Raw genomic sequence first — 55,751 nt, forward strand, 5'->3', positions numbered from 1 at the left:
TTGCTCGCGTCGACAGCAACATCCTGGTTAATCCCCAGCATCCGGAATTCGCGTCGATCACGCCCAGTCTGCATCAGCCGGTCTATTGGGACCGTAGGCTGTTCGGCGTGTAGCCGCGTGCGAACCGTTACGGTGCGACCAGGTATCAGTCCAGCCGATCTGCCGTTCTGGGCCGTTGTAGTAGCGCGAGGCCCGCGCAATCGACTTGTGCTGCGATTGCTACACCGCTTACGGCGGGAAGGCCGCAGCGAGCAGCTTCGGTCTGATAACCGCTAGGCAGGCACCGAAGCCTTTGAGACGATCGCTGTTTGACGATCTGCGCCAAATCTCGACGGAGTACGATGCTGGAACGAATTCGCTCAAGACCGGCTCCGAATCTCCCAAAATGTGTTACCGTCCTGCTTCGAAGCAACTGGTCGGAATCTGCCAGACGGCATAGCCAGAGCAAAATTATCGTTCATTATTTTCGCCCGACAGGCGCGGCGGTTTAGCCAATATTAAGTGGCATGAAACGCCGCCGCAGTGTAGGGTTTTGCATGATCTCCAGACTGCGATTCTTGCCTGAACCGCCACCTTCATTCGCGCCGCCGCCCGATTGGGCGCGGACGGGCGGCCGCGCTGAAGACAACGAGAATGCGGTATTTTGCGCTGGTGCCGCACTTGCCGCCCTGCATTCTATCGTGCGCGATGAGCATCCGCTGACGAAGCTCTGGCGCCAGCGCCTCGCGCTTGCATCGGCCGCAGCAATTGTACGGCTGCAAGGCCGCCCCGAAGATGAAGCGACCTTGCGCGACCATCTTTACCTGACGCGGCCTGGCGACGATCCTGGCCCTGCCGGAAAGCTGCTCAAGGCGTGGCGCGTGCTGGCGGAAGGTTCCTTGCTTGGACCATCATCGCTGAAGGCCGACTGGCCGGTCGTGTTGGGCGAGTTGTTGTCCGTCCTTATCGACACGGGAGTGCGCGAGGCGATCGAGGTGACGCTCATCGCTGGAGTAGAGGGCCGCAGCCCGATTGAGGCAGCCGCATCCGCCGCGGCGACCAGCCTGAACCTGCGACGCGACAGCCGACCATTGGCGCTGTGGGTGGCTGACGTCGCGCTTGCCCGTCGCCTCAGCTGGCGCCGACCGGTGCCGCTGCTGGCTGCTCATCTCAAGCGCGAGGACTTTCGACTTGCTGCCGGCCCAAATGGTGATTCGACTCCCTGGCGAGAGGCTTGCGCGCGCGCCTATGGCCGAGCGGCGGTGGCGGCCTTCGATCTCTATGCGGATCTCGCTCGTCGCGCTGAACGGCTCCTGGCCGTCGCGCCGAAACTGCGTGGAAAGGACGCCGATACAGCGGTACTGCAGCTGCTCTCGGAAGACGCCCTGACCGCGCAGCCTGGCCGGACGACCAGCGACCGCTCCAGCCGCCGCTTGTTCGAACGCCTGGTCGAGTTCGGCGCCGTGCGTGAACTGACTGGCCGCCCGACTTTCCGCTTGTACGGGCTGTAGACGTGATGGAGCCGACGGCACGAAAGGGAAAAGACAGGGCAGGGCAGGGCGGTCTGCTCGACCGTGAGCTGGAGCATCTGCCACCGGAAGCGCGCTGGCGCGAGTGGATGAACCGCGTCGAAGCGACGATCTTTGCGGCGAGCGAACCGGTCGGCCGCGAGGCGCTCGCCCGCATTGTGGGAAAGAACTGCAGCATCGACCTTCTAATCGACGATATCCGTGAGGAACTCCGCGGCCGCCCCTATGACATGGTCGCGGTTGCGGGAGGGTGGAAACATCTGACCCGGCCGGCCTATGCAGAGGCCATCCGTGCCGCCGTCGGCGACGGTGAGAAGGCGACTGAGCTGACACAATCCGAGGTGCTGGTGCTGATGTGCATTGCTTACTTCCAGCCGATCACTCGCGCTGAACTGTCGGCCTTCTTCGGCAAGGAAGTTTCGCGCGACCTGATCGGCCATCTGCGCGGCGGCGGCCTGATCGCCTCCGGACCACGCAGCCCAACGCCCGGCGCACCATACACCTATGTCACGACCAAGGCGTTCCTAATCGAGTTCGGTCTGGACACTCTGCGCGACCTGCCGGATTTCGAGGCGCTCGAGGATGCCGGGCTGCTGTCGAAAGAAAAGCTGCTGTCGGGAGATATTCCCCTCGGCTTGTCTGTTGATGAAAATGACTAAGCCGGGGATCAGGACTCTGGTAGCATGTGGTGCGATAGGCGAGCATCCTCAGGCTCTAGTCTTCCTGCTGGACGGTCTCCAGGCTACGGCCATTGGCAGCAAATGTCGCGGGAGACGAAAGGGCCTGAAGCACGAGCCGTGAGACGAAGGCCGCGCCGCCCAATATTCGCGTGCTACGAAGCACTCGTCCGCTGGCCTCTACGAGTGCGAGACTTCAGCTTTGCGCTTCTAACTTATGTGACGTAACAGGATTCAGGAGTTCTGCGCCATGCGCGAACGGGTTGAGCGACAGAGGAAAACCGACACGGATACGATGATCCAGGCAACGGCAATGCCAACAAGGTTGGGGAAGATGTCAACAACACGGGGATTGTGGCGATCACCGTGGTCTGAACCAGTTCCCAGCTCACGCCCACAAGAAATGTCAGCACGGCAGCAAGCCAAACGCGCGAGTAGCCGGTTGCGAGCACGGCGAGAGCGAACAGCATAGCCATGGAGGCAATGTGCGGCGTGTTGGTCAGGGCGTTGGCGATTGCCTCAAGCGTAACCGTGAAGTCGATCTGTGGCGGACGGCGACCATCAGGAGCCCGGTTGGCAGCCCAAATGCTGGCCAGAGCGAGGGCCGCAAAAGGCAGGACGCGAAGAACGGTTAGAACTTTCATCGCGACGCGCCGGTGAACACCGCCAATTGAGCGGCGAAAGCGCGCTTGTATGCCGGCCGCGCTTCTGCACGGGCGACATAGGCGGAGAGGTTCGGAAATCCCTCCAATATTTCCGACCCCTGCAACCTTTGCAGCACATGCACCATCAGAAGGTCGCCGGCGCTGAAATCGCCGTCGAGCCATTCGCTGTCGTCCAGGCGCGCGGAAAGTTGATCTAACCGTTCGCGAATGCGTTCATCGACCATCTCGAAGCGCTCGTCCTGCCAGATCTTGCCTTGCTCGAAGTTCTCGACGACGTCGCGATCGACGATCGGCGGCTCCACCGTATCGAGCGCAGCAAACATCCACATGATCGCCCGCGCCCGCGCATTCGCATCCGCCGGCAGCAGGCCCGGAAAGCGCTCTGCGATATGAAGCACGATCGCACCGGACTCGAACAGTGTGAGATCACCTTCCTCATAAGTCGGTATCTGCCCGAACGGATTGCGTGCCAAATGCGCGGGGTCCCTGAATGTGCTCCACGGAGCGAGCCGCACCTCGTAAGGCTGGTCCACTTCCTCCAGCGCCCAGCGCACGCGCATGTCCCTCGCCAGTCCCTGGCCGCGATCCGGCGAGCTTTCATCAAAGGCCGTAATCGTAATAGTCATCGCGTTCCTCTGTTGTGGCGGGCCGGTTGCCCTGTCTTCACTGTAACGACGAACGATCCAGTCCGAATCCGACAAATCGCGCGAAAACGCTCCGGTGCGGCGGCTATGTAGAGTCATGGTTGGCATCTGGCAGGGCAATCCAGTCGCCATGGGAGTGGCGGGCTGCGCAATGTGAGCAGTCCGATCGCACGTCGATCCTTTTTCGCACACCATGTTCGATCAACGGTTGATCATGCGCGCCATATCGCTAGGGCTGGACGTAGAGTGAGTTTCACGAGAGTATCATTTCTAAAGGGGAGGAATGATACGCGGTATGTTCTGTTCAGGAGCGACGTTGTGCTCTCATTCGTCCATTCAGGTAGGCTTACGGAGCAGCGCCGGTAAGCCGGATAGCTTATCGGCCGTTGCTCGCTGGATGCATGGATCTCAGGGCTGGGGAAAAGTCAAACCCACGCTGTCCGCCAGCTGCATTGGACTGCGGGACCTTCAACCGTCGCCGGCGTGCACGATGTTCTCACGTCAGACGGATTGAACGATCATGCGCATCGTCCTCCGCGGAAATCCAGCCTACCAGGTCGACCAGATCACAGCCGATGAAGCGGAAGCGCTGAGAGCCTGGTATGGTCATTCATCATCTGCGGAACAGGATGCGATAGCGCTTGCGGTCATTCGCCGCGCTAAAGCCAGGGACGGGTGGATCGAGTGCGACTGCACGCCAGGGAACTTCAAGCCATTGCTCGCGCCGCAACAGCAGGAGCGGACGTTCACTTTGCGCCGTCTCACGCCTGCCGACGGCGATCCGCATGCGCGCGTTGACCGACCCAACCATGCCGACGCTTGCCCGTTCCATGTCGATCGCGACTTCGAGCCATCTTCACATGATCGCGCCTTCAATCTGCGACCTGTGCACCGTCGCGAGATCGCATATATCGATGCCCTGCCACCCATTCCAACCCAGCTTGCCGACGCTGAGCGCGGTACTCCTGACCATGATCGCGAACGAAACGATCGGCCTTCAAAGCTCGCCCTGGTACTTTGGCGCCTCATGGATGCCGCAGGTGTCAACGTGCTTAAGCCACTTCAGGATCAGCCATCCCCGTACCGCCTGAAGGACCAACTTGCTGCGCTCCATAACACGGGCCGCAAATGGCGCATCACGCGTACCTGGCGCTTCAGCGCATTATCGACCACATGGGCCGGCGACTACCGGGACAGAAATTCCAGATTTCAGCGGCTGCTGCGCAAATCGCGAGGTGATTGGGCGCCTAACCAGCGCCGTACCGGTTTCCTGATCCTGTTTTCGCCCAGCGTGACGGACAAGCTCATCCGCCCCGCAGCCCTCTCGGAACCGATCGCACTTCATTCACGTCTGCGCCAACCTCTGCGCGGCGATCCCCGTCGGCGCGGTCCATATCTTGCAATCGCGAACGTCGATTTTGGTGACGACGATGACGACGACGGTGATCTACGAGCAGTGCAATCCTACGCCCAGCCCGTCTTCAACGGCGGTACGCTCTTTCCCGTCGAGTCCGGCTTCGAGCGTGATGTCACGGATCTGCTTATCTGGCTGCAGATATCCCTTTTTGGCGCCGCCCCTCGCCTTCGGATCACAATCAAGAAGCCGCTCTTTGCCACCCCGACGCAAAAAGGTCTTTGCCGCCCCGATTTCATTCTTGAAACGAGCTATGGCAACCATCCGCCGGTTTGCCTCGTCATCGAGGCGATGGGCATGGACACCGAACAGTACCTCGCCGCCAAAGCCAAAACGCTGCCTCGTATGAGGGAGATCGCCCCGCTCTATGAAATCACACCCTCCGATATGAGCCCGGCAAACGCCCGGGTCCTTGGTGCGGATCTGCAGCGATGGGTGCTCGACCAGGCTACGTCGCGGCGTCTTCGTTTGGTCAATGAATAGGAGGGCCGTCCACAGTGGTGCTCATGCCAGCGAGCGCAGCGCCGCTACAAGGTCCTCGGGCTTCATGCACTCGGGATCAGCCTCGAGCAGATCGGCCAAATACATCGCTTTAGACCGACGGTCGTCAGCAGATAAGACATTCGCCTCCGCAATGGCAGTCAAAGCAATCTGCTCGTCTTTCGAAAGACGTTCCAAACGCGTGACCGAGAAGCTATCGGTTCTGCGATTTCTGTCGCAGTCGCGGGTGAAATTGACGAGATCGCGCATTTTGCGACGATGCGTGGATATGGCCGCACGGACGCCCCCGTCAACATCATCCGCTGAATTGCTGCAAAAAGGTTCAAACTGCATGAATGGCGCCTTTCGGTCACTGCTTCTCATGCCCCAGACGCCCTGCCTTTTCCTGCTTTTCGTCCATGCGGAACATTCCGCCACCGCCACTAGACAAAAAATTTGTGTACTCAAGATTGCCTATACAAATTTTGACCCAGATGCGGACGCAGCCCGCCAACCGTGTAGATGAACAGTTCCACGGGCAGAGATTTGCGAAACACCTCCCACGCAATAACCGTGGTGCGCCTCTGCAGCGGGTCGCCGGGCTTTCGATCTCCTCCTCTGCCGGCCAAAATCGAGTTGATATAACTGCTGATATAACCGTTGATTGAGGACGAAGGCACGATAGGATACGAAAACGAGCGAAGCGAAACGAAATCATCGACTATAAGCGGTTGATAAAGAACGAAAAATATTTCCTTCCACCGCCGCGAGATGGAAGCGATTTCAAAGAATTGTTCAAGGGAGCCGCAGCGGCGGGGGCGGGACGTCCACTGGGCGATGACGGGTTTCCTGCGGGTTCCTGGACGCCTGAGCTTCTTGCGGAGGCGATTTCACAGATTGATTCCAATCGGATTGGAGTCGATCTGCGAACCGTGCAGCTTTGGTTTCAAGATAACGACAAGGGGATCAGCACCGCCAACATTCGTTGGCTGGCGAGGATTTTTGGCTGCGATGATCCGGTGGCAACCGGCGAATGGCAGGTAGAGCTCAGCACGGCGCAATCGCGACTATCGGCCAAAAGACGAGGATCGAAGAGAGCGGGAAGCAGCGATGAGCTTGAGGTTCCGGATATGGCACGGATCGCTGCTGCAACAAAGTCCCGGGTGGAGCTGGCAGCTGATACCGACGCCGCGAAACCAAGGCAGCGTTTTGGTCTGGCGAGGAGATCAGAGGCGCTTTTTAGCCAGGGCTCGCCCTTGAACCTACCGGCTTCGGTGTTCGCGGGCATCGCCGCCCTTGGGTTTCTGTCGTATATCGTCGGCATTCACAACGTGAAATATATCCGTGCGGACGGGATCGTTAAGCAGGTTGGATTTCTTTGGGCCGCGAATTGGATATTCGTGTTCATGGTGTTTCTGCCACTATTTTTGGCCGCCGTGTCTGAGCTTGTCATCGCGTGGAAACACGAAGAACGACCAAAGCTTGCAGGAAGCGGGGGCCAGGATGACGGCTGCCATGCCTGGGAGCACATCATAGATTCCTCATCCTACTCATTTTGGGCGGTTTTCGTGATTTGTGTGGTGTTCGCCGGCCTTGCCCAGTGGATTGGCGTGTGTCTGGTCCCGTTAATCAAAGGCGGCGGCAACTATGCGATAGATTGGGGCAAGCTAGCGATCGTACACCCTGAGGTCATATCAGTGCCGGTGGAGATCGCGTTCACTGGGCTCGCTTACCTGTATATGTGCCTGTGTTTTTATCTTTTCTTCGCGGGTCTCATTTTGCTTTATGCGGCCGTCGATGATCTCTGGAGAATCGGTGAGGCATCGAAAAATCGACAGGATGTGGGTTTCCAACGCGATCTGCGTGAAGCTAGGCTCAGGGTGATGCGCTGGGTTTTCCGGTGTACCGTCTTGGGTATTCTGATCGCCACCGTCATGAAGCTTCAAAGCTCTTACCTGGCATCCAGTGGCACGAATATAGTGACCTGGTTGGTCAGCGACCTTTCCTCGGTCTTGTATCAGCACGCCGATATGGACAACAGATTCAGCTATAGATTACCGACGCACTACAGCAGCCTTCTGGTCGCGATCTCGACCTGTGTTGTTTTTCTATACGGGGCCGTCCGTTTGGGCGCCGGAAGTCAATTGCGAGTCCCCTTGTGGAAGATGTCGGCAATCGTAGCAGTGCTTGTTGCCAGCTACTTGCTGATCGACGCATTTCCAGGCTTCTCGATCCTCCTGGCCGTTGGAGTGCTGCTTGCGATGTACGGTCTAATTGATCCCGGGCTTGGTCGAGCAAGCGAGTTGGGAAACGATCAACGTGTATCATAGATGGCTCGATCGATGGGATGAACGGCGGGCGCAACGCGGCGAGGAAGCGAAGAAAACAACCGCTTTCACCCTTGACGCCGACCGTGCCTTTCCGGGCGAGAAAGACATAAAAACAATCGAGGAGTTTTGCGTCCTGGCGCAGCAGGCCGTGGCTGACCCGGCCTTTTTTGGCGAAGCGGCCGGCAACGAACAGGGCTTTGAGAGACGGGGCGAATGGCTCAAATTTCCATCGGACATTTCCACTGACGTCCCAGAGAACAATGTTGTCTGGGCGAAAATCACAGACGGCGGGTCTCTCGATCAGGCATTGGTGATTTTTCACCATTGGAACGCAAGCGCCTGGAATGGCCGGATTGCCGGCTTTTTGTCCAAGCGCGGCATCACGGTTGTCGAAATTGCAATGCCCTATCATTTCGAGCGCGGTCGTCCCGGATCCTTGCACGCCGACCATATGCTTAGCGCCAACCTTGGACGCACGATCCAATCCGTGAGGCAGGCCGTATTGGACGGTCGCAAGCTCATTCGTTGGCTGAAGCGCGAGGGCTATCGGGACATTTCGGTACTCGGTATGAGCCTCGGTTCCTGGGTGGCCGGATTGATCGCGGCGCATGACTCGACCGTATCGAAAGCCTCGTTGTTTCTGACGGCAGGAAGCCTTGCCGATATGGTTTGGTCAGGTCGCGCGACACGAGCGATACGCGATAGCCTGGAGCCTGACGTCGATCTGACCGATCTCCAGCGGGCTTGGGGTCCACTCAACCTGGAAAACTACGCTCATCGTCTGGCGCGACCGGATCTCGCGCTCCAGGTCGTGTTAGCTGCGAGAGACAAAGTGGTTTTGCCGGAGCTATCGGCGAACTTGCTGCAGAAGCTGAACGACGCTGGCGCGCGACCCAACACTCTTGAATTGAACTGTGGTCACTATTCGCTGGCACTGCCACCCTACATTTTGTTGGCGGGCTTGAGCTTGAAGCGATTTCTTTCAGCGACTGACAGCGCGGCCCGGCGGGCATAAATTGGATTTTAGCCGCCAGTTCACCCGAAAATTTTCTGGTAGGCGTCACACAGAGGCGCGCGACCCAGGATCAAAAAAACCAGGACCAACTAACCCATTCTGCTCAATAAGCCCCACTTGCGCAAAGGAATGACAGTTCAAATACGATTGCCAGCGAGAGCCGCCAGTATCAGGACGTAGTCTCACGCCGCTGGGAAGACTTTAGGCCACGTCGCCGAGGTTCGACGTCGTCCCATTTGTCTTCAAGTAGTTCGGAGGCCTCGATTCCAAACTCCTTCGCCATTCGATTCAACATCGACAAACGAACGTCTCGTCGGCCATGCAAAACCTGAGACATATAACCTTCGGTTACCTTGAGACGTTCCGCCATATCCTTGCTAAGCAGACCATTCAGATCACGAATTCGGATGAGAGCCTTGCTTAAACGCTTGTGCAGCCTCTCGTCGTCATCCCAATCTGGCGCGACATTTGCCTTGGACTTATCGTCATTCAGATGACGCGGCATTCAATTCACCCCTTATGTCCCGCTTCTTTATGACTCGGTCTGTCATTCGATGTAAGTCCTCCGAAAGCAGATTCCTAAGTTGGAACCGGGGCTGTCCGGTCGATTGGAGGCCAACCATCGGCGCATTTCTCCCAACAAGCCAGGATCAGGAACAGACGCTTCAAGGGAAAACGCCCATGCGCGGACCCTTGAGGCGGCGGCGCGAAAAGAGGGAGAGGGAGGAGGGGGCTTTCGTGGCTGGTTTTGCGGTTGGAGAGAGGCTCTGGCCGGCCGGCCACGGAGAAACGATATGGCAAAGGCCATTCAGAAGATCACTCTCAACCCGGCAGAGAACATTCCCTTCGACAAGATCGCGTTGTCGCAGAAAAATGTGCGTCGCATCAAAAACGGCGTCACCATCGAGGAACTGGCCGAGGACATTGCCCATCGTGGGCTGGTGCAAAGCCTCAACGTTCGACCCATTCGTGATGCCGATGGAAACGAGACCGGCCGCTTCGACGCACCCGCCGGCGGTCGCCGCTACACGGCTCTGGAACTGCTTGTCAAGCAGAAGCGGATGGTCAAGACGGCGCCGACGCCGTGCATTGTCAACCGCACTGAGACGACCTCGGCCGAGGAGGATTCTCTTGCTGAAAACACCCAGCGCGAAAATCTTCACCCACTCGACCAGTTTCGCGCCTTCAAGACCCTAAGCGACCAGGGCCTCGACAGTGCCGAGATTGCGGCGCGCTTCTTCGTGACGCCCGTCGTCGTAAAGCAGCGTCTGAAGCTCGCTGCCGTATCGCCGAAGCTCCTCGAACTCTATGAGCAAAGCGAGATCAAGCTCGACCAGCTCGAAGCCTTCGCGGTCTGCGACGATCATGCGCGTCAGGAACAGGTCTGGGATACGATCTCCAGATCCTACAACCAGGAAGGCTACTATATCCGTCGCCTTCTCACCGAAACGGCGGTACGCGCCACCGATCGCCGCGCCGTCTATGTCGGCGTCGAAGCATATGAGGCCGCCGGCGGCATCGTCATGCGCGATCTGTTCGAACAGGATCAGGGGGGCTGGCTCCAGGATCCCGCGCTACTGGAACAACTCGTCTTCGAAAAGCTCAAGACCGATGCCGAGAAACTGAAGGCCGATGAAGGCTGGAAGTGGGTCGATGCGGCAATCGATTTCTCCTACGGCCATGTTTCCGGCCTGCGCCGCTTTTACGGCAAACAGCCGGAGCTATCGGACGAAGAACGCGCACGCCATAACACGTTGAAGGCGGAATACGACAAGCTCGACGCCGAATATGCCGAAGCTGAAGACTATTCCGAAGAGACGGAGGATCGTCTCACCGAAATCGGCAACGAGCTCGATGAGATCAATGACCGTCCTTACATCCTCGATCCGGGAGAGATCGCGCGCGGCGGCGTCTTCATCTCGCTCGGTGCCGACGGCAATCTCAAAATCGAACGCGGCTTCGTCAAGCCCGAGGACGAGCCCGCCGACGAAATCGAGAACGACCAAATGGACGATGACGATCTCGATGCGGACGATTCCGTGTCGGACGATGGCGGCATTTCGATCAATGGCAAGAACCTTGCCGTCGAGCAGGAGGAAGAGGACGACAAGCTTCGTCCACTTCCCGATCGCCTGATCGAGGACCTGACGGCAACCCGCACCGTCGCTCTTCGCAACGCGCTCGCCAACGATCCGGCCATGGCCTACATCGCCGGCCTGCACGCGCTCGTGCTTCAGACGTTCTTCCGCTATAGCAAGGATTCCTGTCTGGAGATCACGGTGCAGTCCGCCACGTTTGGCCAGACATATGGGCTGGGCGATACGCCCTGGGCGAAGGAGATCGATCAGCGGCATGAGGCGTGGGGTCAGGATTTGCCCCAGAACCCAGGCGACTTGTGGGACTTTCTGCTAGCGCTCGACGATGCCAGCCGGCAGGCATTGTTCGCACACTGCGTCTCGCTCTCGCTCAACGCGGTTGTCCAGCAGTTCAGGCGCCGCACTGACGAGATCGCTCATGCAGACCAGCTTGCGCATTCGATCGGTTTTGACATGGCCGATGCAGGATGGACACCGACGGTCGACGCCTATCTCGGCAGGGTCACCAAAGCCCACATCCTCAAGGCTGTGCGCGAAGCCAGAGGTGATGACGCAGCCCGGCTGATTGACCATCTGAAGAAGCCGGACATGGCTCGCGAAGCCGCCCGTCTGCTCGAAGACAGCGGTTGGCTTCCCGAACAGCTTCGGTCGACCTGGGACCGCGCAGCCACCGATGACGGCGTCGATCAGGACAACGGTGATATCGCCACGGACTCCGCCGATGATGGCGAGGTCGAACTTCCCGCATTCCTTGCAGACGGTGCGGAAAGCGAAGACCAGGCGTCAGACGAGGCTGACATCGAAAAGCGCCGTCATCTCGACGCTGCCGAGTGATCAATCGCCCTTAGTCCAACCCGTGGCCCGGCCTCGCGCCGGGCCATTTTTATTTCCGGAGTCCCGATAAATGACCGCTTCCCATATCTTCGACACCCCGCTCGGCTCGCTCGTCTCCTACACCGACCACCAGCCAAGACCACCCGCCCGGTTCACGAAAAAGCTCGCGGCGTGGAAGTCACGCAACGGCGTCGGACGTCTCATTCGCAAGGATCCAGCCCGCGAGCGTCCGACCTACACCAGCCCGCCATCATTCACATTGCACGAAGGCGATTTCGAAGAGAATGGCGTGATCATTGTCACGATCATGAGAACCTACAACATCGACACCGACTTGACGTTCAAGGTGATAGAACGGCCGAAGGTCGGTCAGGTCCGGGTGGTCCAGAAGGTCGGCCACAATGTCGAATCGCTGCACCTGGCGCACAGCCGCGAAGCTGCCGAGCTCTGGCTCGCAAAGACCGGTCACAGCCGATCTCACCTCGATGAAGTGACCGCCGATGAGATCAGCGCGGACGTGATCGAGGGCAGGGCGGCCTGACGGCTAACGCTCAAGCAGACCAAAGATCGGCAGCGACGACCTGTCTCCCATAACCTCTTCAGGCGATCAGCCCGGCTTCGACAGAAGACCGGGCTGATCGCCGTTTCAAGGAGCATACGCAATGTTTCAATGGACAAAATCCTGCTCATACAATGACGAGCAGAAGCGACGCTTTCATTCCACTGCCCGGTCCCGGCTCAAGAAGCTCGCGGCCGAACTCGATCTTCCTGCCGGAACGCATGAAATTCGTTCGAACAAAGCTGGGGTAGCCGTCAGCGGTGAAATCTCGCTCCACCATGACCGGTTCTATCTCCAGGTCAGCCAGTTCGGATTGACCTCGGGGCACGGCATCCTGATCCGCACCTGCAAAGGTCGCAAGGATTATACCGGTGGTGCGAACCACTTCGTCGGGCTTCGGTTGCTGGACGATATTCCAGCACTCGCCGCTGCCGTGCGTGCGATCACCGGCGTCGGCCCGACGGGATCGAATTCCAAAGACGACCAGGCCTCCCGTCACCAGGCCGAAGCCGTCTCCGCCGCGGGTACTCGATCACCCCGGCACCATTCTGCAACCGCAAATCTGGAAGGACGGCCATGACGTTCGGCACCATGGTTACCGACCAGGAACTTTCACGTATGGCGCCAATCGAGCAGGAGCTGGCCAGGGCTTTCGCCGCCGAACTCGGCCACGCCAGCCCGGCTGAAATGCCTGTCTCCGCCAACGGTGCGGAGGCAGGCATCGATCTTGGTCTTTCCGACCTCGGCGGCATGATCCGCCTCGACCTGGAAAAGCTGCTCGACGGCCGCCTTCTCGTCCAGGGGACGTCCGGCGCAGGCAAGAGCTGGACGCTTCGGCGTATCCTCGAACAGACCCATGGTCTGGTCCAGCAGATCGTCATCGACCCCGAAGGCGAGTTCGTATCGCTGGCGCAGCATTACGATTATCCCATCCTCGACGGCTCCCGGCTGGATTCGGCCGCACTTGCGATTGCCGCCGCGCGCGCACGCGAACACCGATTGTCGGCGTTGCTCGACCTGTCCCAGATAGATCGCGAAGCCCAGATGCAGGCGGTCACCGCTTTTGTCGGCGCGTTGATCGCGGTCCCGCGCGAGCACTGGCATCCGGTGTTTGTCGCCATCGACGAGGCCCACATCTTCGCCCCGTTCGGCGGCGCTGGTCTCGCCGCCACCTCTGTGCGGCAAGCGGCCACGCAGACAATCACCGATCTGATGAGCCGCGGGCGCAAGCGTGGCCTCGCCGGTATCCTCGCGACGCAGCGCATCGCACGACTGGCGAAATCGGTATCTTCGGAAGCACTGAACTTCCTGATCGGCCTTAACACGCTGGACATCGATATTCGCCGTGCCGCCGAAACGATCGGCTGGGATGCGAGCAAGGCCTTTGATCGCCTGCCGATCCTTCAGCCAGGTGATTTCGTGGCGTCAGGGCCAGCTTTTTCCCGCGCGCCGGCGACGTTACGAATTGGCCCTGTCGAAACCCGCCATATCGGCGCCCGTCCGGACATCGTTGCACCTGCCTCGATCAGCGCGAAAGATGCCGCGGGCCTTCTCAACCTTGAAGACCTTCATGCCTCATCCCAGGCGGACAGCGAGATCCGATCCGAAACCAGCCTTCCTGTCGGTATCAAGACAGTACGGGCTCTCATTCGTGAACCGGCGTTCGCCGATGCCGGACGCATCTGGGAAGTGCTCGCGCCCCTTGCGCCGCAAGGCGCCACTGTCGCCGATCTCGCCGACTATCTTTCAATCGACGCAGCACGCGTGGCCTCCGCGCTTGCCCTGCTCGACACTTACGGTGCCGTCGACATCGACGATGTCGGCGATGAGCGCGCCGTTCGCATTGCGAAGGGAATGATATCATGAGCCTGACCGCCGTTTCCTTCAGCAAACCGCGTCGCCGTGAGCCACGGCTTTCCGCTCCATATGTTCCCGGAAAGCACGACAAGCGTTTCTGGACCGACGCCGAACGCGAGATCGTGCGGCGATATTTTCCCGACGGCGGGGCAGGCGCCTGCCTTGCCCGCCTTCCAGAACATCGCAGCACCGCCGGCGTCTACGGCCAGGCGAAAAAGCTCGGCGTCAAGACGAATGGCTCGCCTGCCACGCGAAAACGCCACCAAGCCAGTCCCGAACTCGACCAGCAGATTCGGGAAGGATGGCAGGCGATGGATGCTGGACGCAAAGGCGCTGTGGCCGATCTGGCGCTGCGTCTCAAGGTTCCCCGCTGGTGGTTGACGAAGCGGCTGACAACCCTCGGCCTGACCATCCGCCACAAGAAGGAACCGCCGTGGACCGCTGCGGAGGACATGCTGATGCGCAAGGTTCCTCTCCACCTGCCCGATAAGGCCGCCGCAATCTTCAGCGAACACGGGTTCAAACGTTCGCCGACCGCGATCATGGTTCGAGCAAGACGCCTCGAGCTTTCACGGCGGGCAACCCGCCCGGAGCTCTCGGCGAGAAGGGCGGCTGCGATCCTTGGAGTCGACGCCAAATTCGTCACTGCACGCATCCTCTGCGGCGAGCTTACCGCCACAAAACGTGAGGACAGGCGTCTTTCTCAACAGGGCGGCAGTTCATGGGATATCAAGCCTGCCCATCTGCGCAGATGGATCATCGACAACATCGACGTCGTCGACCTGCGCAAGGTCGACAAGATCCCGTTTGTCTCTTTGATCGCGGGAGAGCCGTCATGAGATACGCGATCAAGGTCCGCGAGAAGGGCCGCAAGAAATGGCAGTTCCTCACCTCCAGGGGCGGTCTCACGAACCTTCGTGTTCATGCCGCACGCTGGTCGACCCGTGAACCTTGCGACAAGCTTATTACCGACAACGCTGCCGAAAACCCCGAATGGGATTTCAAAGTCGTCGACATGGAATCGGGCGGCACGCCAACGCGCTGAAGCCTGCCACAGCGACCCACAATAAACGCCGGCCCCATCATTCAATGGCCCACGCTTCACGGAGGAACCGAGATCGAAACAGCTCGATCCGGTCCTCATGCGATCAACATTTCGAACAGGAGCATCCGATGACCCACTACACCACGTACAGGATCTCGGCCGAAGAGCGCGACACGATCCTCGCCGCGTTGCGCGTCTACCAGCAGGTTTACGATCAGACGGGCGGTGACCTCCCCGACGACATTCTTGCCATCGCCACCAATAGCGGCGCCCACGAGCCGATCGATCTGGAAAGCGTGGACACCCTCTGTGAAAGGATCAACGTCTGATGATCGAGATCGTGATCTACCCTATGAAGAACACGCCGGATGGCGGAGCGACGCTCTGCGAACCTCCCGAGGATCCGGACTCATACGACGTCGTTGTCCACAGCGATGACGGCACCTCGTTGGCGGAAACGGAAGACCTCCCGAGCTACGACGAGGCGATTGCCGCGGTAGACAGGTTCCTGCTGGAATTTCCCCGTGCCGACGTCAACTACGGCGATTTTTGATGTCCCTGTCCCATCGTCGATCCGGGAGGACGCGCCTCCTGCCTGGTCAGCGCTGTCGTAATCCCGAACCCTGATACATCGTTCTGATTGTCTGACCCGCCAGAGGAAAGGCGGGCGGTGGAGAGGGTGGTCTGGAGGAGCCAGAGAGAGGTTCCCCGATCTCGACCTCGTGACTTAGCCCACCAACCACGCACGCATCTCAACATTTTCCAACACCAGCCCGGCTACCCAGCCGGGCTTTTTGCTTTTCAAGGAAGCCATCATGGAAAACGACCCATCATCCGGCACTCCGGAGGCCATCGTCTATGGCGAAGACGATCTGCCATTCCTGGAACTTCTCGCGATCCTCGGCATCGTCGAAGTGCGATACGATCTTAACGGCGAGGGCGATTCCGGCGATTGCACGCTCGAATATGTCTGTTATCGGGACGGCCGTCAGGACGCTCGTCTGCCCTCTATCCCTATCGGTTTTTCGGACGCCGGCGAAATCCAGCTCCTCGACGAAGTCCTTGAGCGCACCGCCGCCGACCTGCCCGAAAGTGACTGGGTCAACAATGATGGCGGTTACGGCACCGTCAGCTTTTTCCCCGGCGCCATATGCAGCGAGGACCGTGTCGTCTGCGACATGACCTATCGCGACGGGACCGACGACTATGATGAGGACGAGGAATTTGACGATCTCGAACCGCCCGAAGAAGACGAGGCGGGTGACGACGCAATCGTGGAGGTAACTTTCGCGGCCGCGCAGGAAGGAGCCGTCCAATGACGCCCTCTCCTTCCTTGACATGGTCCGTTCTCGCCGACATCAGCCGCGGTCGGCTCCGTACAACGATCCCTGATATCGACACCGCCGCTCATCCGATTATCGACCTGCTGACCAATGTGCTAGCGTTGGCGCAGTGTCAGTTCAAGACGGCGCTGACGCCACACAGCGTCCAAGCTCATATCGAGGTAAGGCCCTCCCTTCCCGAAGGCGTCATAAGCGACGCCTACGATCTGATCGTGGAGGCGGTGACGGATCGTGCCCGTTCTACCGCATGGGGCAAGCAACTGCCGATCGGTCAGCATATCGACCAGGCAGGCTTTCTGCCCTTCGTCATCGACCTCCTGAAGGCTGGGGTGCCCCACGATTCAATCAGGGACATGGCCCGCCTTGTGTCGATGGCCATAAAGACATTGAATGCGGCGTTTCAGGCACTCGGCGATACACATTTGCACGCCGTTCTCAGCCGCGATCTTCCGGAGCGAGCGCGCAGATGGAAAGACGAACCCAAGTCCCTCAACCCAACCATAATCTGGGCACTCGCCACGCATCTATCGGGCGACCCTCAGCGGCCCGATATCATCATCCGCAGAGTGCAGGCCCTCCAATTGTACGCTGCGGTGTCCAATATCCTGACGGAGCGACCGATCACCGACGCCATAGACGACGGTTTGCCTCTCAATCCCATCCTGGCCAAGCGCCTCGATATCTCCGAGACCGAGTTGCGCAGCCTGCGAGGCGCTCGCGAGCAGGAACGGATGTTCACAAGCTTCGGCCCGGATTTCGTAACTGCGGTTCGAGAGCTGAAAGTCCATTCGGTTCCACTTCAGGAATGGCCAGGAAACGGCAAACCGGACCAGCCGCAGGCATGGCTGAACACACCATGGTTGACACTGCGCGAACCGCAACTTCTGAGGCCGGATCGCTTCGATCCGCAGGACGACGCAATGCGGGATGCAATCGGGGCGTTCCGCGACGACATCCTGTGCCCACTCGTCATAGATCGCGCCAGGACGCGTTTCCCACAAATGCCGCGCCGCATTCGAGACTTTCTCTACGATCTGCGGTTCCCGTCATCCACACTTCTTGAGTCTGCGGAACGCAAAGAGTTTCTAACGGCCGTCCGAACAGCTCTTGTCGGATCACGTGGGTCCAAGTCCTTTGCGGAAGCGGTTTCGATCTGGCATCGACGTGCAGCATCGATCGCCGCGGTTCGGCATGAGCATCGCGCCGAAAAGCGCGGATGGCCGGCAATATGCGAGCCCTGGCATAGCGTGAACGGCATCGATGTGATCGTGCCGCTGACAAGTGCTGCGGAACTGGTCGAGGAAGGCAACGCCCTCGATCATTGTGTCGGCAGCTACTACGACCCCTGCCGGCGCGGCGAGAAGCAGATCCTCTCCCTCCGGCGCAACGGCGCCCACGCTGCCACGATCGAGCTGAACCTTTCCGGCGACGAAAAAGACCTGTCCATGCAGGTCGGTCAATTCAGGACGTGGCGCAACGCGCGCCCCGATCAGGCGTCCCATGATGCGCTCAAAAATTTCCTCGCCGCGATCAACCGCGGCGAGCACCGACTTCAGCGAAAGACCCTGATCGCACATCGCAAAGCCATGTGCGACGTCTGGGACGGATCATGGTCCACCCGGCGCCTGTCACTCGATCATGCCCGATCGGTCTTCCCACTTTATCTGAGCCTGTTGCCACGCGGTACGCCGGGCGATTTCGACCAATGGCGCGCCGCTGGAGACCTCGACGCTTCCATTGACCAGCTTCTGATCGCCATGGCTGGGGCCGAGCCCGAGGCCATTTTCGACTACATCCCCTGGTAAACACAAGCGGAGAGCAGAAAATGCACCCTTATGATCATGCGCGATCCTCCGTGAAACTGCACGGCGGACGATGGCAGGACTACTTCGCCTATCACCATCATTTCGATTCCTCGAAATCGACGTTCTGCCATTTCACCCACCGCGCCCTGAAGCACCACACCGAAGGCGTAGCGGCAGCTCGTGAGATTTTTGGCGATCATATCGACAACAGCGACGGCGTCAGCGTCTCGACCGAGACGCTCGGCCGCCAGCATCTTGCCGAAGACTGCCGGATACTGCCTTCCGCATCCGACTGGGTAGAAGGATTCGAGCCGCCCAGCTGGCTGCCATGCTTGACGCCGACAATAGAAGACCTCGTCGCCGACGACGTTCGCCGCTTTGGCGGCGATGCGGAAATCTACCATCCACTCCACGACTGGTTTTATCAAACGAAGACATGGGTGGATGGGCCGGCCTGGTTCCTATTCAGGCACCATGCCTTCGGTGTGTTCCAGGCCGAGGAACGCTTTGGTCCGGTTCTCGGCGCTGCCGATCGCTCGGCCGTCCCGACTCGTGTCGTCGCAGAGCGTCATATTCAACGCGTACTTGGACGCACCCCGCCGGCATCCGAATTTCTGAGGCGCATCAAGGGCGAACGCTGGATGCTGCAGGCGACCTCGCCGAAAAAACTCGGCCTCGACTGATGCTCGTGTGCCGCACTCCAGATCTGTTGCAGAGGCCCATTGCCCCTGCCTGCCGAGCGGCACACCGCTCCCACTACAGGTCGTTGAAAGTGGGCGGTTTGACCGGCTCTTCACCGCCAACCGCACTTTCAGTCCGAGATCGGACAGCGCCCGTCGACGAAAGAGGAAAGAGGGCGGCCGGGGAGGGGCTGAAGCGGGGCGGTTGAGAGAGCGCCGCCCGGCCTGCCCCTTTTTGCTCTCCGGAGATCTTATCCATGTCGACATCTTCGATCACGCGCCAGGCTGCCACGGTGGTACCTGACGATCGACGCCACGACTTCATGCCGGCCATGTTCGGCATGCCGCTCATGATGGCCGCCGAATTTGCGATCTACAGCTTTATGGAAAAGCTGAGCCCGCTCGACTATCGCGGCGGTTATTGGCAATTCTTCGAGCTTGACAACAAGCCCCTGTTCATCGCGCCGACATCGAAACCACGATTTCGGATCACCGGCGATATCACCACGTTTCAGGGGGAAGTGTCCGCTGAAGCCGCCGGCATCATCGCCACTCTCTTCACCTGCTCGCACCTGTCCTTCCAGCATCCATCAGAGCTTCTTCCCGAAGGCTTCGCACGTCTCCATGCCTATGTAGACGGGCACGCGGAAGCCTCCGAGATCTTCCGGGCGATCGACTGATCGTCACCTCGACCAGGCTCAGAGCGTCGGGTGCCCCGAACGCGCTGCCCGGCGATCAATCACAAGCAACAGCTTTTCTCTCTCATCGCCCGGCTACCAAGTCGGGCACTTTCGTTTCAGGAGCATTTCGACATGAACACCATGGTTTCCAATCCGCGCCCAGCATCGTCTGGGTTCAAGGTCGACATCTCGCGCGGCGAGAACATCGGCCGCGTTTCGTCCGAATGGTTCTCTCGACCCGACGACGAGCGCTATCTGTCTCTCTCGGATCTCCATCGCGCAGTCAGCGACCGCACAGAACGAGCCCGCGTCCGAACCGTCGAAAGTGCTGCTATCCATGTTGAGGCGACCCGCGACAATGCCGAACGCCTGTCGCTGATCATACCGGGCGACCGCAGCGCACTGGCGCCGACCCATTGGAGCTACGGGCAGCTGTGCAGCCTCGTCGGCGCGCCAGCAACCTATATGCGGCAACTGCCCGCACCGCTCGCAGCGATAAACCTCCAGCATGGCCTTCTCAACCATCCTGCCGAACTGGTCAAAACGCTGGAGATGGATGACGGCCGCGTCGAACTACGCGCTGTGACTGGACCCGAATATGGTCGCATCTGGGACAAAGACCTTGTCGCCGCGGTGATGAGCATCGCCGGCAACGGCACGGGCGACACGATGTGGAAAGTCCCAGGCGTCCTCGACTGGTCGAGCATGACGCACAATCCGCTTGTTGACATCACGAAGGACACGACCACGCTCTATGCCAGCGATCGTGATGTCTTCTTGTTTCTATGCGACGACACACATCCCATCGAGGCCGGACGCCTCCCCAATGGCGAGCCCGATTTGTACTTTCGCGGATTCTATGCCTGGAACAGCGAGGTTGGCTCAAAAACCCTTGGAATTGCAAGCTTTTATCTGCGCGCCGTTTGTTGCAATCGCAACCTGTGGGGCGTCGAAAATTTTGAGGAAATCACGATCCGGCATTCAAAATTCGCCGCCCACCGCTTCGCTCATGAGGCGGCTCCGGCGCTGACGAATTTCGCGAACTCCTCACCCGCGCCCTTCATCGCCGGCATTCGCGCGGCCCGCGAGCGGATAGTAGCGCGCAACGACGAGGATCGCGACAGCTTCCTGCGCAAGCGCGGTTTTTCCAAAACCGAGACAGGAAAAATCATCGACACGGTGCTTCGGGAAGAAAGCCGGCCACCTGAATCGATTTTCGACTTTGTCCAGGGCATCACCGCGCTTGCTCGCGGCAAAACCCATCAGGACACCCGACTGGAACTCGAAGGTAAGGCACGAAAGCTGCTCGAAAGCGCGGCCTGACGATCTTCCTGACTTCCAGCGCTTTCCCGGCCGTTCCGCCCCGTGGCCGGCCATCGAGATCGCGAGGCGGAACACACTTCGCCCAAACACGACACCTCGCCGCTGGGCACCATGGCGGCGAGCCAACAACCTCCAGATAGAAAGCCGCACAAAGCTTTCGATCCAACCAAAACCGCATCAAGCAGAGACAAGCCATGACGGAGGATGACATCGTGTATGAAAACGGTCGGTTCTGGGTCGCCCGCCAATGCAACGCCTTCGTGGTTTATCGCTCAGCCATCACCTACAGCGTTTCCGATAGCGCATATGCCAGGACGCCGGATGGCCTGTCCGTCGCCCGCGCACGACGCGACTATCTGGCAAATCGCTTTCGGTGCCAGTCGCGCACCAAAGCTGCTCGCCACTCCCGTTAATCCCTCTCGCATCGTTACGCACCATCGAAGCCTGCCCGCAGCCCGGCCCTCGCGCCGGGCTTCCTCCTTTTAGAAAGGACTCTCGTGTGACCGCTCTTCAGACGAAGATCACGACTTATCCGCCGCTTCCAACTGCCGATATCACCGCACTCGAAAGGCTGATCCTAACGAAAGTGCTGGACTCCGCGGTAACGGAAGACGGCCTGAAACTCTACACCGACACAGGACCGATGAACCCTGTCGCAGTCACGCGACGTGAACTGAGCCAGGCCGTCAATCGCTCGGACGCCAGTATTGGCAGTCTCCTCAGAGATTTCCTCGAACGTGACGTCCTGCGCATTTCTGCCGAAATAGGCCTCGATCCTGAAACCGTGATCTTCATAGACCTGGGAGAATTCCCGTGGCAGTTCATCGTCCAGGACATTCTCACGCGTTTATCGACAGCATGTGAATTTGTCGTCATCCAGTGGATCAGCGACAGGTCCCAGCGTCCGGATTCCTTCGGCGCAAGCGTGTCGCTGATCACGGAAAACGGCATTTTCCATACAACAAGCCACGACCTGCTCGCGGACTTTCGCCGGCGCGACCGAGTACTCGCCGGCGAAACGTCGAATGCCCATAACGCCAATCCCACACCGCTCGCTGAAATCGACGATGACAGCGTCATCGTTCCAAGGAAGATCGTCATCATCCACCCGCAAATGGGGGTATATCTCGGCCACTGCCTCGGGCTTGGATTCTGGACATTGCTCGATCCCGCCGGCCAATCCGAAGCTGTCGTTTTCGACAGCGTCGCCGACGCCCGAGCGCATATCGCGTCGTGGGAAAACGAGAACCGGCCCGACGACTACGGCTTTCACGAAGTTGCAGCGACCGGACGCTACGCCACAATCCCGATGCTGATCGAGGCGGGCCTTTCCCATCTTCTCGGCACCATGGCCGGCACCAGCCCTGATCTGACTGGGTCAAGTTGAAACGTCTGAGAGCGAGGAAACGTCATGACCAGCTTCAAAGCCAGGATCGAGATTTATCTTCATGCAGATTGCGAGGATGAGGCCCGCAATATCCTCGCCGAAACGATGCGCGACGTGTTTCGGGAGGTCTGCCCTTTCTCTTCGCCGATGATCGGTTGGCGCTTTTGCGACCGCGATGACCATCCTCAACCGAGCATGAGACCACCCATAGGACAAACGAATGCAGCGAAGGAAATCAACATGTCCCGCCTGAATGATCCGCAAAATTTTCGCGGCCGCGTTGCCTATGCAGCACAGGTCATTGCGCGCGGAGGTGGCCACACGCGCGCGTTCGAAAATTGTTTCGAAAACGACGATGGCGACGAGGTCGCAGTCGCCATCCTGCGCCGGTCACGACGCAATCCCAAACTCGCAGCAAACCTGGCCAGGTACCTCGACGTGGCGTTGGTGGAAGACTGCGATCAGCAGATGGCGCATATTCCAACCCGCAAGCTTGGAATCGCCGCCGCTGCAACGCGAGCTCGCCGTACCGCAGCGCAAACACCACCTGAGGAAAAGTGACCATGACGACCCGGAATCATCGCGTCGCACATGCTCATCGTAAATCGCGACGAACGCTTTTTTTGATGCGACCAGTGAGGGATCTGCTGCCCGGGCTTGCAAAGCTCGATCGCACCCCGTTGCACTGCTCTTGCTGAAAATAGCTAATTCACCTATTTTAGCGAGAACACAGGAGATGGCTAATGTCGAGCTTTACCTTGACCGATCTCGGCAACCGCTCGGGCGAGGTCGTCGAAGCAGCTTTCCGAGGCCCGGTCGAAATCACCAAGCGCGGCAAGCGCAAGTTTGTCCTGCTCACGGCGGAGCAATTCGACCGTCTCGCCGGTCGAAGCGCCCAGCGGGCATATCGTGTCGAGGATCTCACTCGCGATGAGCGAAATGAAATCCTCGCTGGTCTCGATGCCGTAGCAGCGGACGAAAACACCGATGGTTGATCCCCAGCATGGGGACGTCATCCTGTACTCCTACCTCTGGGCCCGCGAGCACGACAAAGGCGAGGAAAGCGGGCGCAAGGTGCGACCGACCTGCGTCATGATGATCGTCGCAGGAAAAAACGGAAAATCGAAACCATTGCTTTTTCCGGTAACCAGCCAACCGCCGCGAGTTGGAGCGCGCACGATAGAGATTCCAGAGACGGAAGCCCGACGTGCAGGACTCTATGTGCCCGCCTGGATCATTGTCGACGAGTTCAACACCGACGATCTCGCGACATCCTGGGCGATTGATGACGCGAAACCGCTCGGCCGGTTTTCTCGTAAGTTCATGTCGCGCATTGCCGCCGAAGTCGCCGCCGCGATCCGCGCAGGCGTCGCCCGCACCGTGCCGAGGCGTTGATCCGAGGCTCGCACCCAAGCTCACGAACACCGCTCTCGGCAACTTCCTCGATCGCGCGTGTATAACAGGTCCTCCCGCTACAGGCGCACCTGGCATGTAGCGTGTCCCATGACGCCCAGAGGAAGAGAAGGGCCGCAGGGACCTGCGGTTGGGGCGAAGCCGTAGAGTTCCCCTGCGTCTCGGAGCAGGTTTTCGTTTCACTGCCGCCGAAGCAGCTCTGGTCTGAGCTTACAGCTCTCTATCGCGCGGATTGGCACCACGCGATTCAACCGCCTTCACCGATCACAATGCCCACCGGCCTCCCAACCGGTGGGCATTTCCACGTCATTAGGTAAGGACACGTCATGACATCCTATGAAACGCGCAGATTCGTCGTCGTCTCCACCGCCCATGTCTCGGAGGCGACAGCCAAATCTCTAGACGACCAACCAAACTCCAAATGGCCATGCCTCGGCGGACCCTATGGAGAATATGCATGGTTCGTCTATGCCCATGATGAGAACAGTGCTCCCGAAAACGACGCTATTCCGGATGACCTCTTCGAGGTCATGACGTGGGCCCGGCGACAAGGGTTCGCGTACATCCTTCTCGATTGCGACGCCGACGAAGTCGATGGGCTGCCCGTCCATCGGTCGTAGCACCACGTATTAAGCGCAGAGACCGATACGACGATGTCCCCGGTCGAAATCCACTTCGCCGCCCACATCGAATTCTAGGTCCACGCGGCCGCACACGCGGGTAAAGCGCGGGACCTCGCTCTGCGACTGATTCATCGAAGGAACACATAATGGCCAGCAAAGCACTGTTTGCCGCTTTCGTCTTCGACGAAGCGCCCTACGCACAAGGATCCGGCTCCCTCGACCATCACGTCCTCGACAGGGACCGGTCTCAATCGTCCTTCGCCGACCACCCCGGCATTTCGAGCCCAGTCATCTGGGACGACGTCGAAGATCTCATACTGGAACATCGCGAGCACGAACCCGTCACCGTCAATTATCTAATCCAGCGAACGGCGACGCCCAGGAAGCACTTCGTGTTCACCCCGCAGACATGTCCTTCGAACCATTGGAATGAAGGGGATGACGTCTGCGCTGACTGCGGTACGGCCCTCAACTCAGCTACCGATCCGACGTCTCAGGATAACCCCGCATCCGTTACGGCGCGACCCTTTCAAGCCCAACAATCGCCCGCCGCGCACGATGCGGTCGACAACCCCAACGATACCGTTGATGCCCTCATAAAGGCCGAACGCTTCATCTCAGGCTTCGAGGACAATGATACGCAGGAAGGCATTGCCGACATTCTCGCCGGCCTTCGCACTGCGATTCGCAGTGACCGACGTCGCCCCGATTTGCTCGAAACGTTAATGGGTTTGCGCGCCGCCGCAATGGGTTTCCGTTACAACGTCTACAATCGCGAACCGCGTCTGTCGCTCAGCGATGAGGGCGTGAACACGCTGAGCGTCGCCCTTCACAACGCAGAACGTATCATAGCAGGAATTGAGGAGTGGGCCGATGACTGACCTTTCCGGAGATCTGACCGCGGGCCACTATCTTGCATCGGGAACCGTCCACACAGGCCGCCGTAACCTGTTCTCGCTGCAACCGGGATGCGAGCACCATATCGGTACGCTGATCAGTGGATCACGTACCCGGCTTCAACGGTTCGATGAAGACTGCGACAAGATTGTCCGTGGTCTCGCGATGCTCGACACCAATGATGAAATGCTGGCAGCGTTGACCGCACTGGAGGCCTTGCCCGTTAACAAGTCCTGGTCTGACGCAGAGGTCGCAGCTCGAGACCTCGCACGCGCCGTGATCGCGCGGGTCGAGCGACGCATTTACCGGTAAATCCCATTCTTTCGATCCACGCTGACGGAGCAAACCCGAAGGTCGAAGACCATGGAGACAATCGAAATGGACCCTGAACAGTGGGACCGACTGAAGGCTGCAATCGGCGATGTTCTCTATGGAAAGTTGGTCGTGAGAACTGGGCACGGCCCTTTCGACGGTGGTTGCGTCATCGTCGCCCGAGCCTTGCAAAGGGCAGTTGGCGGTGAGCTCGTCGTCTTGACGGGAGCATGCGGTCATGCCGAACACGCTGCCCTGTTTCTCAACGATATGCTCATCGACTTCGACGGCCCCCTTGAACCGCCTGCGTTCATCCATCGTTTCAATGCCAACGAGTCCGCATCGGCTTTCGAGTTCCGCCCGATCACGAGTAACGACCTCACCGAGGCATGCGTTGATGCTGAACTCGAGGAAAGTTTTGCCGCACTGATTGTCGCGTCGCTCGCTAGGCTCAGCAGATAGCTGGCAAGCCTCCAAAGCTCTTCGGCCTCCTGTCTGCGAACAGCGTCAGCGACCCATTCACATGGCATCCGCCTACGACGGATTCGGCCCGCGTTGCGACCAATCCAGGTCCCGACCGCGGTTGTCGAACTGGCGTCTTCAACACTGTTCAAAGGAGGAACAGCAACATGTCCACGTTACAGAGAACCCACCTCATCACGATACGCCTGCGGGTCGACAAACCGATCACCGCCAACCAAGCGCGTTTTGCCGCCTGGAACGCTATCCACGACCTCGATCTCTATGGTGCCGGAACGGCGGTAGAGCCGTGGGCGAAGGGCAAAGTCCTCGTGTCACTCCGCCCGCCAAGAAAACCAGACCATACCAAAAACAAGCCAAGCTGATCGCCGAGCGTCCTCTCGCGCTCGATCCTGAAGGAGCGACAATCATGAAAAACAACATACCGGATATCCCACAATCGTTGTGGTGCTCACCTGCGTTTGGTTCCCTTCAGACCAGCCCGATCTGTTCGGCCGCTCGCGCTGATCACAGCGGCGTAGATCGAAACCGCCTTTCTTTCCATTTTCCGAAAGCAACTCGCCCACGCCTGCCTTCGCAAGCTGATCGCGTGCAAACCGAGGAAGTCCCCTATGTTCGAAACTAACAGCCTCGATCCAATGCGACTTGGCCGTCTGAATGCGGCTCTCGACAAACAATATCGTTTCAACGGGAAGGTTCGATCAATACGGGACCACATTGTAGAACTTGCGAAGGACGGTCCGCTTGATCTGTCCGAAAGCGACGGAATGATCGACTACTCGCGGAGCCATTTCAATCGAATGTCCTCCCAAAAGGAACAGGACGCTTATATCGCTCGCCTAAAGGCCAAGCGGTACTTCTATGTGAACGGATGGGTGGTCCCCAAACTGGTCTACGATGCCATCCAACGCAGAACCGAACAGCCTGCCATCTAGACCTGATCTCGACGGAAAAGAAGGCTCCGGCTGCACGTCGTCGCGCCACCGATCTCTCTTTCGCGACCGCCACGATAGGCGTCGCCTAATGAGAACTTCAGAACGCGATCGGTTCATTCGATAGACGACCACACCGCGACTGGTCTCTTCCACGAACCAGAATATCAGCAATGGCAGCACGACGCGATCGGCCAAGGACGCGACGCGCGACCCTCTATGGATCCCGCGTGCACAGATACGCAAGCGGCAACTCCTTGCCCTCATAGATCGCGTCGACAGCAATACCAAGGCCGGAACGCAATGAAGGCTAACCCCGGCAACCAGCCTCAGGCCAAACCTGACGAAATCAACAATCCAGTCCGGCTGCCTGGAGCTGTGAGGAGGATCACATGACATACGTGACCAAAGAACAGCGCAAAGCTATCCATCACAAATGGAACCAGGACAACCAGGGACTGTCGTATCGTTCCTTCCGCAAACTCGCCGTTCCCGTCTTTGCCGGCGATGGAGCCATTGCCGTACCATGGTGCGGAATGTGGCTGTGCGTGGAGACCGATGGCTACACGCACAGCTGACAGGCTGCTGATGCAATTCTACGCCTGTCGCTTCGCCCCTGCCGATAAAGACGATGACTATTCAAATGCCGAGCTTGCGTTTCAGTTCGGCATTCTCCTTACGCAGATGCTCTGCCAGGCGCTTCTTCAGTTCCTTGTTCTCTGCCTCAAGCGCGACCAAATCCTTCAGGTCGTCGCTCTCCTCCCCGGGTGGTGCCGCTTTCACCCAATGATAGTAGGTCTGTTCCGAGATCTTCACCTCTGCCACGGCGCTCCTCACGCTCGATCCGCCCGCGATCAACTTTCTGATCTGCGCAATCTTTTCCGCACGCTCTTTCCCCGAATAGGTTCTGCGCTTGCCTGGAGCCACTACGGGCTCGGACTCAACAGCCTTGGATACCGCTTTGGGGGTCCGCTTCACAGGTTCTGGTTTTGCCTTCTTCACCCGAGGCGTTTTCGCCCTCGATTTGGGCGCCTCCACGGCTACAGGAGTTTGCACGTCGACCTTCGCTAGTCCTGCTTCCTGAGGATTGGCCATGGACTGTTCTCCCTCTGGTATTTGCTCTTCAACAACATCCGTGGATGGTGCGACGGAGTCAACAGACTGCATATTGTGCAGTTCTCCAGCCTCGGCCGCTACTTCGGCAACCGCTCGCGATAGATCAACGCCGCTCCAGATCGAGCGTGCCCTGTCCTGAAATCCACGCTTGCGTTTGACTTCGACTATCACTGGTCGGGTCTGTGGTTTCATAATTCCTTCCTTGACCGGAATGACCTGAAACGTGGCACCTGTATAGCTGGTTACGCGGCCGCCGCCACCACGAACAATAGATCGAAGCGGCTTTCCAGATTTATTCTGGTGCAGCACCGGCGATCCGACTTGTCGGCAGTTTTGCTTCGCCTCTGGCGAGATGCTCAGTATCCAAGAGATTTCAGCCAGTAAAGCCAACGAACGTGCGCACTAAAACTAGCCTGCGAGCAGCCACAAGACCGACAGCGGAGCTGATCCAGCGTGTAGGTCGCAGAGGGAGAGAGGGGCCCGGAAGGGGTTCGGCCTGCCGGGTTTAGAGAGCGCCCAGGCGTGCCGCTCCTTTCCCCGCTCTCGACAGGATTTTCCATGAACATCGCTTCTTCGTCGGCCGCCATCGACGCCGCCGCGCCGCACGTTTCACCCGGCCGTGCCGACCAGATCTGCCGAGCCGCACAGGATCTCCTCCCACTCCTCGAACGCGGTCATGCCATCGGTGCTACGGAGCTGCGCGCCAGCATGACCAATGCCTGCGGCGGTAGTGACGCCGAGGGCTTATGGACATGGAAAGACGCCTATGAGGCGACCGAGGCAGCACAGATCCTGTTCCTGCGCAAATTTGGCAAGGCGATCGCCGGCGGCCAAAACCTGCCTCACTCTGCACTCGACATGATCATCAAGGTCGCAGCGCTGGTGCCGACCCACACCCGCCGCTCCCAGGAAAGCCAGTCCCTGCAGCAATTTTCCACGCCGATGCCGCTTGCCTGGATTACCGCGCTTGCTGCCCGGCTCATGGCCGACGATGTCGTATTGGAGCCGTCCGCGGGCACGGGACTGATGGCGATCTGGGCAGAACTCGCCCGCACCCGGCTCTTTCTCAACGAATACGCGCCGGTCCGCAACGGCATCCTCACACATCTCTTCGAGCGCGTTACAGTGTCTCGGCATGACGCAGCCCACATTGATGACTACCTGGATCGGTCGATCCGGCCGACGGTTGTGATCATGAATCCGCCCTTCTCGGCCGGCGTAAATGTCGAGGGTATTGTCACCGACGCTGCATGGCGCCATCTCCAGTCCGCCTTCGCGCGCCTGGCTCCCGGCGGCCGGCTGGTGACCATCACCGGCTCCAGCCTCTCTCCCGACAATCCGAAATGGCGCGATGGCTTCATGCGCTTGCAGGAGCAGGGCACGGTGCTGTTCAGCGCGGGTATTTCCGGTTCCTTGTATGCCCGCCATGGCACAACGACGGAAACGTGCCTGACCGTCATCGAAAAGATCCCCGCCGGCGATCCAAAAAAGCTGATCGCATCGAAGGATATCGCGTCCGACCTTGATACCTTGCTCGATTGGGTGATGGACCTGCCACCACGCTCACCCTCCACGGCGGGAAATTCCATCGGCGCTCTCTCGAACGGCATCCTGCGCGATGTCGCGGCCAAGATGGCCGCACGAAAGGCTGCCGACCCGATGCGTCCGGCCGCCATAGCGCGACCGCCCCATCAGTTTCGTACAGCGCAGAACAGGATACGACCGAGGGCCATTGCCTTCACCAATGGCGACGCCGTAGAGCTGGACTACGACCTTCGCGACACAAAACCCGTATCCACCGTTCCGGCAGCGGATGGTATCTATGAGCCATACCAGCTTCAATCCATCCGTATTCCCGACGCCAAACCGCATCCGGACAAGCTGGTCGAGTCGATCGCAATGGCCTCTGTTGCGCCGCCGAAGCCAAACTATCGGCCGTATCTGCCAAAACACATTGTCACCAGCGGCGCACTCTCGGATGCACAGCTCGAAAGCGTCATTTGTGCCGGCGAAGCCCACTCCGGTTATTTGTCCGGCTACTGGAAGGTCGATGCTTCTTTCGACAACCTGACGGCGACCGAGCCGGACGGGGAAGGCGCTGTTCAATATCGCCGCGGCTGGTATCTCGGCGACGGAACCGGCGCTGGCAAAGGCCGACAGGCCGCCGGAATCATCCTCGATAACTGGCTGAAGGGCCGGCGACGCCATGTCTGGATCTCCAGATCGGACAAACTGATCGAGGACGCCCAACGCGACTGGAGCGCCCTCGGGCAGGAAAAGCTCCTTATCACGCCGCTGTCGCGATTCCGGCAGGGAAGGCCGATCCAGCTTGCTGAAGGCATCCTCTTCACGACCTTCGCAACGCTTCGGACGGACGAGCGCGTAGGCAAGCGGTCCCGCGTCCAACAGATCGTCGACTGGCTCTGCGAAGGCGAGGACGGCGTCGGAATCTCACCCGACGAGTCACGCGCTTTCGACGGGGTCATCATCTTCGATGAAGGGCATGCCATGGCCAATGCCGCCGGCGGCAAAACCGATCGCGGCGACAAGGCGGCATCGCAACAGGGCAGGGCGGGCCTGCGCCTGCAGCGCGCGCTGCCCGATGCGCGTGTCGTCTACGTTTCGGCAACCGGCGCTTCTGAAGTCGAATCCCTTGCCTATGCAGAGCGTCTTGGCCTCTGGGGCAGTGGCGATTTTCCATTCGCCACGCGCTCGGAATTCGTCGCCGCGATCGAAGACGGCGGCGTTGCCGCCATGGAAATGCTTGCCCGCGATCTGAAGGCGATGGGCCTTTATGCCTCACGCTCGCTGTCCTTCGAAGGCGTCGAATACGATATCCTCGAACATGAGCTGACCGAAGAGCAGGTTCGTACCTATGACGCTTATGCAGAGGCGTTTCAGGTGATCCATACCCACCTCGATGCGGCGATGGAGGCCGCGGGTATCACCAGCGCGGGCGGCACCCTCAACAAGAACGCCAAGGCAGCGGCGCGCTCGGCTTTCGAAAGCTCGAAGCAACGCTTCTTCAACCACACTCTCACCAGCATGAAGACCCCAAGCCTGATTGCGACCACGCGTAAAGATCTCGATGAAGGACATGCCGCGGTCATCCAGATTGTCTCCACAGGCGAAGCAATTACCGAGCGCCGGTTGGCCGAGATCCCGACGGAGGAATGGAACGACATCCAGGTCGACGTGACGCCAAGAGAGCTTGTCGCCAACTACCTGATGCATTCGTTCCCGACGCAGCTGTTCGAAGAGTTTTCCGACGATGACGGCAATCTTTGCTCGCGTCCAGTCTATGACGCAGAAGGCAATCCCGTTATCTGCCGCGAAGCCGAACGCCGGCGTGACGAACTCATGGAACGGCTGGGCAGCCTCCCGGCGATCCCGACCGCACTCGACCAGATCGTTCAGACCTTTGGGGCGGACCGTATCGCCGAGATCACCGGCCGATCACGCCGCATCGTGCGTCACGACGACGGCGGGACGATTGCGCGCTTCGCCGTCGAAAGCCGTCCGGCGAGCGCGAATCTGGACGAGACCCGCGCGTTCATGGATGACGAGAAGCAGATCCTTATCTTTTCGGAAGCCGGAGGCACCGGACGATCCTACCACGCGGATCTTGGCTGCAAGAACCAGCGCCCACGCCTGCACAACCTTCTCGAGGCGGGCTGGCGCGCCGATGTGGCAATCCAGGGCCTTGGTCGCAGCCATCGAACAAACCAGGCACAGCCACCACGCTTCCGCATGCTGGCGACCAACGTCAAGGCGGAACGCCGCTTTCTGTCCACGATCGCACGCCGCCTCGACACGCTCGGCGCCATCACGCGTGGCCAGCGGCAGACCGGTGGCCAGAACATGTTCCGCTCCGAGGACAATCTCGAATCTCAATATGCCCGTGATGCGCTCAGGCAGTTCTATGGTGTTCTCTACGCCGGCAAGATCGAAGGCTGCTCTCTGGACCACTTCGAAAGCATCACCGGACTGTCACTGCTCTCGGAGGAGGGCGGACTGAAGGACGAACTGCCGCCAATCCAAACCTTCCTCAACAGAATGCTGGCACTGACGATCCGTATGCAGAACCTCTTGTTCGAAGCGTTCGAGCAATTGCTCGCCGCCCGCATCGAAGGGGCGATCGCGGCCGGAATTTATGACAAGGGACTCGAGACGCTATCGGCCGACAGCATGACGGTCAAAGATCGCAAGCTCATACATACCCATCCGGTTACAGGTGCGCAGTCACATCTGCTTACTATCAACCGTATGGATCGCAACAAGCCGATGACGCTGGCCGACGTCCGAAGGATTGCAGAGTGCGACCCGCGTGCGAAGTTCATGGCAAACGCCAAATCGCACCGCGCCGCACTGATGATCCCGACTAGATCGATCATGCATGAAGACGGAACCGTCGTCCCACGCGTCGCACTGATCCGTCCCATGGATGAGATCCGCTTCGAGGTGAAGCATCTCGCAGAAACGAATTGGGAAGAAGCGGACGAACGCGTCTTCGCGACATCGTGGGACGCCGAGGTCGCCTCTGTTCCAGAATTCTCGACCTCGACGATGCATATCGTCTCCGGGCTGCTTCTGCCGATCTGGAAGTTGCTGCCGCAGGATTTCTGCCGTGTCTATCGCCTGCGAACCGATGCCGGCGAAGGCATTATCGGCCGGCTGATCGCACCTTCCGGCCTGACCCGGTTGTGCCGAAATTTCGGCATCGACCAGACCGAAGTCGTCAGCGCCCAACAGGCGTGGAATTCGGTGCTCGACGGCACATCCGTCATCAGCCTCGCCGGCGATATGACGCTGCGCCGTGTCCGCGTCATGAATGACCATCGCGTCGAATTGATCGGATTCTCCGACGGCATGCGCGACTGGCTGAAATCCATCGGCCTGTTTTCCGAAATGATCAGCTGGAAGCTTCGCTTCTTCGTGCCGGTCACCGACGACGGCTCGGCAATCCTGAAGAAGCTGATGCATCGCCATCGCCTGCTCGCCGTCGAAAGCCGGCAGTGAAGAGGCGTATGCCATGCTGTCCGCCTCGCAACTGGCGGACCGTCTTGCGGAACACGCAGAGGCGGTCTGCCGCCATTATCTTTCCGCCGGCCACATCGCCGGCAATTACTGGATTGTCGGCGATGTCACCAACAGCAGGGGCCGCTCGCTCTATGTCCACCTGAAAGGTCCGCGAAAGGGCCGCTGGGCGGATGCGGCCACAGACCAGTTCGGGGATCTGCTCGACCTTGTCCGGGAGTCCTGCAGACTGGTTGAGTTTCGCGATGTCGCCGACGAGGCGCGCCGCTTCCTCAACGAACCACATCCGGAGCCGGCATCGGGCTCCGACGACAGTCCCCGCTATCAGGCCGAGGGCAGACCCGCGGCCGAGCGGGCCCGACGTCTGCTGCGCATGACGCAGCCGATCGCCGGCACGCTGGCCGAGCGGTATCTTGTCCAGCGCGCGATCCTGCAGGCCGCTCGACATTCGTCGCTGCGGTTCCATCCGTCATGCTACTATCGAGATCTCAGGACTGGCCACACGACCAGCTATCCGGCGCTCATCGCTGCCGTCACCGATGCTGCCGGCACGATCACCGGCGTCCATCGCACTTACCTTGAATGCTCAGCGCTCGATCCGCGCACCGTCGGCAAGGCCGCGGTTGAAACACCACGCCGCGCGCTGGGTGGCCTTCTCGGCAACGCCGTGCGCTTCGACTTCCCGTTCGACCGCCCCGTACCGGTCCTGATCGCCGGCGAAGGACTCGAAAGCATGCTGTCGCTAACCGAGATGCTGCCGGCCATGCCGGCGGTTTCAGCGTTGGCCGCCAATCACCTCGCGGCCTTTCGCCTGGCCGACGGCTGCCAGCGCCTCTACATTGCTGCCGACGCCGACGCCGCCGGCCGCCACGGCATTCGAGCCTTGAGTCGACGCGCGCAGGCGCTCGGGATCGTGCCGCTCGTCCTCACGCCCGAACTTGGCGATTTCAACGAGGATCTCCGCCGGCTGGGAGCCGCACGGCTTCGAGAGCATCTGCGGGTACAGCTCGCCCCGCAAGACGCGCGGGCCTTCCTCTCCTCGTAATCCGGTCGCTCCGGCCACGCTTGCTGCCGCTGGGGCGGCGCGGAGAAGGGCGCGGTTGCGGCCAGCTTCCGCCCGCTGCGCCGCGCCCGCGGGCCTGCCGGGAGGCGATCCTTACCGCGCTGCGGCCGGGGCAGGCAACGGCAAGCCGTCCGGCGCTTCGCTGGGCCGCGGCGCAAGGGCGCCGCGGTGCCGGCCCGACCGCCTCACGGTGTGGATCGCCGTCAGGCCGCGAGAGGCGCGGCCCAAACAGGACGGAGACCGACATGAACCTTTCGCTTCCTCCCGACGACGCCTTCGAGCCGCACCACGAATCGTCGCCGACCGACCGCTTCATCTACGAGATGCAGCTCTACGGCCATCGACCCTTGCAGGACGAGCCAGATCCCCGGCCGCTTCCCGAAGAGCCGGCAGTCCAGTCGGCATTGACCGCGATGTTCGACGCCATGTTCGAGATGCTCGGCGATACGCGGCTCGAGCCTGATCTCGAAGACCTGCTGTGGTCTACGGTCAATCTCTTCCACCGCGCCGGCGAGCGGATCCAGCGCGAGCTTCAGCGCAACGAGGACGCGCAGCGCCGAGGCCAGTCCGAACAGGATGGCAGCGAGGTCAAGAGCGTCGAGCTAGAACGCCACGTCGCCGAAGGCATCACGCTCCTCGAGCGCCGCAACGCCTTCGAGTTCATGCGCGACTATGCGGCGGACCTGTTCGAGGCGCAGACCGGATCGGCCTGGCGTCCGCGGACCGGCTCGAAAGTCAGCCACGCCAACATGACCGCGGCGATGATCGACAGTCGCGATTTCCTGTCCGCCCGGCGTCGCGCCGAAACCGAGATCATGATCCCCGCCGGCACCAAGATCGGCTTCGGCGGCGGCATCGACTACAACGACCATGAGGCCGTCTGGGATGCGCTCGACCGGGCTCACGAAAAGTTCCCGGACATGGTGCTCCTGCATGGTGACTCGCCCAGAGGCGCCGAGCGCATCGCAAGATGCTGGGCGGACACGCGCCACGTCACACAAATCGGCTTCCGTCCCAACTGGAACAAGCACGCCAAGGCGGCCCCGTTCCGCCGAAACGACGAACTGCTCTCGGTGATGCCGAGCGGGGTGATCATCTTCCCCGGTTCAGGGATCACCGGCAACCTCGCGGACAAGGCACGCCGCTTCGGTATCCCTGTCTGGCGGTTTCCGGAGAATGGCGCATAAGCGCCATTTTCCTCTCATGCGTTATGTTGGAAAGGGTGCTCGCCATGACCACGCATCGACTGTCCCCACTGGAAAATCGAGCTCGAAATCGCTATATTCGTGCCCCCAGGAGGACCTTGGATATGGCCACCATTCCTGCAATCGTCGAAACCGGCGCGCATGTAGAAGCTGTCATGAACGCGTTCCTGTCGACTGGCAATGCGGACGTGTTCACGCGCCATATCGAGGCCATGTCCGACGAGGACACGCGTTCAAGCCGCGCCATCATGCGCGGATCCGAAAACGAATTGACGCCAATGGACGAGTTCCTGTCCATGGCGTTGCAGCGCGATATCATCACGATCGATGACGTCGTCCACTACGCGCACCGTTACAGCGACAGCCTCAAGACCGCCGCCGCATGAGCGGCGACGATCCATACTGCTATCCCGGAACAGACGTCCTTCGTAACCGCCTCGGGGTCACAGACCCCGTCGCTCATGAGCGCGTCGAACGTGCCGTCACCAGCGCGGCACTGGTCGATCTTGCCAAGGACCCCGTGAGCGGCGATTACGACGCGCGTCATTTTCTTGAGATCAATCGACGCGTCTTCGGCCGCTTCTACGAATGGGCCGGGCAGCACCGATCCTACGATCTCGAAAAACCCGAGGTCGCCTTGGGCGGCAAATCCGTCGAGTACGGCGATCATAAAACGATCGATGCCGATCTCGACCGCGAAATGAGTGCGCTGTCCAGATTCCAATGGGACGACAGAGACAAGCTCACATCGGCGTCTAAATTCGCCAGCCACATCACCGCGATCTGGAAGATCCATCCATTCCGTGAGGGCAATACACGCACCGTCGGCGCGCTCATACGCCAGTTCTCGAAGGATCGCGGCTTCGAACTCGATCACGATACGTTTTGGGAGCGCGCGGCAGAAACCCGCGATGCACTCGCCAAGGCCACCATCGGCCAGCCCAAAGACCTGATCAAGACGATCCTCACCGCTCATCAGATCGGCAGGGACCGAAACCATCCGGACCTCGGCCGCATCACCTCGCAAACTGCGCACGTCTTGCGCTTCATGAACAAGCCGGAAATCAGCTTTCCGAAGCAGGGCGAAAAGGTCTCCGGTCAGGTCCTCGACGTCTCCTACGGCACCGTCCTGATCGGCAACGGGCGTTTCGTTCAGGCTGTCTCCGACAGAAATTTCGCGGAGCGTCCCACCGCGAATATGCGGGTAGGAACGCTTATCAGGCACGCCCTTGAGCCTGTCGCGAAGTCCAAACTTCTCGAACTCGACCGCTCAGTCCCTGACAGGTCCGATATCCGCTCCGGTGTGAAGCGCGCCACCGGTGAAGGGCGCAACAGCCCCGCCCGCATCGTTCTGACTCCGCCCAAATCGGACGACCGCGGTCGCGACCGCTGATCCCGGCATTTGCGTTTTTGCACGAGCACCATATTCTTCCGCTTAACGCCTGCCACAGCCGGAGGTGCCTTCATGCCCTTGATCTTTGATCCCCGAGACTTGCTCTTCGGTATTCCGACGAACGTCTTTTATTTCGTCGCCCTTACCAGCTTCATTCCCTTCATCCTGATCGAGACCGCCGCCATCGGGACCTGGCTGCTCCTTTTTCTCTTCGGCTATGCGACAGTGCGACACCGCATGGACGTCGCCCCTGCGGAAATCCAGACCTTCGAAGCGTTGCTCGGACCCGACATGCTCGATCCCCGAGGTTTGCGGTTTAAAAAGAAGCCATAGAGCGGAGAGCCCCTCAGATCGAAGCTTGTCGCTCTGCACGATTGGCCCGCTCCCCACGCTATCGTGGTCGAATTGCACATAATCTCCTGACCGGAGGGTGGTGTTCCGCCCACCTGACATCATGACCTGTGCGGTGGTTGACGTTCAATCGCGGTACCCCGCGCGGCGACGCCGCGCGTAGCGGTTGCGCCGAATGCGCTCTGCCTCGCTGGAGGGAGAGGGCGGTTGCGGAGAGTGGCGCTTGCTGAAAGGAAAGGAGAGCCACAATGGCGATGATATTTATCTGTGGATCATGCGATATAGTCGAATTGCCGCCCCCGGCGATCGAGCGCATCTGCGCAATCGTCTCTGCCGAGCACGGCGTGTTGATCGGAGACGCGCACGGCGTCGACGCCGAAGCGCAAGGCCTGCTTGCAGGCTATCGCTATGAGCACGTCGGCGTGTTTCACTCCGGTAAAGAGCCCCGCAACAACCTTGGCGACTGGGCCGCCTACCATGTCCCGCCGTCGGAAAGTGCGCAGGGCTATTCTGCCGAGGCGGCCAAGGACATGGAAATGGCCCGCCGCGCGGACTTTGGGCTGATGATCTGGGACGGCGCTTCGCCCGAGACCGCGCTGAACGTGTTGCGCCTCGCCATTATTGGTTCGCCCTGCGTTGTCTACGACGTTTCCCGCGGCACCGCCGGCACGGTGTACGATCCTGCTGGCTGGCAGGCGATGATCAGACACGGGGACGACGACGTCCGTCAACAGATCGAGGCGCTCATGACGCCCGATGAGCGGATGGCGGTTCAGTAGCATGCCGCATCTGCGCGCAGATTTCAGAAATGCTTAGCTGCGGCGACTCAGTTTCTCAAGCACGGCCTCGTAGCGGAATGACCACGCGGAGAACTGCAAATCCTCATATCCCTGGTTCGACTCCAGGGCGAGGCCTCCAGGCCCAGCGCAAAATCAATCGCGGCATTCCCGACAAGTCCGGCCACAACGCTCATTGCCGACACTTGTCCCGGGCGAATTGCCTTCGTCACTTCCTTTCCGGTGGCCGATAAGACCGGCGCGCGAGCAGCCGGTCCCGGTCAGCCCGAAACCGACCCTCCAGACGATCGTCCAGCGTGAGTTCTACATGCACGGAGCAGCACCAGGTTGCCGACAAGAAGCCTCCCTTCGAAGGCGGTTCATGCCGGAAGGAACGTTTGCGCGGCTCAGCCAGACGGAGCAGCGTTCCAACAGCTGCGCCAGGATCCCGTCCCGTAGTGATCTCGGCAACGGGTGGTTTCGCAGAGTTGGGTTGTGGCCGGACGAGAGACGATGCGGCATTGAGCAAGGGCGGCAGCGACGCCTGCGACACGCCGGCATCACGGAAGCAGCCGGGCGATGGCGGCCGGTGCTGCTTTCAGTTGTCGCAACGGAGCCAATTCCCGTTCCATGTCGCCTTTGTAGATGCCCGCCTGCCTAATGCGGTCAACCCCTTTGGGGTTCACTCGATGAAAATTCAGAAAAATTCGATTTTGGTTCTTGGTGGCGGGCACTGCGTGCCCGCTGATTTTTTGGATAATAGAATTTTTGCAGAATTTGCACCGAGATGACCGCGGCAGGACGGTCCCCTTCTTTGGCGCCATCGGGAATTGGTCCCGATCCAACAAAGGAGAACTACAATGGCCACCACGATCGCACAGCTCACCGAGAAGTCCGATGGCTCGATGGAAGGCGTCTTCGCCACGCTCCGCGTCAACGCCCCGATCACCGTCCTGCCGAACACCAACAAGTCCCGCGACGACGCCCCCGACTTCCGCGTCATCAACAAGCGCACTGGGTTCGAGATCGGAGCCGGTTGGAACCGCATCTCCCAGCGCTCCGGCAAGGAAAACGTCTCCTTCAAGCTCGAAGCCCCCGAGATCGGCGTTGTCTATGGCAACCTCGCCCCCGCTCCCGGCGGTGAAGACAACAAGAAGGTCATCCTCTGGAACGACCCGGAGTAATCCGGAATGGGCCGGCCCCACACGGGGCCGGCCTTTTCTTTTCCCAACCGAAGGAGCATTGCGATGACCGTCCACCTGATAGATATGCTGCTTGGCGGTTGCCTCGACCCCGACCTCGACCTGCAGCTAGCGTCCATACTGCCAATGGCCTTGCGGCGCGTCGAACCGACCGACGCCTACGCACCCGACTACCGGATCGACGCCGGCGGCCTCGTCAACCTCGGCTACGGCTGGAGCAAGGTCGCTTCGAAATCGGGCATCCCTTATGTCTCCATCATCATCGAACATCCCATCGGCAGGCAAATTTCGGGCGTGGCGTGGGAAGCGCCCGATCAGGCTGGACGGTGGCATGCACAATTCCAGTCGCTGGTGACGGTCACACTGCATTCCTGATCTCGATCCGCAACACACGCAGGCCGGCCCGCCTCTGGCGGCCGGCCTGCACGTGTTCGATGTCATGATCGTTCTACGACGTCACTCACAAGTCGTCGATCTGCAAGACTATGCTGTGCGCGCATGATACAGGACCCTGTATCCTCGCGAGCGCCTGACGCGCAACAGATCGAGGAACAGGATAACCGCGTCCCTCTCACTCTCAAAATGATGCACCTTTTTTTGGCCGGTCGAACCGATCCGCCCCCAGCAGCGCGTCACGCATGGCGTTCCGAACAACGTCGTTTCGATCGCCAGCACGTAGAAACGCGCCATGTTCTTCTCCGGATCTGTGCGTTCGACATAGAGACGATAGGGCTGGACAAGCATAAGCGGGACATTGGTCCCCTTCAGGTTTCACGTCCAACGAGACTTGTGAATCGATCCTGCCCGTCCGATTCATGCGGATGATGAATCGGTGACAAAATTGTCAGGCTGAGTCGGGCGAGCCGGCCTCCGGCCGACCGGGCTCTATTCGCTTCGCTCACGGAACCCGCTTCGCGGTTTCCGCCTTCGGTAACGATCCCATCTCGCAATGCCCCGGGAACCGGATCGACCGGTTCCCGTCGCAACGAGGGGATGCCCCTCGCGCTCCCCCGCCGGCTGGTCGCCGGATATCGACACGCGCGCGGACCGCGCGCGTGATTACTCTCTCTCAATGACGTCCCAGTCTATCGGACCTCCTCGCGTGTCAAGGATGAGCGGTTTCCCCCAATTTTGCCGGCCTGCGGCCGCGTCCCTGCGGGCCGTTCGCAAAATCGGTTCCCCCACTCCCCGCCTCCGGCGGCCGCTTCGCGGTCCCTGACCCGCTCGTCGATAAACGATGAATGCCTGTCGTCATCGATCAGAGGAGACGACCGACATGACCACCATGGACGAGATCATCGAACTGCGCGCCGAACTCCGGCACTGCTATTTCACCAAGAAGGAGCGCATCGCCGCCAAAGCCCAACTGGCTGCGCTGATCGCAAAGGCGCAGGCTGAGGATGAGCATTTTGCGCGCTACATCGACATCTTCCTCACGGATATCGAATGAGAAGCAAGAGGAAGGGTGCTGCGCGCCCTTCCTCCCCACGCCTCGAACAGCTTCACCATCAGGATAATGTGCCCACCCTCGGAAGGCTCTGTTCCCCGAGGACCCGAACGCGATCCCTTTCCCCCTCGTCCGCCGATGCGGACCTTTGCCATCAGAAACGAAAAAGGAGGCGTCTATGCCTGACTTCGAATATTTGGACCTCTATGCAAAGTTCGCGGGTTTCAGAATTCTCGCCCTCGCGAACCGCCTCTCCTGCGATGACGAGTTCAGCCGCCGCGCCCATGACAAGCTCGTGGTCGAACTCGACGAACTCATTCGCGTGACACGGCGTATCCTTGCTGCCGAACATACACTCGCATCCGATCCCGATGCGAACCGAGAAGACCTCGGCGAAACGATCTGGTGCGCGGAGCAGGAACTCACCTGCTATCAGGAGGCTTGCGACGGAATCGACCTCATCGACAACCACATCTTCATCGACTGGGAAACAAAGGAGTGGCACGACCTCCGCACAGGTCACTGGTATTCATTGCACGATTTTGATCCGCCACGGATTAAGATCGGCGACGACCGGCTGAACGGCCTTTGCAAGATCATCGCCGACATCGCCGCAGAGACCGGCATACGCTTCAATGCCTACGCCAACGAATCCTCATTCCCGCATGAGGAGGAAGACGTAGACCCGGAGTGCTACGAGGACCTGCAAGGCCACGATTGAGAGTGCGGCCAAGAATCGACAGGCGGCGCACGCTGCCTGTCGATTTCAATCCTATAAACGCTTCAGCACACTTCCGCGATGACGCGCAGTGGCAGGCCGCCGCGCATCGAGCACGCCGGCCTGCCCTGGGGGGAGAGACTAACCGCCTCTCCCCCCAAGACCCCCCACTCCTTTCGGACTGCTTCGCAGCCGGCCTTTCGGGCCGGTAGAAGGACGCTGCCGCGACTTCGCCAATGCAGCCGGGCAGTTCGCTCGGCGTCAGCCTGCGCAGCTGACGCCTTCGCTCCTGCCCTGGCGGCGCGCTCACGCCTCGATGGACGCTGCAGCTTCGCAGCCAAGCGCTACGCTTTTGGCTGCTCGCCGTGACGCTATCTCGGCGTTCGCTTCGGACTTTTCATGAGTAGGCGGGTTTGCCCGCGCCGTGAATCGCTGTCACTCCTCGCCCTTCGGCCGCGTTGCGACCGAAGGCTCCGTCGGACATCGGCCAATAATCGAGCCGCGATCTGCAAGCAGTCTCGCGGCTCGATTATTGGCGACGGCGCAGGCTAACCCGCCTACTCATGAAAATGGCAGGATAGGCTATCTGTATACAGATAGCCGTTGCACCCGGCGGGTGCTTCGTCGCTCCGCTCCCCGTAGATGTTGATTTGCTGCTTATCGAGATCATCTCGAAGGGCGCAGCCGTGCCGAAATCTGCGATTGCGTGATTGTGGGAATCCGCGACTGCGCGATTAACGCATTGCGCATATGCGTCATTGCGACAATCCGCGTTTGTGTCATTCCGCCAATATGCGTTCGCCGCATTTCGGTAAATGCCGGTTCACGCAATGCGTGATTGTGCGATCGTCGGATTGCGGCGTTGCGCGATTGCGCTGCCTGCGGAATCCGCTCTTGCGCGATGGCGTCAATGCTGGCATGAGTAAGGCTGAAATTATACTATCGTATAAGTTAAAAACTGGCACCTGCGCCGTTTCATCGTCGCCACGGTCCCAAATACAAAGTGGGCTCATTGTCCGATGACCATCACACCGAAGCAGCCGGCTGTCTCGCTCGCTCTCTCCACTTTCAAGGGTGGCGCAGGCAAAACGGCGTTGAGCATCAACCTAGGCGCCGAGTTTGGCAGCCAGGGTAACAAGACCCTCATCATCGATTGCGACCTGCAGCAATCCTCCTATCGTTGGTACATGACGTCAAAGGCGCGCAAGCTGATCACGGATACGGACAACCTCGAAGTTGTCTCTGTTTCCCCAGAGCAGAACCTTCAAGACTGCCTGGCGCTAGCCCCACCTGCCGATATTCACATTTACGATGTCAGTGGCTATGCGCACGACCGTGCCGTTGAAGTCTTCAAGCGCGTGCATGCGGTTGTAATCCCCGTCATCCTCGAGCCAACCAGCGCGACCCAAGCCATCAATATTTCCCGCTTGCTGAACGAGATCGCAGTCTCGCGTGGCGCGCCTGTGACGCCACATGCGGCGATTTGGAACCATGTCGATCACATCGCCTTGAGAAGCAACCGTGCCATTCCCGAAGTGACCAAGATTCTCTCAAGCGGCAACGTTCCGCTCTTTGAAACGGTCATTCGCAAAACCAACCATTTCAGCGACGTTGTCGCTGGCTTTGGCACGCTCTACACCAAGCTCCGCGCCATCGACGCCAATGCCAACATGGCGCCATCCGCCAAGAGGCGCGCCCGAGAGAGCGTTCTCGATGCGATCGATCAGATCAAGGGTCTGAATAACGAATTCATCTCGCTCATCGGAGCATAAACATGGGAAAGGTCCCCAAAGAGCGCATCGAGGTCGGCACCAGCATCGTTCAGATCGCCAGGATAAAACCTCCGGCAGAGCCAGACGATCCAGCGGTCGCATTCATGCCGACACCGGTGTCACTTGCCCAACTGACCTCGGCCTCGCCTGCAAATTCCGGCACGATGAAGACCAGGCATCCCGCCGATGGGGAGCCTGAACAACAACCGCCGCTACCGGTTGCGCGCTCTCGACCGAAGCCTTCAACGCCCGCTGCGCCGGTTGCACGAAACAAATCAAAATCCCCCGACTATGCGCGCGTCAACTTGCAGCTCCATAACGATGTGGTAACGCGCCTCTTCATCATTGGGCGATCGCGTGGCAAGCGGTACACGACGCTGATCGAGGAATACATCCTCGCCGGCCTTGAGCGCGACAAGGGATGACATGGCCAGCGTTCCGGTCATGTTTCGGCTGCCTGCCCAACTGTCGGATCAATTGGCAGCGCTTGCTCAGCGCGTCGAAAGCAGCCCTGGTCTGATCGCGCGCCTTATCGTCACGCGCGATCTCACCGAAACAGCCGCCATGCTCGAAACCCATGATGAGAAGCTTGAGCACATCTTCCTGATAATCAAGGATATCGCGCAGGTCCACCGGGATCTTATGCGCGATGAGGTCGTCTCGACCGGCCAGGACACGATCCGGGTGCTGGAAAAACTCGATGAGATTGCGCGCGCAATCGACTCTATCCGCGACGCCGCTTTTGTGCGATCTTATACGATAGTAAAAGAATTGATCGCCGCGCACGATGAGAAAGCCACGCAGGAATCCCTCCCGCTTTAAGCGTCGCCTGCCGTTCTACCACGAACTGATCGAGGATGATCGCCGTGGCGGCGGAGCAGGGGGTGGCAGTGTTGGCGGTGGACGGACCCCTCATTCTCGTCGCCCCTATAGCTCGACCAGATCACGACCTGGCCTCCATGCTGCCAGCACCGCACTGAGCCGAGCCACCGGCCACAATGCCGTCGTCGTCAAAGTGCTGTCCTATGGCGCCGGCGCAGGTTCCGCGCGCAATATTCTCGAATACCAGTCTAAGGAAGAGCGGGCGATCGACCAGGACGGCCGTGAGGTCGTCAGCATCAAGGATGCGCTCGCACAATGGGAACGAGATTTCACGACGCGCGAGGGTTCGAAGGACATTCTCTTCCTCACCTATGAACTACCGATCACTGACCGCGAAACCATTGTCAGGGCGCTCGACGATCTGGCACACGACGGTATCTTCCGGGACGGCGACACTCAACGCACCTACGCCTACAGCATTGGCCCAGGCGTGAAAGATCAGATGCGACTCAAGCTTGCCGTTGTCCTGGCTCATGAAAAATCGGACCGGGCTGACCGCACGACCGACCGACACATTCCGGCGTCGATCGAAACGGTTCGGGCAATCGATCATCGTATCGACACCCGCCTCGCGGAGCAGGGGATCGCACCAATATCCCGCTATCCCGCCAAATTTGCATCCGGCCCCAAAGGGCTCAACGCCACCCTTCACGCCATGCAGCGCCAGGACAATGCAGTCACGCTGTCGACTCGCGCACATCTGGTCGAACGCGGCAATAAAACCCCGATCTACAAACGCACAGGCGAACGCCGCTCAATCACGACAGCCGATCATAAGGAACTTACGCGAGAGGGCCGCACGGTCGGCGCCCTTCTGCAAAGCAGACAACCCCGCGACTTCATGCATCTGCTTCTTTCCGGTCCTGCAAATGTCGATCGCGCCAAGTTCATCGATGCGGCAGGTGACTTCCTCGGGACGCAATTTCATGGGCATCGATACGCCTATGCAGTCCACAATCGTCACGAGGTGACCAAACACCCGCATGTCCATGCCATCGTCAGCCTAAAAGGCCCCGGCAGGACCCGCCTCAATCCCAACATTCGCGATTTCACGGAATGGCGCGAGCGATTCGCCGACAAGGCGCGCGACCGCGGTCTGGCCATCGATCACCAGAAGCGCCTGGATCGGGCCGGTCCGCCTCCCGTCAAACGCTGGGAATGGGAGATGTTCCGCCGCATGGGCGCCTATACCCCGCCCAACGTCATGACCAAGGTCATGAAAAAGATCCGCGATACGCCGACTGCGCCAACAATACAGGCCGGCGTCGACCGCTTCAACACATCGAAGAACGCGCTCGGCCGTGTCATCGACATGCTGGACACTATCGGCAACGACCGGTCGCAGCCGAGCACGGCGCGCGAGCTCTCCAGGGATTTGACGATCGGGTTGCGGCGCGAATATCGCCGCCTCGAAGATGCCGTCTCGCACGGCGAACTGCCTTTGCACGAGAAAGGAGAAATCCATATGCTGCGCAACACACCCATCACCTCCAACCAGGCAAAAACCGCGATGGACGCGATCGCAACCTCGGCGGCCGCCGTCGCAAAAGCGATCACCAACCCCACGGAACGCGCGATTTTCGAATCCGCGACCAAGGTCATCGACAAGATCGTCAAGCTTCAGCTCGACTCTCGTGTTGCCAAGGGGAAAGAGCGGATCGACGACAGGGCCTCAAATGCAACGTCGACCAAATCGGCCGCCGGGCGCGACGCCGTACTCGAGAAGGGTGAAATCGACCGCACGTCGATCAATCGCAGCGTAGACGTTTCGCGTATCGCCCAGGCCAATCAGGGCAGGACGGTTGTCGACGATCGTCACGAGCGGGGTCGTGACCCAGCGAAAGAACGGGAAGAGGAAAAGCAGCCGGAGCGGCAGATTCCGTCCCGCGTGGTTTTGACCCCTCCGAAAGATCGCGATCGCGGCGATCGTAGCCGTTAGAGCAGGGACTTGAACTTTCGCATCCTTCGCTGGCGGATCCACACATGTCAGGATGCTCTAAACAGACGTTGACTCCAAGGGCGACCTCTTGACGCGAGAGAAGCCGTGTAACTCAATGTACTTAGAGTGCGCTTGGTTGATGCAACCCCCCGCATCGCGGACCTTACCAAGACAGGTCTATGTGCTCGGAATCGAGCAGAAGATGTAATACCCTCTGTCACTGGTCCATCGTTTCCTGTTTCCTTTCCTGCTGCGTGTGATCTATGTCACCTGCAGCAGCGGGGAAATAGCATGCACAACGGGGATGGTGGAGCGCGCGGCCAGAAGCCGTTGTCGCTCGCAGAGGTTTATGCAGTGGCATTGAGGAGGGCGGTCACCATACCTGCAAACATCTCGCCTGCCCGTGAAAAATTGGACGTTGCTGTATCTGACACGCCGGAAATGCGGGCGCTTCCTTCTACGGGTTGGAAACAGCTTTTCCTGCCCTATAGCGGGTCATTGACGATCGATGACATGCGAGAGGTATTCTCTATTGCCTTCACCGCTGCCGGCAGTCCGAAAGGGGCCGCCATGTATCGCGGGGCCGAGACCAAAAGCGGCTGGACCGTCTATTTCTCACCCACTGCCGAGAAGATCTTTGGCTCGGTCATGGTGCTCAAAGGCGCTGTTGATTGTGATCAGCCTATTGCAGGTGATGCAGCGCTGCTTTGTGGCAACGAAGAATGAATGAATGGTGCCGGCGGTTGGTAGGAAACCCGGAAGATGCGCCACACATGAGAATGCCTTTTGGGGGTTAGTTACCTGCCCGAGGCATCGGCGATCCTGAGCGCTCGAAGAGAACGGTTTTCACGTTCTCGGGCAAGCGTCGAAGATGTGAACGGATAGGTCGGCGCGTTTGGGCGGGTGGCTAATATATCCGGCGCTGATACGGCAGTTGCTGCCAACAGGTATAATCGGCGATTGCGCGTTTATATACGAGGCGGCTTTTTGGGGCTGATGCTTCGCCTATCGACTGAATTGCCGCAGCATCGCCCCCGCCTCAAGCTATTGGGCGATGATACATCGTCGCAGCCCGTCGCGTTATCGAAGCCCACGCGGCGGGCTTTTTGTGGATGCGAGTCAGAGAATCTATCTTATGGAACTAACGCATTGATATTGCTAACTTTTATTGCACTTTCTAACCTAGACGGTGCGATCAAAACAAGCGCGGCGTGCATTGTTCATCGAGAAGGCAACGAACCGCGTCATCGCCTCTTGATATCCCCGGATGTCTGACTTCACTGATCGCGCCTCTCCACCCGCCATCCACCGTCCTTGCGCTGGATCAGTCGCCAGTCGTGGGCTACGACCTGCGTGCCCTTCGCGGTGCGATACGCTGGAATGTGAAGATCCAATTGCTCGCCGTCGCGTTGCCATCGCGCGATGATGGCAATACCGTCGCCGAACTCGACCAGGCACTCCGGACCGCTGCTTCCATCAACTTCGACGGTTACACGACCGCGCGGAAAGGCATGGCTATGAGGAAAGACGAAACGCATTATCCGACCTGTTCGACCGAAAGCGATCCGGCCGGCAATGGGAGGATCAGCGATTGCGCCGGCACCGAAGGATCGAGCCAGTCGACCCACGCGTCGCGCTCCAGAATGTCGATCTGACGATCGTGGTAGGACGCGATGTCCGGACCGGGTGCTATTGTCAGCATGGTGGTAAGGCCTCGCCGGCCTCATTCGTGTCCCGCCAGATGCCGGCGATCGCGAAGATCGGCTCGCCAGCCTTAACGAACAGCCATTTGTCTTTCTGTTTCTTCGCCTTCTCGGACGGACCCGTGAACTCAGTTATGTGGAAATACAACCTTTTTTCTTGGACGCTTACCGCGGGGCCCGCCATGCGAAGCCATCAATTAGCGTAGCTTGGCGAGCCTCGGTGGGGAACCATGTTAATTCTAGCAGCCCAAAATTTGGCATAGCCTACGCTGGGTAGCCTCTATCAATTCCAATTTGAAGCCCCGAGAGCTGCCATTCGCACTCCCAAATGCGCGCATCTTGAAATCGCCGCAGTATCATATATATTCATGTTTGGATTTAAACTTCGGAATGGATATGAACTCAACATTGACGCAGGAGCAGCACCGGGCGGCGGAGCGGATGGCAGCGGCGCTGCAGCCTGTGCAGGATCAATTGAGCTTAGCCCACTTGGTGAGTTTGCTCACCGTGGCGACCCATCCCGGTCTGTCAGTTAATGAGCTAGCCGAGCGGGTAGGCGCGCCGCAAGCTACTGCAAGCCGGTATGTCTCTGTCCTGCTGGGACGTTACCAAGGCCAAGGAACCCCACCTCCAAAGCCACTCATAGCGCAGGAGATCAGTCCAGACGATCCGCGAAAGCGGGCGTTGTTCCTTAGTCAGGATGGGCAAGAACTCGTGTCGCAAGTGGTTGGAGCAAGACTCGGAGCGATGAAGTGAGCGCTGCTGCCAAACTATTGAACCTCGAAGTTGATGGTGGGTGGAAGGTAGAGAAACAACTGGAGCGTTCGCCAAACGGCACCGGGGGGATGTTCTCTCATAGTTACTTGGCTAAAAAAGAAGGGCGTATCGCGTTCTTGAAGGCCTTCGACTTCTCCGACGCTTTTGAACCAGGCGCAGACACCTTGAAAACACTAGGCGTTCTGACGGCATCGTTCGAGCATGAGCGTGACATCCTTGAGCATTGTCGAGGACGTCGAATGTCTCATGTGAGCCTCGCTATCGGTCATGGATATGTGGACGTTCCTGGCATGAGCGCAATGGAAGGGCGGGTCTACTATCTACTTTTCGAGAAGGCTGACGGCGATGTCCGCGTCCAAATGGATGAAGCCGACGCTTCGGATGCCGTCTGGTGCATGAGGGCACTGCGCGACGCATGCTTGGGTTTGGCGCAGGTTCATCGTGAAATCATCGCCCATCAGGACCTGAAGCCGTCAAACGTCCTTTGCTATCAGAACGGGGGCTTCAAGCTAGCAGATTTCGGTCGCTCATCACGTCGCGGCAGCTCTGTGTGGCATGACGATGTGCCGTTTCCCGGGGACCGCACCTATGCGCCTCCCGAGTTGCTCTACGGCTTTGTCCACACCGATTTCATTCCGAGGCGGATGGGATGCGACCTCTACATGCTGGGCAATTTGGCTGCTTTCCTGTTCACGGGAACAAACATGACCGGCTCCTTGCTCGCTCGGCTTGACCAACAACATCACTGGACGCGGTGGCGTGCAGACTATTCCTCAGTCCTTCCATATCTGCAGGAAGCATTTTCGCGCGCTCTTGAGGAGCTTCAGACGAGGCTGCCGCTGGAGGTACGGACGGAAATACTGAGCATTGTTAAGGAACTGTGCAATCCCGACCTAGAGCTGCGGGGTGACCCAAAGGCAACAGGCCGGCCCAACCAGTTTTCGCTGGAACGCTACGTCTCTAGACTCACACATGCGGTGAAGGTCTTGGAGATAAAGACCCGTATAGCGCGGCGGACTGCATGATACCCTCCATCTGGACTAGGAAGCGTCGGCTTGTCCCTCGCTGGCGTAGATTAGCTGTCACCGCGAAAGCTCGCGAGCTAGCGACGCCTCCCCGATTGAATGAGAGCTCAAGTGCTCTGCCAATTGATCGCGACCTTCTCGACAAGCTCGCTCGGTGGCGCGCTGATCAATCCATCGTCTCAGCGGGGGAACTGGTAGAAGCCGCAGTTGTGGCCGCGAAAGAAAGTGAGGCAGCACATGCCGCACGCTTCCTGCTTGATCCTCGTTCAACAGCCACCGCACCATTGAAGAGGCTCGCAGCACTCACGTTAAAGAGGGCCGGATACGAGAACGAAGTCCCGAATGGTCTCGAAATACTCGCCAGCGACGAGAAACGCGTTTGGCGAGAAAGAACTCGAATGTATCCGAACAATCCACTGGGATGGGTTGAATTGTCCCTTTTTGATGTCATAGCGGGCCGACATCAATCTGCCTTGCGGTCTATGCAAATCGCGCTACAGCTCGCGCCGAATGATCGACATGTCCTCCGATCCGCTTCACGCCTGTTTCTTCATTTGGGCGATCCTGACCGCGCCTATGACATACTGCTGAGGAGCGGCGCTACGAAGTCAGACCCGTGGTTAATCGCAGCCGAACTTTCAATTGCCGAACTGGCCGGACAAAAGCCCCGATATTTTGAACAGGGACGTCGCTTAGTCGAACAGGGGCAGTTCTATCCGAGACAAATTACCGAACTTTCTGGTGCAATTGCGACCTTGGAGCTTGGGGCAGGCAAGAGAAAGAAGTCGCGCGATTTCTTCCGAACTAGCCTAACCGACCCTTCGGGAAATGCGGTGGCTCAAGCTGAATGGGCATCACCCGAATTCAATGTTGAATTGGTTTCTCCCCAGACCTTTTCCACTGCAAGTGAGGTGGATGAGGCGACAGCCTTTCATCTCCTCCGAGAAAAGAAGTTCGGGGACGTTCCAGCAGCATGCGAGCGTTGGTCACAGGGAGAACCCTACTCTATACGACCATTCGAAGTTGGCTCCTCAACAGCCGCGATGATTGGGGACTACGAAAAGGCTTTGAAACTCGCCCAGCAAGGACTGCTCGTTCGCCCTAATGCAAAATTGCTGCTTAACAACCAGGCGTTTTCGCTCGCACATTTAGGGCGACTTAAGGAGGCGGAGCAGTCACTACGTGGGATCGGGCAGGAGGACGAAAGGCTTTGGCTTGTAAGTCAAGCAAACCGCGGCTTGATCAGCATGCGCAGTGGCCAGCATCAGGCCGGAATGACTTATTACCGTGACGCGATTGAGGGTTTCAAAAAACTCCAAAAGCCCCAGATGATCGCGATAGCGCGCGTTTATTTGGCACGCGAGGCGGCGCGCGCCGGGTTGCCAGAGGCGAGCGAGCTTCTTACGTCTGCGCGAGAGGAGCTGGAGAAGTTAAAACTGACGGCGCATCAGCACATTCTAGAAGAAGCTGAAAAGGCCATCTCTCAATCGATTGAGGTACCGGCCAATCTTGAAACATCAGTCTAGTTCGCTCGCTTTCTCTACAACCACCGTCCGCGTGGTCGCTTCGGATTACGGCTTTTAGGAGCCGGAAAGCTGATCTCGACTTCCGACATGCGGCGCGAAACCGTAGTTTGCCCCTTGATCGGAGCGTCTTCTTTCCCTTGGGCAGCCAACCGAAAGCCGCCAATCGGCTTTCCACCCCATTCCAGACGTGTACGTGGTGAACCGGCAACTTCGAACGCTTCCCAGAAATCTATGATGATCGCGGCCGCTGAGATAGACAATCCAGTTCACTTTCCGTCGCAGCCCACAGTTCGTTCAGATCCGTAAGAAGTTGCTCAATCCTTCGACGCGTACATTCGTGACGCTCTGCCTTCCTCTGAAATCCCATCGCCTGTCCGTCATCCGCTAGGTGGCAATCTCACGCAGGCGCCGCTCACGCTACCGAAGTGCATATTCCGGCGCGGTAACGAACGTCGCGCAGGTAAAATACATGTCGCATTCGCATGCCCTACCTCAGCCCGGTTGAACGCGCCCCAACTCTTCAGAAGTGCAGGATTTCGGGCTGCGCAACGATCTATGCAGTTCATGATCCCCCTCCCCTGTTCTTCTCCGATCAGGTCCATCACCAATGCGACATGGTCGCGAACCAGCTCTCTGGTTTCCTCGCTTTCCATACGGTCAATTGCGGCTCGCCCCATAGATTCGAGACCATCATTAAGGGCGAGCGCATCGACATTTTCAACGGCCTTGGAGCTTTCGACTGCGACCGATCGTAATGCGTGGACGGGACGTAGCTCTCTTGAAGCAACGCATGCATGTTGACCTAAAGATCGTCACCGTCGGCGCGTCTCCCGCCATAAACTTACCCGTGTCAACGTCCGATACCGGCAGGCGTGGTCGCCACATCATGCCCCGGCCATCTGTCGCCAAATAGCGAGCGCTCCACCCGACGAAGTGCCTTCAGCAACGATCATCGAGCCGTCGAGCGATCCCCGCGCCTCCCAGAGACCGGCCGCCTTGACGTGAACTTCAACGATGCAAACCTTCCCGCGCACAATAATGTTGGCTGTCCGGTAGGCGCGGTTGTCCATGTGCGGAGGTCCATTCAGCAATCTGATCGCGCGCCAAGGTGAAAAATTGAGAACATTTCACAAGGGAATATGCCAGCGGGCGGGAGGCACGTAACACCCCCGCACAGCCTTGTACAAGCGCGGTCAGGCCGCCTTTCGCATTCGGGCGTTCACATCATCGTCAGCGCCGAGACGCTTTGCAATATTATCCCACAGCTGCTCCACCTGCCTTGCGACGTTTAGCAACTGTTCCGTTTCAGCTATGCGTTCCCTCGACGCAAGCTGGTCCATGATCTGGACGATTTCCCAGCGCCGCTTCTCGACGCCCTCACTGAGACACTCTCTCATGGATGGGTCGATCTCGGAGACCGAGGCGAATTTGACAATACAGCGCACCGTTTCGACGGCCATTCGGCCATTGTCACGCAAACGATCCAGGATATTCGACGCCATGCCACGCTCCTGCTATGCCGGCTTAAGGTGCGGGGCAAATCGATCGCGCGTCAAGCGTGCGATTGGCGCATTCCACAGTTCGGATACTGTCGCATACGCCTTGTGGTAACTTGCCTGCCCATCCCCGATATTTGATCATGAGATGCTGACCACGGATGTACTGGCAGCAAGAAGGGCCGGTCGCGCTTCGGTGCGCCGGTCTTTTCCAATCTCACATTTTCGAGGTACGCCCGAGGAGGTGAAAGCCGTGTTCCTCAAGCGACTTCAAGACTGCTTGCGCCTCCGGCAGATAGCTCGCCCACAAAGGCGCGCCCTTGTGGATAATATCCTCCGGGTTGCCTGCATGCCGGCATAAGGCGCGGGCTATTATTTCGTCGGTGGGTTTTTCGTGTTTCATTCCTTCTCTCACCGCCGAGGTGTTGTTACCAACATTAGCGTTCGAGGTAAAACATGGCTCGCGCCGGGACAATGAGTCGTCGGGCCTTCGCGCTTCCAGCCCGTTTTCAATATGGGAATCGACTTTATCTTTGTCATTACCAAATATCTTATGCCCTATGGGGTATAATTCTGGTGACAGGTGGAAGAACCGGTGCACGCTATTGCACGCACTTGTTCTGGCGATCCGTAGAAGCCTTTTCACCGGCTTCCGTCGTGGAAGTGATCACCTTGCAAATAGACGGTGTGTCGATAGCTCCGGCGCACTCGAACTAGCGCTCGCCACTATCCTCTCAAGCTTGTGGCAGAGTAAGGATTAATCCCAACCATATAGGGACAGTGCAGCAGATCCTTGTTGATGCGATGCCGGATTTTCGGCGTCCCGTCCTTAGAGGCGACGTCTATTAACATCACTGGCAAAGACGCAATGAACTGCAGACATGAAGGCGCAAAGCTGCACCTTGAAGCCGGGCGCCACGGAACTCATATTTTCGGCTTGCATGGCGATATGCCGCGCGAGAACAGCCGGAGGATGAGATGAACGACAAGCTTTTCGAGAGGCCTGTTTTTGTAAAGGGCGGAAGCTTCACCATTATCGAAATTGCTTCCCTTCATGACGCCATCGATTTCCTCGACGAATGGCCGGCAGAACTGCAGGACGTTCCCTATGAAACAATCCGGCGTGCCTGCTACGCGGCGCTGGACGGCGGGCACCAGCTTGACTCCGCGCGCGACAACTTCGCCAAGTGGGCAAAAGCGGCAAATATCCTGGAGGACATCGCATCCATTCCGGCGTGGATGACAGGGCCGAAATCTGGCCCTGGCGGCATTCTGGCTTAAGACAACGAAAAGCCCGAGCGGTCTCATGCCGATTTGCAACTTGTGCATGCCTTCGGACTGCGGGACGATCTGTGCAGATCACGAATCCCCTCCCCGTTCTTCCCCGATTGGGTCCATCACCAATGCGGCGTGGCTGCGAACAAGCGCTTTTGTCTCCTCGCTTTCCATACGGTCAATCGTGGTTCGCCACATGGATTCGAGACCATCATTCAGGGCGAGCGCATCGACATTTTCAACGGCCTTGGCACTCTCATCGAGCATAGCATGCAATGCCGCGTTCATTTTGCCGAACTGGCTGCTCACCTCCTGGCGCTTCAGGATCGGAGAACGCACTACGTTGGCCTCCTGCCCCGTAACGGCCTGTCGCGACAACGCCGGCGATCGATCGCGATGCGTCGGCGGGGAGTAGCTCTCTTTCAACAAAGCACGCACGTTGACCTCAAGATCGTCGTCGTCCGCGCGGTGTTCCTCCATAAGCTCACCAGTGTCAACGTCGACAAAGTCGGCTTCCCCGAAATATGCGCGCTCCCGATCGGACTCCGATTTCGCTTCGGCCGAGCCACCCTTGTCCGCGGGATGCCGCCGCTCCCGCGCTCCTGTACCTTCAGCCGGATCCTTTGAGTGCGCCGGCGTTTCTCCAGGCTCTATTCCCGGCACGCGGGTCGCATCGAGATTCAGCCTGATCGTCAGCTCATCGAGCGAGGAAAAGAATATGTGTCGTTTTCCGCCGACATCCTGCCACAGAAAATCTACCGGACGCGCGTTGGACGGCTTTCTCAAAGCCGTACTGGTTACGCCGCCGGCCTTCAATGTCGCCACGCGTCGCTGGACAACCCGAGCATCGGGATGGAGCATTTGACGCGTCATCACGCCTTCGAGCGAAGCGGGCTTCGCTTTGAACTTCTCGTCATCCTCGAGCGTCCACGTCCTCGGCTGAATCCGTGGCTTGCGGATTTCCTCATATCTGTCCATCGCCCGGAATTGCCGCTCACCTCCGGAATCGAGCTTCATGATGCGCATGATCGGCATGCCGGTCACTTGGAGGATCGCCTCTTCCGGCTTCATCTGCATCAGCGCATGGACAGGAAGCAATTCCACGCGCATCGGCATCACCGATCCTCCACTGTCACGACGGCCGTGGCGATACGAATATGACGGCTGCGGCATCAGCTTTGTGTCGACGCCTGCAATCTGGGACACGGCCTGCGCGTCCTCGACATTCTGGAAATTCATGTAGAGCTTGATCGTCGAAGTCCCCATCAATATCTTTTGACCCGGACGCTGATATAGCCGCTCCAGCTGCGCGCCGTCCTGCAGGATGAACACAAACCGCACCCCGTTCTTCCGGATCAGCGGCGCAAGCGTCAGCACCGTGTCGAGCCGCCCACCATTGCCGAACTCATCGAGCATCATCAGAACTTCGTGCTCGCCATTGCGCAGCGGGCCAAGCTGCACCAGATTGTCGGCCATCTGCTGTACGAAGATCGAAATCAGCCGCTCATACATCTGGATGATGTTCCAGTCGGCCTGCAGGTAGATGACCATCTTGCGCTTGCGGATCTCGGTTATCGGGATCGTCGTCACCGACGTCATCGCCTCGATAAGCTCGTTCTGCAGGAAGTTGAACTTCGCGCCGATCTCGGCCGCGATCCCCTCCCCCAGCTTTTCATGGCGGCCGATGAACTTCGTCAGCTGCATGCGCGTCTGGTCGGACAGATGATCGCCGTATTGCGACAGGAGCTGCGCGATCGCCGTGCGCTCATCCGACATGGAATTGAGGATACGATAAAGCTCACTCAACGACTTGCGCGTATCCGGGCATTCGATCACAAAGCCCAGCATGGCAACCAGCAGTATCCTGGCGCTTTCCTCCCAGAAATCGTTCGAGTCCGAACGCAGCCGTTCCGGCATCAGCATCTGCGCGAGTTTCTGGAGATCGGTAATGCGCTGATGCGGATCCTTGCTGATCACATCCAGCGGATTGAAACAGTGCGTTCCATGCTGGCCGGGCGCCATGAGGTAGACCTCATAGCCCTTCTTCTT

Annotated in this window: 63 protein-coding genes, 1 tRNA gene and 1 pseudogene (1 of these 65 running past the window's edge); 52 read left to right on the plus strand and 13 right to left on the minus strand. The window is 59.2% G+C overall.

Annotation, left to right across the window (positions count from 1 at the left end):
• Nucleotides 1–536 precede the first annotated feature (536 nt).
• On the plus strand, nucleotides 537–1,490 hold the full coding sequence (locus tag DY251_RS18360) for a DUF1403 family protein (protein WP_116625378.1): 954 nt from the start codon (nucleotides 537–539) through the stop codon (nucleotides 1,488–1,490).
• Nucleotides 1,491–1,495: 5 nt separating this feature from the next.
• A complete protein-coding gene (scpB, locus tag DY251_RS18365) occupies nucleotides 1,496–2,167 on the plus strand; it encodes an SMC-Scp complex subunit ScpB (protein ID WP_116625379.1) in 672 nt (223 codons plus the stop codon).
• A gap of 233 nt (nucleotides 2,168–2,400) precedes the next feature.
• On the opposite strand, the gene DY251_RS18370 is transcribed toward scpB, so the two are convergent.
• A complete protein-coding gene (locus DY251_RS18370) occupies nucleotides 2,401–2,829 on the minus strand; it encodes a hypothetical protein (protein WP_199498876.1) in 429 nt (142 codons plus the stop codon).
• Nucleotides 2,826–3,476, minus strand: a complete 651-nt coding sequence (locus DY251_RS18375; protein ID WP_116625457.1) for a glutathione S-transferase family protein — start codon at nucleotides 3,474–3,476, stop codon at nucleotides 2,826–2,828. The genes DY251_RS18370 and DY251_RS18375 overlap by 4 nt, the downstream gene beginning before the upstream one ends.
• A gap of 538 nt (nucleotides 3,477–4,014) precedes the next feature.
• On the opposite strand from DY251_RS18375, the gene DY251_RS18380 reads away from it, so the two are divergent.
• Nucleotides 4,015–5,391: a hypothetical protein gene (locus DY251_RS18380; protein ID WP_116625380.1), complete on the plus strand. Its 1,377-nt coding sequence runs from the start codon at nucleotides 4,015–4,017 to the stop codon at nucleotides 5,389–5,391.
• A 21-nt stretch (nucleotides 5,392–5,412) separates the two neighbouring features.
• Here the strand turns inward: DY251_RS18380 and DY251_RS18385 are convergent, their stop codons facing one another.
• Nucleotides 5,413–5,658 (minus strand): hypothetical protein, encoded by a 246-nt coding sequence (locus DY251_RS18385; RefSeq protein WP_147307457.1) that lies wholly within the window; start codon nucleotides 5,656–5,658, stop codon nucleotides 5,413–5,415.
• A 461-nt stretch (nucleotides 5,659–6,119) separates the two neighbouring features.
• Between DY251_RS18385 and DY251_RS18395 the strand changes: the two genes are divergently transcribed.
• Nucleotides 6,120–7,718 carry an RcgA family putative transporter gene (locus DY251_RS18395; protein ID WP_116625383.1) on the plus strand — a complete coding sequence of 533 codons (1,599 nt, stop codon included), beginning with the start codon at nucleotides 6,120–6,122 and terminating at the stop codon, nucleotides 7,716–7,718.
• The gene (locus DY251_RS18400) at nucleotides 7,708–8,733 is read left to right on the plus strand and encodes an RcgR family putative quorum lactone hydrolase (RefSeq protein WP_116625384.1); all 1,026 of its coding nucleotides are present in this window, start codon (nucleotides 7,708–7,710) and stop codon (nucleotides 8,731–8,733) included. The genes DY251_RS18395 and DY251_RS18400 overlap by 11 nt, the downstream gene beginning before the upstream one ends.
• Nucleotides 8,734–8,902: 169 nt before the next feature.
• Here the strand turns inward: DY251_RS18400 and DY251_RS18405 are convergent, their stop codons facing one another.
• The gene (locus DY251_RS18405) at nucleotides 8,903–9,238 is read right to left on the minus strand and encodes a helix-turn-helix domain-containing protein (protein ID WP_116625385.1); all 336 of its coding nucleotides are present in this window, start codon (nucleotides 9,236–9,238) and stop codon (nucleotides 8,903–8,905) included.
• A gap of 289 nt (nucleotides 9,239–9,527) precedes the next feature.
• Here DY251_RS18405 and DY251_RS18410 point away from each other — a divergent pair, with 289 nt between their 5' ends.
• The 25 genes from DY251_RS18410 (at nucleotide 9,528) to DY251_RS18525 (ending at nucleotide 27,577) form a co-directional block, all read left to right on the plus strand.
• Nucleotides 9,528–11,663 (plus strand): ParB/RepB/Spo0J family partition protein, encoded by a 2,136-nt coding sequence (locus DY251_RS18410; RefSeq protein ID WP_116625386.1) that lies wholly within the window; start codon nucleotides 9,528–9,530, stop codon nucleotides 11,661–11,663.
• 70 nt (nucleotides 11,664–11,733) lie between these two features.
• Nucleotides 11,734–12,204, plus strand: a complete 471-nt coding sequence (locus DY251_RS18415) for a hypothetical protein (protein WP_116625387.1) — start codon at nucleotides 11,734–11,736, stop codon at nucleotides 12,202–12,204.
• Between the two features lie 121 nt (nucleotides 12,205–12,325).
• Nucleotides 12,326–12,802, plus strand: coding sequence for a hypothetical protein (locus tag DY251_RS18420; protein WP_245416028.1), 477 nt, complete (start codon nucleotides 12,326–12,328; stop codon nucleotides 12,800–12,802).
• Complete coding sequence (locus DY251_RS18425; protein WP_116625388.1) at nucleotides 12,799–14,088, plus strand: helicase HerA domain-containing protein; 1,290 nt, start codon at nucleotides 12,799–12,801, stop codon at nucleotides 14,086–14,088. The genes DY251_RS18420 and DY251_RS18425 overlap by 4 nt, the downstream gene beginning before the upstream one ends.
• The gene (locus tag DY251_RS18430) at nucleotides 14,085–14,918 is read left to right on the plus strand and encodes a hypothetical protein (RefSeq protein ID WP_116625389.1); all 834 of its coding nucleotides are present in this window, start codon (nucleotides 14,085–14,087) and stop codon (nucleotides 14,916–14,918) included. The genes DY251_RS18425 and DY251_RS18430 overlap by 4 nt, the downstream gene beginning before the upstream one ends.
• Complete coding sequence (locus DY251_RS18435) at nucleotides 14,915–15,124, plus strand: hypothetical protein (RefSeq protein WP_116625390.1); 210 nt, start codon at nucleotides 14,915–14,917, stop codon at nucleotides 15,122–15,124. Before DY251_RS18430 ends, DY251_RS18435 begins: the two co-directional genes overlap by 4 nt.
• 128 nt (nucleotides 15,125–15,252) lie before the next feature.
• Nucleotides 15,253–15,453 carry a hypothetical protein gene (locus DY251_RS18440; RefSeq protein WP_116625391.1) on the plus strand — a complete coding sequence of 67 codons (201 nt, stop codon included), beginning with the start codon at nucleotides 15,253–15,255 and terminating at the stop codon, nucleotides 15,451–15,453.
• Complete coding sequence (locus DY251_RS18445; protein WP_116625392.1) at nucleotides 15,453–15,677, plus strand: hypothetical protein; 225 nt, start codon at nucleotides 15,453–15,455, stop codon at nucleotides 15,675–15,677. The genes DY251_RS18440 and DY251_RS18445 overlap by 1 nt, the downstream gene beginning before the upstream one ends.
• A 262-nt stretch (nucleotides 15,678–15,939) precedes the next feature.
• Nucleotides 15,940–16,443 carry a hypothetical protein gene (locus tag DY251_RS18450; RefSeq protein WP_147307458.1) on the plus strand — a complete coding sequence of 168 codons (504 nt, stop codon included), beginning with the start codon at nucleotides 15,940–15,942 and terminating at the stop codon, nucleotides 16,441–16,443.
• Nucleotides 16,440–18,272 (plus strand): PcfJ domain-containing protein, encoded by a 1,833-nt coding sequence (locus DY251_RS18455; protein ID WP_116625394.1) that lies wholly within the window; start codon nucleotides 16,440–16,442, stop codon nucleotides 18,270–18,272. The genes DY251_RS18450 and DY251_RS18455 overlap by 4 nt, the downstream gene beginning before the upstream one ends.
• A gap of 20 nt (nucleotides 18,273–18,292) precedes the next feature.
• Nucleotides 18,293–18,955 (plus strand): DUF6915 family protein, encoded by a 663-nt coding sequence (locus DY251_RS18460; protein ID WP_116625395.1) that lies wholly within the window; start codon nucleotides 18,293–18,295, stop codon nucleotides 18,953–18,955.
• Nucleotides 18,956–19,209: 254 nt separating this feature from the next.
• Nucleotides 19,210–19,632 (plus strand): antirestriction protein, encoded by a 423-nt coding sequence (locus DY251_RS18465; RefSeq protein ID WP_116625396.1) that lies wholly within the window; start codon nucleotides 19,210–19,212, stop codon nucleotides 19,630–19,632.
• Nucleotides 19,633–19,764: 132 nt separating this feature from the next.
• Nucleotides 19,765–20,955: a DUF932 domain-containing protein gene (locus tag DY251_RS18470; protein ID WP_116625397.1), complete on the plus strand. Its 1,191-nt coding sequence runs from the start codon at nucleotides 19,765–19,767 to the stop codon at nucleotides 20,953–20,955.
• Nucleotides 20,956–21,149: 194 nt separating this feature from the next.
• A complete protein-coding gene (locus tag DY251_RS18475; protein ID WP_116625398.1) occupies nucleotides 21,150–21,368 on the plus strand; it encodes a hypothetical protein in 219 nt (72 codons plus the stop codon).
• Between the two features lie 86 nt (nucleotides 21,369–21,454).
• The gene (locus DY251_RS18480; RefSeq protein WP_116625399.1) at nucleotides 21,455–22,342 is read left to right on the plus strand and encodes a hypothetical protein; all 888 of its coding nucleotides are present in this window, start codon (nucleotides 21,455–21,457) and stop codon (nucleotides 22,340–22,342) included.
• 24 nt (nucleotides 22,343–22,366) lie between these two features.
• Nucleotides 22,367–22,903 carry a hypothetical protein gene (locus DY251_RS18485; protein WP_116625400.1) on the plus strand — a complete coding sequence of 179 codons (537 nt, stop codon included), beginning with the start codon at nucleotides 22,367–22,369 and terminating at the stop codon, nucleotides 22,901–22,903.
• Nucleotides 22,904–23,085: 182 nt separating this feature from the next.
• On the plus strand, nucleotides 23,086–23,337 hold the full coding sequence (locus tag DY251_RS18490; protein ID WP_116625401.1) for a type II toxin-antitoxin system Phd/YefM family antitoxin: 252 nt from the start codon (nucleotides 23,086–23,088) through the stop codon (nucleotides 23,335–23,337).
• Nucleotides 23,330–23,737 (plus strand): hypothetical protein, encoded by a 408-nt coding sequence (locus DY251_RS18495; RefSeq protein ID WP_116625402.1) that lies wholly within the window; start codon nucleotides 23,330–23,332, stop codon nucleotides 23,735–23,737. The genes DY251_RS18490 and DY251_RS18495 overlap by 8 nt, the downstream gene beginning before the upstream one ends.
• Before the next feature lie 344 nt (nucleotides 23,738–24,081).
• On the plus strand, nucleotides 24,082–24,375 hold the full coding sequence (locus DY251_RS18500) for a DUF5983 family protein (protein ID WP_116625403.1): 294 nt from the start codon (nucleotides 24,082–24,084) through the stop codon (nucleotides 24,373–24,375).
• 149 nt (nucleotides 24,376–24,524) lie between these two features.
• Complete coding sequence (locus DY251_RS18505; RefSeq protein WP_116625404.1) at nucleotides 24,525–25,259, plus strand: hypothetical protein; 735 nt, start codon at nucleotides 24,525–24,527, stop codon at nucleotides 25,257–25,259.
• Entirely contained in the window at nucleotides 25,252–25,587 is a 336-nt protein-coding gene (locus tag DY251_RS18510) for a hypothetical protein (RefSeq protein ID WP_116625405.1), read from the plus strand. The genes DY251_RS18505 and DY251_RS18510 overlap by 8 nt, the downstream gene beginning before the upstream one ends.
• 66 nt (nucleotides 25,588–25,653) lie before the next feature.
• Nucleotides 25,654–26,049: a hypothetical protein gene (locus tag DY251_RS18515; protein WP_116625406.1), complete on the plus strand. Its 396-nt coding sequence runs from the start codon at nucleotides 25,654–25,656 to the stop codon at nucleotides 26,047–26,049.
• A gap of 167 nt (nucleotides 26,050–26,216) precedes the next feature.
• Nucleotides 26,217–26,432: a hypothetical protein gene (locus DY251_RS21335; RefSeq protein ID WP_147307459.1), complete on the plus strand. Its 216-nt coding sequence runs from the start codon at nucleotides 26,217–26,219 to the stop codon at nucleotides 26,430–26,432.
• A gap of 246 nt (nucleotides 26,433–26,678) precedes the next feature.
• A complete protein-coding gene (locus DY251_RS18520) occupies nucleotides 26,679–27,002 on the plus strand; it encodes a hypothetical protein (protein ID WP_116625407.1) in 324 nt (107 codons plus the stop codon).
• Between the two features lie 389 nt (nucleotides 27,003–27,391).
• Nucleotides 27,392–27,577, plus strand: coding sequence for a hypothetical protein (locus DY251_RS18525; RefSeq protein ID WP_116625408.1), 186 nt, complete (start codon nucleotides 27,392–27,394; stop codon nucleotides 27,575–27,577).
• 61 nt (nucleotides 27,578–27,638) lie between these two features.
• Here the strand turns inward: DY251_RS18525 and DY251_RS21820 are convergent, their stop codons facing one another.
• Nucleotides 27,639–28,505, minus strand: coding sequence for a transposase (locus DY251_RS21820; RefSeq protein WP_245416030.1), 867 nt, complete (start codon nucleotides 28,503–28,505; stop codon nucleotides 27,639–27,641).
• 168 nt (nucleotides 28,506–28,673) lie between these two features.
• Between DY251_RS21820 and DY251_RS18535 the strand changes: the two genes are divergently transcribed.
• The 11 genes from DY251_RS18535 to DY251_RS18585 all read left to right on the plus strand — a co-directional run bounded on the left by DY251_RS18535 (nucleotide 28,674) and on the right by DY251_RS18585 (nucleotide 39,517).
• Nucleotides 28,674–33,134: a strawberry notch family protein gene (locus DY251_RS18535; protein WP_116625409.1), complete on the plus strand. Its 4,461-nt coding sequence runs from the start codon at nucleotides 28,674–28,676 to the stop codon at nucleotides 33,132–33,134.
• A gap of 13 nt (nucleotides 33,135–33,147) precedes the next feature.
• Nucleotides 33,148–34,197: a DUF7146 domain-containing protein gene (locus DY251_RS18540; protein ID WP_116625410.1), complete on the plus strand. Its 1,050-nt coding sequence runs from the start codon at nucleotides 33,148–33,150 to the stop codon at nucleotides 34,195–34,197.
• 263 nt (nucleotides 34,198–34,460) lie between these two features.
• Nucleotides 34,461–35,402, plus strand: a complete 942-nt coding sequence (locus tag DY251_RS18545; protein WP_116625459.1) for a DUF2493 domain-containing protein — start codon at nucleotides 34,461–34,463, stop codon at nucleotides 35,400–35,402.
• Nucleotides 35,403–35,524: 122 nt separating this feature from the next.
• A complete protein-coding gene (locus DY251_RS18550) occupies nucleotides 35,525–35,806 on the plus strand; it encodes a hypothetical protein (protein WP_116625411.1) in 282 nt (93 codons plus the stop codon).
• On the plus strand, nucleotides 35,803–36,813 hold the full coding sequence (locus tag DY251_RS18555) for a Fic/DOC family protein (RefSeq protein ID WP_116625412.1): 1,011 nt from the start codon (nucleotides 35,803–35,805) through the stop codon (nucleotides 36,811–36,813). The genes DY251_RS18550 and DY251_RS18555 overlap by 4 nt, the downstream gene beginning before the upstream one ends.
• Nucleotides 36,814–36,885: 72 nt before the next feature.
• A complete protein-coding gene (locus DY251_RS18560) occupies nucleotides 36,886–37,146 on the plus strand; it encodes a hypothetical protein (RefSeq protein ID WP_147307460.1) in 261 nt (86 codons plus the stop codon).
• Nucleotides 37,147–37,412: 266 nt separating this feature from the next.
• Nucleotides 37,413–37,943, plus strand: coding sequence for a hypothetical protein (locus tag DY251_RS18565; protein WP_116625414.1), 531 nt, complete (start codon nucleotides 37,413–37,415; stop codon nucleotides 37,941–37,943).
• Between the two features lie 63 nt (nucleotides 37,944–38,006).
• Nucleotides 38,007–38,082, plus strand: a tRNA-Cys gene (locus tag DY251_RS18570).
• A gap of 379 nt (nucleotides 38,083–38,461) precedes the next feature.
• Nucleotides 38,462–38,731 carry a hypothetical protein gene (locus DY251_RS21340; RefSeq protein ID WP_147307461.1) on the plus strand — a complete coding sequence of 90 codons (270 nt, stop codon included), beginning with the start codon at nucleotides 38,462–38,464 and terminating at the stop codon, nucleotides 38,729–38,731.
• Nucleotides 38,732–38,800: 69 nt separating this feature from the next.
• On the plus strand, nucleotides 38,801–39,124 hold the full coding sequence (locus DY251_RS18580; RefSeq protein ID WP_116625416.1) for a DUF736 domain-containing protein: 324 nt from the start codon (nucleotides 38,801–38,803) through the stop codon (nucleotides 39,122–39,124).
• A gap of 63 nt (nucleotides 39,125–39,187) precedes the next feature.
• Nucleotides 39,188–39,517 (plus strand): DUF736 family protein, encoded by a 330-nt coding sequence (locus DY251_RS18585; protein WP_158553280.1) that lies wholly within the window; start codon nucleotides 39,188–39,190, stop codon nucleotides 39,515–39,517.
• 108 nt (nucleotides 39,518–39,625) lie between these two features.
• Here the strand turns inward: DY251_RS18585 and DY251_RS18590 are convergent, their stop codons facing one another.
• Complete coding sequence (locus DY251_RS18590) at nucleotides 39,626–39,886, minus strand: WGR domain-containing protein (protein WP_116625418.1); 261 nt, start codon at nucleotides 39,884–39,886, stop codon at nucleotides 39,626–39,628.
• 532 nt (nucleotides 39,887–40,418) lie between these two features.
• On the opposite strand from DY251_RS18590, the gene DY251_RS21670 reads away from it, so the two are divergent.
• The 7 genes from DY251_RS21670 to DY251_RS18620 all read left to right on the plus strand — a co-directional run bounded on the left by DY251_RS21670 (nucleotide 40,419) and on the right by DY251_RS18620 (nucleotide 46,626).
• On the plus strand, nucleotides 40,419–40,592 hold the full coding sequence (locus tag DY251_RS21670) for a hypothetical protein (RefSeq protein WP_199498877.1): 174 nt from the start codon (nucleotides 40,419–40,421) through the stop codon (nucleotides 40,590–40,592).
• Nucleotides 40,593–40,767: 175 nt separating this feature from the next.
• Nucleotides 40,768–41,310: a hypothetical protein gene (locus tag DY251_RS18595; RefSeq protein WP_116625419.1), complete on the plus strand. Its 543-nt coding sequence runs from the start codon at nucleotides 40,768–40,770 to the stop codon at nucleotides 41,308–41,310.
• Nucleotides 41,311–42,326: 1,016 nt separating this feature from the next.
• On the plus strand, nucleotides 42,327–43,079 hold the full coding sequence (locus DY251_RS18600; RefSeq protein ID WP_116625420.1) for a ParA family protein: 753 nt from the start codon (nucleotides 42,327–42,329) through the stop codon (nucleotides 43,077–43,079).
• A 2-nt stretch (nucleotides 43,080–43,081) separates the two neighbouring features.
• Complete coding sequence (locus DY251_RS18605) at nucleotides 43,082–43,504, plus strand: hypothetical protein (RefSeq protein ID WP_116625421.1); 423 nt, start codon at nucleotides 43,082–43,084, stop codon at nucleotides 43,502–43,504.
• A 1-nt stretch (nucleotide 43,505) separates the two neighbouring features.
• Nucleotides 43,506–43,901 carry a hypothetical protein gene (locus DY251_RS18610; RefSeq protein ID WP_116625422.1) on the plus strand — a complete coding sequence of 132 codons (396 nt, stop codon included), beginning with the start codon at nucleotides 43,506–43,508 and terminating at the stop codon, nucleotides 43,899–43,901.
• Entirely contained in the window at nucleotides 43,867–45,900 is a 2,034-nt protein-coding gene (locus tag DY251_RS18615) for a hypothetical protein (RefSeq protein WP_116625423.1), read from the plus strand. Before DY251_RS18610 ends, DY251_RS18615 begins: the two co-directional genes overlap by 35 nt.
• A 330-nt stretch (nucleotides 45,901–46,230) precedes the next feature.
• Nucleotides 46,231–46,626: a hypothetical protein gene (locus DY251_RS18620; protein WP_147307462.1), complete on the plus strand. Its 396-nt coding sequence runs from the start codon at nucleotides 46,231–46,233 to the stop codon at nucleotides 46,624–46,626.
• A gap of 551 nt (nucleotides 46,627–47,177) precedes the next feature.
• Here the strand turns inward: DY251_RS18620 and DY251_RS18625 are convergent.
• On the minus strand, nucleotides 47,178–47,438 hold the full coding sequence (locus DY251_RS18625) for a hypothetical protein (protein ID WP_116625425.1): 261 nt from the start codon (nucleotides 47,436–47,438) through the stop codon (nucleotides 47,178–47,180).
• A pseudogene (locus DY251_RS18630) lies at nucleotides 47,438–47,733 on the minus strand (SOS response-associated peptidase family protein); the annotation flags it as partial. The pseudogene DY251_RS18630 and the gene DY251_RS18625, both read right to left, overlap by 1 nt.
• Nucleotides 47,734–48,044: 311 nt before the next feature.
• Between DY251_RS18630 and DY251_RS21990 the strand changes: the two are divergent.
• The 3 genes from DY251_RS21990 to DY251_RS18645 all read left to right on the plus strand — a co-directional run bounded on the left by DY251_RS21990 (nucleotide 48,045) and on the right by DY251_RS18645 (nucleotide 50,931).
• Complete coding sequence (locus DY251_RS21990) at nucleotides 48,045–48,359, plus strand: helix-turn-helix domain-containing protein (protein WP_425373320.1); 315 nt, start codon at nucleotides 48,045–48,047, stop codon at nucleotides 48,357–48,359.
• A complete protein-coding gene (locus tag DY251_RS18640) occupies nucleotides 48,356–49,405 on the plus strand; it encodes a protein kinase domain-containing protein (protein WP_116625427.1) in 1,050 nt (349 codons plus the stop codon). Before DY251_RS21990 ends, DY251_RS18640 begins: the two co-directional genes overlap by 4 nt.
• A gap of 95 nt (nucleotides 49,406–49,500) precedes the next feature.
• Nucleotides 49,501–50,931, plus strand: coding sequence for a tetratricopeptide repeat protein (locus DY251_RS18645; protein ID WP_116625428.1), 1,431 nt, complete (start codon nucleotides 49,501–49,503; stop codon nucleotides 50,929–50,931).
• Between the two features lie 14 nt (nucleotides 50,932–50,945).
• Here DY251_RS18645 and DY251_RS21345 read toward each other — a convergent pair whose 3' ends face one another.
• The 4 genes from DY251_RS21345 to DY251_RS18665 form a co-directional block, all read right to left on the minus strand.
• On the minus strand, nucleotides 50,946–51,191 hold the full coding sequence (locus DY251_RS21345; protein ID WP_147307463.1) for a hypothetical protein: 246 nt from the start codon (nucleotides 51,189–51,191) through the stop codon (nucleotides 50,946–50,948).
• Nucleotides 51,192–51,815: 624 nt separating this feature from the next.
• Complete coding sequence (locus tag DY251_RS18655) at nucleotides 51,816–52,001, minus strand: hypothetical protein (protein ID WP_116625430.1); 186 nt, start codon at nucleotides 51,999–52,001, stop codon at nucleotides 51,816–51,818.
• A gap of 123 nt (nucleotides 52,002–52,124) precedes the next feature.
• A complete protein-coding gene (locus DY251_RS18660) occupies nucleotides 52,125–52,433 on the minus strand; it encodes a hypothetical protein (protein ID WP_147307464.1) in 309 nt (102 codons plus the stop codon).
• A gap of 211 nt (nucleotides 52,434–52,644) precedes the next feature.
• Nucleotides 52,645–52,830, minus strand: a complete 186-nt coding sequence (locus tag DY251_RS18665; protein WP_116625432.1) for a hypothetical protein — start codon at nucleotides 52,828–52,830, stop codon at nucleotides 52,645–52,647.
• A 575-nt stretch (nucleotides 52,831–53,405) separates the two neighbouring features.
• Here DY251_RS18665 and DY251_RS18670 point away from each other — a divergent pair.
• On the plus strand, nucleotides 53,406–53,708 hold the full coding sequence (locus tag DY251_RS18670) for a DUF982 domain-containing protein (RefSeq protein ID WP_116625433.1): 303 nt from the start codon (nucleotides 53,406–53,408) through the stop codon (nucleotides 53,706–53,708).
• 78 nt (nucleotides 53,709–53,786) lie between these two features.
• Here the strand turns inward: DY251_RS18670 and DY251_RS18675 are convergent, their stop codons facing one another.
• Nucleotides 53,787–55,751 carry the 3' portion of a type IV secretory system conjugative DNA transfer family protein gene (locus DY251_RS18675; RefSeq protein WP_245416031.1) on the minus strand. The gene runs 1,104 nt beyond the window's last position, so only the last 1,965 of its 3,069 coding nucleotides appear in the window; its start codon lies off the right edge, out of view; it ends in the stop codon at nucleotides 53,787–53,789.

The organism is Mesorhizobium denitrificans, from assembly GCF_003403035.1.
In the GTDB taxonomy this organism is placed as follows: Bacteria; Pseudomonadota; Alphaproteobacteria; order Rhizobiales; family Rhizobiaceae; genus Mesorhizobium_G; species Mesorhizobium_G denitrificans.

Coding starts and splice junctions, on each gene's coding strand:
- DY251_RS18360 (WP_116625378.1), top strand. CDS start 537: ATGATCTCCAGACTGCGATTCTTGCCTGAACCGCCACCTTCATTCGCG.
- scpB (WP_116625379.1), top strand. CDS start 1,496: ATGGAGCCGACGGCACGAAAGGGAAAAGACAGGGCAGGGCAGGGCGGT.
- DY251_RS18370 (WP_199498876.1), bottom strand. CDS start 2,829: ATGAAAGTTCTAACCGTTCTTCGCGTCCTGCCTTTTGCGGCCCTCGCT.
- DY251_RS18375 (WP_116625457.1), bottom strand. CDS start 3,476: ATGACTATTACGATTACGGCCTTTGATGAAAGCTCGCCGGATCGCGGC.
- DY251_RS18380 (WP_116625380.1), top strand. CDS start 4,015: ATGCGCATCGTCCTCCGCGGAAATCCAGCCTACCAGGTCGACCAGATC.
- DY251_RS18385 (WP_147307457.1), bottom strand. CDS start 5,658: ATGCGCGATCTCGTCAATTTCACCCGCGACTGCGACAGAAATCGCAGA.
- DY251_RS18405 (WP_116625385.1), bottom strand. CDS start 9,238: ATGCCGCGTCATCTGAATGACGATAAGTCCAAGGCAAATGTCGCGCCA.
- DY251_RS18410 (WP_116625386.1), top strand. CDS start 9,528: ATGGCAAAGGCCATTCAGAAGATCACTCTCAACCCGGCAGAGAACATT.
- DY251_RS18415 (WP_116625387.1), top strand. CDS start 11,734: ATGACCGCTTCCCATATCTTCGACACCCCGCTCGGCTCGCTCGTCTCC.
- DY251_RS18420 (WP_245416028.1), top strand. CDS start 12,326: ATGTTTCAATGGACAAAATCCTGCTCATACAATGACGAGCAGAAGCGA.
- DY251_RS18425 (WP_116625388.1), top strand. CDS start 12,799: ATGACGTTCGGCACCATGGTTACCGACCAGGAACTTTCACGTATGGCG.
- DY251_RS18430 (WP_116625389.1), top strand. CDS start 14,085: ATGAGCCTGACCGCCGTTTCCTTCAGCAAACCGCGTCGCCGTGAGCCA.
- DY251_RS18435 (WP_116625390.1), top strand. CDS start 14,915: ATGAGATACGCGATCAAGGTCCGCGAGAAGGGCCGCAAGAAATGGCAG.
- DY251_RS18440 (WP_116625391.1), top strand. CDS start 15,253: ATGACCCACTACACCACGTACAGGATCTCGGCCGAAGAGCGCGACACG.
- DY251_RS18445 (WP_116625392.1), top strand. CDS start 15,453: ATGATCGAGATCGTGATCTACCCTATGAAGAACACGCCGGATGGCGGA.
- DY251_RS18450 (WP_147307458.1), top strand. CDS start 15,940: ATGGAAAACGACCCATCATCCGGCACTCCGGAGGCCATCGTCTATGGC.
- DY251_RS18455 (WP_116625394.1), top strand. CDS start 16,440: ATGACGCCCTCTCCTTCCTTGACATGGTCCGTTCTCGCCGACATCAGC.
- DY251_RS18460 (WP_116625395.1), top strand. CDS start 18,293: ATGCACCCTTATGATCATGCGCGATCCTCCGTGAAACTGCACGGCGGA.
- DY251_RS18465 (WP_116625396.1), top strand. CDS start 19,210: ATGTCGACATCTTCGATCACGCGCCAGGCTGCCACGGTGGTACCTGAC.
- DY251_RS18470 (WP_116625397.1), top strand. CDS start 19,765: ATGAACACCATGGTTTCCAATCCGCGCCCAGCATCGTCTGGGTTCAAG.
- DY251_RS18475 (WP_116625398.1), top strand. CDS start 21,150: ATGACGGAGGATGACATCGTGTATGAAAACGGTCGGTTCTGGGTCGCC.
- DY251_RS18485 (WP_116625400.1), top strand. CDS start 22,367: ATGACCAGCTTCAAAGCCAGGATCGAGATTTATCTTCATGCAGATTGC.
- DY251_RS18490 (WP_116625401.1), top strand. CDS start 23,086: ATGTCGAGCTTTACCTTGACCGATCTCGGCAACCGCTCGGGCGAGGTC.
- DY251_RS18495 (WP_116625402.1), top strand. CDS start 23,330: ATGGTTGATCCCCAGCATGGGGACGTCATCCTGTACTCCTACCTCTGG.
- DY251_RS18500 (WP_116625403.1), top strand. CDS start 24,082: ATGACATCCTATGAAACGCGCAGATTCGTCGTCGTCTCCACCGCCCAT.
- DY251_RS18505 (WP_116625404.1), top strand. CDS start 24,525: ATGGCCAGCAAAGCACTGTTTGCCGCTTTCGTCTTCGACGAAGCGCCC.
- DY251_RS18510 (WP_116625405.1), top strand. CDS start 25,252: ATGACTGACCTTTCCGGAGATCTGACCGCGGGCCACTATCTTGCATCG.
- DY251_RS18515 (WP_116625406.1), top strand. CDS start 25,654: ATGGACCCTGAACAGTGGGACCGACTGAAGGCTGCAATCGGCGATGTT.
- DY251_RS21335 (WP_147307459.1), top strand. CDS start 26,217: ATGTCCACGTTACAGAGAACCCACCTCATCACGATACGCCTGCGGGTC.
- DY251_RS18520 (WP_116625407.1), top strand. CDS start 26,679: ATGTTCGAAACTAACAGCCTCGATCCAATGCGACTTGGCCGTCTGAAT.
- DY251_RS18525 (WP_116625408.1), top strand. CDS start 27,392: ATGACATACGTGACCAAAGAACAGCGCAAAGCTATCCATCACAAATGG.
- DY251_RS18535 (WP_116625409.1), top strand. CDS start 28,674: ATGAACATCGCTTCTTCGTCGGCCGCCATCGACGCCGCCGCGCCGCAC.
- DY251_RS18540 (WP_116625410.1), top strand. CDS start 33,148: ATGCTGTCCGCCTCGCAACTGGCGGACCGTCTTGCGGAACACGCAGAG.
- DY251_RS18545 (WP_116625459.1), top strand. CDS start 34,461: ATGAACCTTTCGCTTCCTCCCGACGACGCCTTCGAGCCGCACCACGAA.
- DY251_RS18550 (WP_116625411.1), top strand. CDS start 35,525: ATGGCCACCATTCCTGCAATCGTCGAAACCGGCGCGCATGTAGAAGCT.
- DY251_RS18555 (WP_116625412.1), top strand. CDS start 35,803: ATGAGCGGCGACGATCCATACTGCTATCCCGGAACAGACGTCCTTCGT.
- DY251_RS18560 (WP_147307460.1), top strand. CDS start 36,886: ATGCCCTTGATCTTTGATCCCCGAGACTTGCTCTTCGGTATTCCGACG.
- DY251_RS18565 (WP_116625414.1), top strand. CDS start 37,413: ATGGCGATGATATTTATCTGTGGATCATGCGATATAGTCGAATTGCCG.
- DY251_RS18580 (WP_116625416.1), top strand. CDS start 38,801: ATGGCCACCACGATCGCACAGCTCACCGAGAAGTCCGATGGCTCGATG.
- DY251_RS18585 (WP_158553280.1), top strand. CDS start 39,188: ATGACCGTCCACCTGATAGATATGCTGCTTGGCGGTTGCCTCGACCCC.
- DY251_RS18590 (WP_116625418.1), bottom strand. CDS start 39,886: ATGCTTGTCCAGCCCTATCGTCTCTATGTCGAACGCACAGATCCGGAG.
- DY251_RS21670 (WP_199498877.1), top strand. CDS start 40,419: ATGACCACCATGGACGAGATCATCGAACTGCGCGCCGAACTCCGGCAC.
- DY251_RS18595 (WP_116625419.1), top strand. CDS start 40,768: ATGCCTGACTTCGAATATTTGGACCTCTATGCAAAGTTCGCGGGTTTC.
- DY251_RS18600 (WP_116625420.1), top strand. CDS start 42,327: ATGACCATCACACCGAAGCAGCCGGCTGTCTCGCTCGCTCTCTCCACT.
- DY251_RS18605 (WP_116625421.1), top strand. CDS start 43,082: ATGGGAAAGGTCCCCAAAGAGCGCATCGAGGTCGGCACCAGCATCGTT.
- DY251_RS18610 (WP_116625422.1), top strand. CDS start 43,506: ATGGCCAGCGTTCCGGTCATGTTTCGGCTGCCTGCCCAACTGTCGGAT.
- DY251_RS18615 (WP_116625423.1), top strand. CDS start 43,867: ATGAGAAAGCCACGCAGGAATCCCTCCCGCTTTAAGCGTCGCCTGCCG.
- DY251_RS18625 (WP_116625425.1), bottom strand. CDS start 47,438: ATGCGTTTCGTCTTTCCTCATAGCCATGCCTTTCCGCGCGGTCGTGTA.
- DY251_RS21990 (WP_425373320.1), top strand. CDS start 48,045: ATGGCAGCGGCGCTGCAGCCTGTGCAGGATCAATTGAGCTTAGCCCAC.
- DY251_RS18655 (WP_116625430.1), bottom strand. CDS start 52,001: ATGGACAACCGCGCCTACCGGACAGCCAACATTATTGTGCGCGGGAAG.
- DY251_RS18660 (WP_147307464.1), bottom strand. CDS start 52,433: ATGGCGTCGAATATCCTGGATCGTTTGCGTGACAATGGCCGAATGGCC.
- DY251_RS18665 (WP_116625432.1), bottom strand. CDS start 52,830: ATGAAACACGAAAAACCCACCGACGAAATAATAGCCCGCGCCTTATGC.
- DY251_RS18670 (WP_116625433.1), top strand. CDS start 53,406: ATGAACGACAAGCTTTTCGAGAGGCCTGTTTTTGTAAAGGGCGGAAGC.